The 57,671-nt window shown below is 34.2% G+C and carries 52 protein-coding genes and 1 tRNA gene (2 of these 53 cut by a window edge); 26 read left to right on the forward strand and 27 right to left on the reverse strand.

Annotated elements, in window-relative coordinates; translation table 11 throughout:
* The 5 genes from IRZ83_RS01050 to pheT form a co-directional block, all read left to right on the forward strand.
* Window positions 1-662, forward strand: partial view of an efflux RND transporter periplasmic adaptor subunit gene (locus IRZ83_RS01050; RefSeq protein WP_029270114.1) — the 3' portion only. The gene continues 400 nt to the left of window position 1, outside the view; the window shows 662 of its 1,062 coding nt (coding positions 401-1,062); its start codon lies off the left edge, out of view; its stop codon occupies window positions 660-662.
* 79 nt (window positions 663-741) lie between these two features.
* Window positions 742-3,837, forward strand: coding sequence for an efflux RND transporter permease subunit (locus IRZ83_RS01055; protein WP_029270112.1), 3,096 nt, complete (start codon window positions 742-744; stop codon window positions 3,835-3,837).
* Window positions 3,838-3,902: 65 nt separating this feature from the next.
* A complete protein-coding gene (locus IRZ83_RS01060) occupies window positions 3,903-5,213 on the forward strand; it encodes a TolC family protein (RefSeq protein ID WP_194566203.1) in 1,311 nt (436 codons plus the stop codon).
* A gap of 28 nt (window positions 5,214-5,241) precedes the next feature.
* Complete coding sequence (locus IRZ83_RS01065; RefSeq protein WP_029270109.1) at window positions 5,242-6,105, forward strand: bestrophin family protein; 864 nt, start codon at window positions 5,242-5,244, stop codon at window positions 6,103-6,105.
* A 181-nt stretch (window positions 6,106-6,286) separates the two neighbouring features.
* A complete protein-coding gene (pheT, locus tag IRZ83_RS01070; RefSeq protein WP_194566205.1) occupies window positions 6,287-8,707 on the forward strand; it encodes a phenylalanine--tRNA ligase subunit beta in 2,421 nt (806 codons plus the stop codon).
* Window positions 8,708-8,773: 66 nt separating this feature from the next.
* Here the strand turns inward: pheT and IRZ83_RS01075 are convergent, their stop codons facing one another.
* The 8 genes from IRZ83_RS01075 to IRZ83_RS01110 all read right to left on the reverse strand — a co-directional run bounded on the left by IRZ83_RS01075 (window position 8,774) and on the right by IRZ83_RS01110 (window position 15,579).
* Window positions 8,774-9,442: a hypothetical protein gene (locus tag IRZ83_RS01075; RefSeq protein WP_194566207.1), complete on the reverse strand. Its 669-nt coding sequence runs from the start codon at window positions 9,440-9,442 to the stop codon at window positions 8,774-8,776.
* Window positions 9,443-9,518: 76 nt separating this feature from the next.
* Window positions 9,519-10,748, reverse strand: coding sequence for a peptidoglycan-binding domain-containing protein (locus IRZ83_RS01080; RefSeq protein ID WP_194566209.1), 1,230 nt, complete (start codon window positions 10,746-10,748; stop codon window positions 9,519-9,521).
* A 5-nt stretch (window positions 10,749-10,753) separates the two neighbouring features.
* Window positions 10,754-12,427 carry a S8 family serine peptidase gene (locus IRZ83_RS01085; protein ID WP_194566211.1) on the reverse strand — a complete coding sequence of 558 codons (1,674 nt, stop codon included), beginning with the start codon at window positions 12,425-12,427 and terminating at the stop codon, window positions 10,754-10,756.
* Between the two features lie 10 nt (window positions 12,428-12,437).
* Window positions 12,438-12,896, reverse strand: a complete 459-nt coding sequence (locus tag IRZ83_RS01090; RefSeq protein WP_029270100.1) for a hypothetical protein — start codon at window positions 12,894-12,896, stop codon at window positions 12,438-12,440.
* On the reverse strand, window positions 12,893-13,498 hold the full coding sequence (locus IRZ83_RS01095; RefSeq protein ID WP_029270098.1) for a hypothetical protein: 606 nt from the start codon (window positions 13,496-13,498) through the stop codon (window positions 12,893-12,895). Before IRZ83_RS01095 ends, IRZ83_RS01090 begins: the two co-directional genes overlap by 4 nt.
* 65 nt (window positions 13,499-13,563) lie before the next feature.
* Complete coding sequence (locus tag IRZ83_RS01100) at window positions 13,564-14,265, reverse strand: hypothetical protein (RefSeq protein ID WP_029270096.1); 702 nt, start codon at window positions 14,263-14,265, stop codon at window positions 13,564-13,566.
* Between the two features lie 18 nt (window positions 14,266-14,283).
* Entirely contained in the window at window positions 14,284-14,688 is a 405-nt protein-coding gene (locus tag IRZ83_RS01105; RefSeq protein WP_194566213.1) for a hypothetical protein, read from the reverse strand.
* Window positions 14,689-14,706: 18 nt separating this feature from the next.
* A complete protein-coding gene (locus tag IRZ83_RS01110; RefSeq protein WP_194566215.1) occupies window positions 14,707-15,579 on the reverse strand; it encodes a hypothetical protein in 873 nt (290 codons plus the stop codon).
* A gap of 269 nt (window positions 15,580-15,848) precedes the next feature.
* Here IRZ83_RS01110 and IRZ83_RS01115 point away from each other — a divergent pair, with 269 nt between their 5' ends.
* The 4 genes from IRZ83_RS01115 to IRZ83_RS01130 all read left to right on the forward strand — a co-directional run bounded on the left by IRZ83_RS01115 (window position 15,849) and on the right by IRZ83_RS01130 (window position 18,335).
* Entirely contained in the window at window positions 15,849-16,283 is a 435-nt protein-coding gene (locus IRZ83_RS01115) for a hypothetical protein (RefSeq protein ID WP_194566217.1), read from the forward strand.
* A gap of 6 nt (window positions 16,284-16,289) precedes the next feature.
* Window positions 16,290-16,937 carry a hypothetical protein gene (locus tag IRZ83_RS01120; RefSeq protein WP_194566219.1) on the forward strand — a complete coding sequence of 216 codons (648 nt, stop codon included), beginning with the start codon at window positions 16,290-16,292 and terminating at the stop codon, window positions 16,935-16,937.
* Between the two features lie 98 nt (window positions 16,938-17,035).
* Window positions 17,036-17,695, forward strand: coding sequence for a sensor histidine kinase (locus tag IRZ83_RS01125; RefSeq protein WP_228520641.1), 660 nt, complete (start codon window positions 17,036-17,038; stop codon window positions 17,693-17,695).
* A complete protein-coding gene (locus IRZ83_RS01130) occupies window positions 17,685-18,335 on the forward strand; it encodes a response regulator transcription factor (RefSeq protein WP_029270086.1) in 651 nt (216 codons plus the stop codon). The genes IRZ83_RS01125 and IRZ83_RS01130 overlap by 11 nt, the downstream gene beginning before the upstream one ends.
* Before the next feature lie 38 nt (window positions 18,336-18,373).
* Here IRZ83_RS01130 and IRZ83_RS01135 read toward each other — a convergent pair whose 3' ends face one another.
* Window positions 18,374-19,147 carry a hypothetical protein gene (locus IRZ83_RS01135; protein ID WP_194566223.1) on the reverse strand — a complete coding sequence of 258 codons (774 nt, stop codon included), beginning with the start codon at window positions 19,145-19,147 and terminating at the stop codon, window positions 18,374-18,376.
* Between the two features lie 32 nt (window positions 19,148-19,179).
* On the reverse strand, window positions 19,180-19,692 hold the full coding sequence (locus IRZ83_RS01140; protein ID WP_029270082.1) for an adenine phosphoribosyltransferase: 513 nt from the start codon (window positions 19,690-19,692) through the stop codon (window positions 19,180-19,182).
* Window positions 19,693-19,804: 112 nt separating this feature from the next.
* On the opposite strand from IRZ83_RS01140, the gene IRZ83_RS01145 reads away from it, so the two are divergent.
* A tRNA-Arg gene (locus IRZ83_RS01145) sits at window positions 19,805-19,878 on the forward strand.
* Here the strand turns inward: IRZ83_RS01145 and IRZ83_RS01150 are convergent.
* Both IRZ83_RS01150 and IRZ83_RS01155 read right to left on the reverse strand, forming a co-directional pair.
* Window positions 19,844-21,394, reverse strand: a complete 1,551-nt coding sequence (locus IRZ83_RS01150) for a recombinase family protein (protein WP_194566225.1) — start codon at window positions 21,392-21,394, stop codon at window positions 19,844-19,846. The two genes, IRZ83_RS01145 and IRZ83_RS01150, sit on opposite strands and share 35 nt — an antisense overlap.
* Entirely contained in the window at window positions 21,391-21,561 is a 171-nt protein-coding gene (locus tag IRZ83_RS01155; RefSeq protein ID WP_194566227.1) for a hypothetical protein, read from the reverse strand. Before IRZ83_RS01155 ends, IRZ83_RS01150 begins: the two co-directional genes overlap by 4 nt.
* A 395-nt stretch (window positions 21,562-21,956) precedes the next feature.
* On the opposite strand from IRZ83_RS01155, the gene IRZ83_RS01160 reads away from it, so the two are divergent.
* The 5 genes from IRZ83_RS01160 (at window position 21,957) to IRZ83_RS01180 (ending at window position 30,251) form a co-directional block, all read left to right on the forward strand.
* Window positions 21,957-24,959, forward strand: coding sequence for a type I restriction endonuclease subunit R (locus IRZ83_RS01160; protein ID WP_194566229.1), 3,003 nt, complete (start codon window positions 21,957-21,959; stop codon window positions 24,957-24,959).
* Window positions 24,952-26,199, forward strand: a complete 1,248-nt coding sequence (locus tag IRZ83_RS01165; RefSeq protein WP_194566231.1) for a restriction endonuclease subunit S — start codon at window positions 24,952-24,954, stop codon at window positions 26,197-26,199. Before IRZ83_RS01160 ends, IRZ83_RS01165 begins: the two co-directional genes overlap by 8 nt.
* Window positions 26,200-26,202: 3 nt before the next feature.
* Window positions 26,203-27,324, forward strand: coding sequence for an AAA family ATPase (locus IRZ83_RS01170; RefSeq protein ID WP_194566233.1), 1,122 nt, complete (start codon window positions 26,203-26,205; stop codon window positions 27,322-27,324).
* Window positions 27,325-27,339: 15 nt separating this feature from the next.
* On the forward strand, window positions 27,340-28,989 hold the full coding sequence (locus IRZ83_RS01175; RefSeq protein WP_194566235.1) for a type I restriction-modification system subunit M: 1,650 nt from the start codon (window positions 27,340-27,342) through the stop codon (window positions 28,987-28,989).
* Window positions 28,990-29,096: 107 nt separating this feature from the next.
* The gene (locus tag IRZ83_RS01180) at window positions 29,097-30,251 is read left to right on the forward strand and encodes a putative phage abortive infection protein (protein WP_194566237.1); all 1,155 of its coding nucleotides are present in this window, start codon (window positions 29,097-29,099) and stop codon (window positions 30,249-30,251) included.
* 26 nt (window positions 30,252-30,277) lie between these two features.
* On the opposite strand, the gene IRZ83_RS01185 is transcribed toward IRZ83_RS01180, so the two are convergent.
* Both IRZ83_RS01185 and IRZ83_RS01190 read right to left on the reverse strand, forming a co-directional pair.
* The gene (locus tag IRZ83_RS01185; protein ID WP_194566239.1) at window positions 30,278-30,511 is read right to left on the reverse strand and encodes a helix-turn-helix domain-containing protein; all 234 of its coding nucleotides are present in this window, start codon (window positions 30,509-30,511) and stop codon (window positions 30,278-30,280) included.
* A 115-nt stretch (window positions 30,512-30,626) separates the two neighbouring features.
* The gene (locus IRZ83_RS01190) at window positions 30,627-31,295 is read right to left on the reverse strand and encodes an IS6 family transposase (RefSeq protein WP_194566241.1); all 669 of its coding nucleotides are present in this window, start codon (window positions 31,293-31,295) and stop codon (window positions 30,627-30,629) included.
* Between the two features lie 604 nt (window positions 31,296-31,899).
* On the opposite strand from IRZ83_RS01190, the gene IRZ83_RS01195 reads away from it, so the two are divergent.
* From IRZ83_RS01195 to IRZ83_RS01210, 4 genes are all read left to right on the forward strand, one after another.
* The gene (locus IRZ83_RS01195; RefSeq protein WP_194566243.1) at window positions 31,900-32,661 is read left to right on the forward strand and encodes a LytR/AlgR family response regulator transcription factor; all 762 of its coding nucleotides are present in this window, start codon (window positions 31,900-31,902) and stop codon (window positions 32,659-32,661) included.
* Window positions 32,662-32,694: 33 nt separating this feature from the next.
* On the forward strand, window positions 32,695-34,995 hold the full coding sequence (locus IRZ83_RS01200) for a PAS domain S-box protein (protein ID WP_194566245.1): 2,301 nt from the start codon (window positions 32,695-32,697) through the stop codon (window positions 34,993-34,995).
* The gene (locus IRZ83_RS01205; protein ID WP_194566247.1) at window positions 34,989-35,399 is read left to right on the forward strand and encodes a response regulator; all 411 of its coding nucleotides are present in this window, start codon (window positions 34,989-34,991) and stop codon (window positions 35,397-35,399) included. The genes IRZ83_RS01200 and IRZ83_RS01205 overlap by 7 nt, the downstream gene beginning before the upstream one ends.
* Before the next feature lie 700 nt (window positions 35,400-36,099).
* A complete protein-coding gene (locus IRZ83_RS01210; RefSeq protein ID WP_194566249.1) occupies window positions 36,100-36,897 on the forward strand; it encodes a T9SS type A sorting domain-containing protein in 798 nt (265 codons plus the stop codon).
* A gap of 529 nt (window positions 36,898-37,426) precedes the next feature.
* On the opposite strand, the gene IRZ83_RS01215 is transcribed toward IRZ83_RS01210, so the two are convergent.
* Window positions 37,427-37,810: a winged helix-turn-helix transcriptional regulator gene (locus IRZ83_RS01215; RefSeq protein WP_029270080.1), complete on the reverse strand. Its 384-nt coding sequence runs from the start codon at window positions 37,808-37,810 to the stop codon at window positions 37,427-37,429.
* 76 nt (window positions 37,811-37,886) lie between these two features.
* Between IRZ83_RS01215 and IRZ83_RS01220 the strand changes: the two genes are divergently transcribed.
* Entirely contained in the window at window positions 37,887-38,513 is a 627-nt protein-coding gene (locus tag IRZ83_RS01220) for an NAD(P)H-dependent oxidoreductase (RefSeq protein WP_194566251.1), read from the forward strand.
* 78 nt (window positions 38,514-38,591) lie between these two features.
* On the opposite strand, the gene IRZ83_RS01225 is transcribed toward IRZ83_RS01220, so the two are convergent.
* From IRZ83_RS01225 to IRZ83_RS01255, 7 genes are all read right to left on the reverse strand, one after another.
* On the reverse strand, window positions 38,592-39,071 hold the full coding sequence (locus tag IRZ83_RS01225; protein WP_194566253.1) for a DUF1203 domain-containing protein: 480 nt from the start codon (window positions 39,069-39,071) through the stop codon (window positions 38,592-38,594).
* A gap of 260 nt (window positions 39,072-39,331) precedes the next feature.
* Window positions 39,332-39,775 carry a nuclear transport factor 2 family protein gene (locus IRZ83_RS01230; RefSeq protein ID WP_194566255.1) on the reverse strand — a complete coding sequence of 148 codons (444 nt, stop codon included), beginning with the start codon at window positions 39,773-39,775 and terminating at the stop codon, window positions 39,332-39,334.
* Between the two features lie 105 nt (window positions 39,776-39,880).
* Window positions 39,881-40,897 (reverse strand): VOC family protein, encoded by a 1,017-nt coding sequence (locus IRZ83_RS01235; protein WP_194566257.1) that lies wholly within the window; start codon window positions 40,895-40,897, stop codon window positions 39,881-39,883.
* A 49-nt stretch (window positions 40,898-40,946) separates the two neighbouring features.
* A complete protein-coding gene (locus tag IRZ83_RS01240) occupies window positions 40,947-41,804 on the reverse strand; it encodes an SDR family oxidoreductase (protein ID WP_194566259.1) in 858 nt (285 codons plus the stop codon).
* A 164-nt stretch (window positions 41,805-41,968) separates the two neighbouring features.
* A complete protein-coding gene (locus IRZ83_RS01245) occupies window positions 41,969-42,547 on the reverse strand; it encodes a Crp/Fnr family transcriptional regulator (RefSeq protein WP_194566261.1) in 579 nt (192 codons plus the stop codon).
* 305 nt (window positions 42,548-42,852) lie between these two features.
* Window positions 42,853-43,275 (reverse strand): DUF2141 domain-containing protein, encoded by a 423-nt coding sequence (locus tag IRZ83_RS01250; RefSeq protein WP_228520642.1) that lies wholly within the window; start codon window positions 43,273-43,275, stop codon window positions 42,853-42,855.
* 19 nt (window positions 43,276-43,294) lie between these two features.
* On the reverse strand, window positions 43,295-44,356 hold the full coding sequence (locus tag IRZ83_RS01255; protein ID WP_194566264.1) for an NAD-dependent epimerase/dehydratase family protein: 1,062 nt from the start codon (window positions 44,354-44,356) through the stop codon (window positions 43,295-43,297).
* A gap of 217 nt (window positions 44,357-44,573) precedes the next feature.
* Here IRZ83_RS01255 and IRZ83_RS01260 point away from each other — a divergent pair, with 217 nt between their 5' ends.
* The 5 genes from IRZ83_RS01260 (at window position 44,574) to IRZ83_RS01280 (ending at window position 51,354) form a co-directional block, all read left to right on the forward strand.
* Window positions 44,574-45,122, forward strand: a complete 549-nt coding sequence (locus IRZ83_RS01260; protein ID WP_194566265.1) for a TetR/AcrR family transcriptional regulator — start codon at window positions 44,574-44,576, stop codon at window positions 45,120-45,122.
* A gap of 588 nt (window positions 45,123-45,710) precedes the next feature.
* Entirely contained in the window at window positions 45,711-47,459 is a 1,749-nt protein-coding gene (locus IRZ83_RS01265) for an amidohydrolase (RefSeq protein WP_194566266.1), read from the forward strand.
* Window positions 47,460-47,628: 169 nt separating this feature from the next.
* Entirely contained in the window at window positions 47,629-48,654 is a 1,026-nt protein-coding gene (locus IRZ83_RS01270; RefSeq protein ID WP_194566267.1) for a DUF1214 domain-containing protein, read from the forward strand.
* A 38-nt stretch (window positions 48,655-48,692) separates the two neighbouring features.
* Window positions 48,693-50,432, forward strand: a complete 1,740-nt coding sequence (locus tag IRZ83_RS01275; protein ID WP_228515047.1) for an amidohydrolase — start codon at window positions 48,693-48,695, stop codon at window positions 50,430-50,432.
* A 13-nt stretch (window positions 50,433-50,445) separates the two neighbouring features.
* Window positions 50,446-51,354, forward strand: a complete 909-nt coding sequence (locus tag IRZ83_RS01280) for an alpha/beta fold hydrolase (RefSeq protein WP_194566268.1) — start codon at window positions 50,446-50,448, stop codon at window positions 51,352-51,354.
* Window positions 51,355-51,621: 267 nt separating this feature from the next.
* Here the strand turns inward: IRZ83_RS01280 and IRZ83_RS01285 are convergent, their stop codons facing one another.
* From IRZ83_RS01285 to IRZ83_RS01300, 4 genes are read right to left on the reverse strand one after another with little or no spacing between them, the layout of a single operon-like run.
* Window positions 51,622-51,993 (reverse strand): carboxylesterase family protein, encoded by a 372-nt coding sequence (locus IRZ83_RS01285; protein ID WP_194566269.1) that lies wholly within the window; start codon window positions 51,991-51,993, stop codon window positions 51,622-51,624.
* A gap of 35 nt (window positions 51,994-52,028) precedes the next feature.
* On the reverse strand, window positions 52,029-53,012 hold the full coding sequence (locus tag IRZ83_RS01290; RefSeq protein ID WP_194566270.1) for an aldo/keto reductase: 984 nt from the start codon (window positions 53,010-53,012) through the stop codon (window positions 52,029-52,031).
* 21 nt (window positions 53,013-53,033) lie between these two features.
* Complete coding sequence (locus IRZ83_RS01295) at window positions 53,034-54,182, reverse strand: aldo/keto reductase (RefSeq protein ID WP_194566271.1); 1,149 nt, start codon at window positions 54,180-54,182, stop codon at window positions 53,034-53,036.
* Window positions 54,183-54,204: 22 nt separating this feature from the next.
* A complete protein-coding gene (locus IRZ83_RS01300; protein WP_194566273.1) occupies window positions 54,205-55,056 on the reverse strand; it encodes an aldo/keto reductase in 852 nt (283 codons plus the stop codon).
* A 164-nt stretch (window positions 55,057-55,220) separates the two neighbouring features.
* Between IRZ83_RS01300 and IRZ83_RS01305 the strand changes: the two genes are divergently transcribed.
* Complete coding sequence (locus IRZ83_RS01305) at window positions 55,221-56,117, forward strand: helix-turn-helix domain-containing protein (protein WP_194566274.1); 897 nt, start codon at window positions 55,221-55,223, stop codon at window positions 56,115-56,117.
* 91 nt (window positions 56,118-56,208) lie between these two features.
* Here IRZ83_RS01305 and IRZ83_RS01310 read toward each other — a convergent pair whose 3' ends face one another.
* Window positions 56,209-57,671: the 3' portion of a family 43 glycosylhydrolase gene (locus IRZ83_RS01310; protein WP_194566276.1), read on the reverse strand. The gene runs 40 nt beyond the window's last position; only the last 1,463 of its 1,503 coding nucleotides appear in the window; its start codon lies off the right edge, out of view — the gene reads right to left on this strand; it ends in the stop codon at window positions 56,209-56,211.

Raw genomic sequence — 57,671 nt, forward strand, 5'->3', positions numbered from 1 at the left:
AAGCCATAAGCCAAGAAGAATTTGATGTTGCAAATGCTGATTATGCTTCAATGAAATCTCAAACTCAATTAATTAAGGCACAAATTGCAAAAACTTCTGTAAAAGCACCTTTTTCAGGAAAAATTGGTTTGCGTTCTATTTCGCCGGGAACTTATATTACGCCAACTCTTTTAGTAGCAAAATTAGTAAATACCGGAAAATTAAAAATTACATTTTCTATTCCTGAAAAATATGCTGCACAAGTAAAATCAGGATCAAACATCGATTTTTCTGTTTCAGGATCTGACAAAGTATATTCAGGCAGAATTTATGCGATTGAACCTGAAATTGAAGTGGCAACACGTACGCTAAAAATTCGTGCTATTGCAGATAATATCGATGGAAAACTTTTTCCTGGAACATTTGCTGATGTTAAATTGCCTTTAAACATTATTAAAGACGCAATTGTTGTTCCTACAGAAGCTATCGTACCTGTACAAGACGGCAAAAAGGTTTATATCGCAAATAATGGTCAAGCCAAAGAAGTTATGGTAGATGCTACAACAAGAACAGACTCTTCTATTTTGATTTTATCAGGATTAAAAGCTGGAGATACTCTGATCACAAGCGGTGTTATGTCCTTAAAAAACGAAGCTCCTATAAAAGTTCAAGTAAAAAAATAATTTAGTCTTAAAGTCTAAAGCCAAAATTGAAAATAGAGATTACAAACCTAAAAATCTGTTATCTAAAATAAAACCTCACATGAGTTTATCAACTACAAGTATAAGAAGACCCGTTTTAACCATTGTACTGAATCTTTTGATTATTTTATTCGGTTTCATTGGTTATACTTTTTTGGGTGTTCGAGAATTCCCTTCTATTGATCCGGCACAGGTTTCTATCAGAACTAATTACACTGGAGCCAATTCTGATATTATAGAATCACAAATTACTGAACCTCTCGAAAAAGCTGTAAATGCTATTGATGGAATTAGAAATATAACTTCATCAAGTAATCAAGGCAGCAGCAATATTACCATAGAATTTAACTTAGACAAAGATCTTGAAGAAGCTGCGAATGACGTTCGTGATAAGGTTTCGCAAGCTGTCCGTAGTTTACCGCAAGATATTGATGCACCTCCTGTAGTTTCTAAAGCAGATGCGGATAGTGAAGCCATTATTTCGATGACCGTTCAGAGTGACTCTAGAAGTTCTTTAGAATTAAGTGATTACGCAGAAAATGTAATTTCACAGCGTTTAGAGACGATTCCAGGAGTGAGCGGGGTACAAATTTGGGGACAAAAACGTTACGCAATGCGTTTGTGGATTGATCCTGTAAAACTAACTGCTTATGGCTGTACCGTTGCAGAAGTACGCGACGCCTTAAATGCACAAAATGTTGAATTGCCTTCTGGAAAACTAACTGGAAACAATACAGAATTAACTGTAAAAACAATTGGAAATTTATCTAAACCGGAAGAATTCAACAATATTATTATTCGTACTGACGGAGATAAAATTGTTCGTTTAAGCGATATTGGCGGTGCAGAATTAGGACCAGAAAATTTAGAGACAAAATTAAGCCAATCAGGACTTCCTTTAATTGGTTTGGCAATTGTACCGATGCCAGGTGCAAATTACTTAGATATTTCAAAAGAATTTTATAAAAAATATGATGCCTTAAAGAAAGATCTTCCTAAAGATATCAAATTAAATATCGCTCTTGATAATACTATTTTCGTGAAAAAATCGGTTCTTGAAGTTGCAGAAACTTTAGGAATTTCGATCATTCTGGTAATTATCATTATTTATTTATTTTTTAGAGACTGGGCCATTGCATTCAGGCCTTTAATTGATATTCCAGTTTCATTAATTGCTACTTTTTTTATTATGTGGCTTTTCGGATTCTCTATCAACGTTTTAACTCTTTTGGCTATTGTTTTGGCAACTGGATTAGTTGTGGATGATGGAATTGTAGTTACGGAAAACATTTTCAAAAAGGTAGAAGAAGGGATGTCGCCAATTGAAGCAGCAATAAAAGGTTCTAACGAAATTTTCTACGCTGTAATTTCGATTTCGGTAACACTTGCTGCAGTATTTTTGCCTGTAATATTCTTAGAAGGTTTCGTAGGCCGACTCTTTCGAGAATTTGGTGTAGTAATTGGCGCAGCGGTATTAATTTCTGCTTTTGTATCCTTAACTTTAACGCCAATGCTAAACGCGTATTTAATGAAAGGCGGCGAACAGAAAAAGTCAAAATTCTACGTTAAAACTGAACCATTTTTCGAAAAATTAAATAGCGGCTATGCCGATTCATTGCAGCGTTTCATAGCTAAAAAATGGCTGAGTTTTCCTATCCTAATTGTTTGTTTTGGATTGATTTATTTGTTTTTTACAATTCTGCCAAAAGAGACAGCTCCTTACGATGACCGTAGTTCTGTAACCATGCGTATGACAACTCCAGAAGGATCTTCATATGAATACACAGATCGTTTTATGCAGGAAATCTCGAAACTTATTGATGACTCCATTCCGGAGAAAAAAGTGAGTTTGGTTATTACTTCACCTGGATTTAGTTCGAATTCAGTGAATTCAGGATTGGTAAGGTTAACATTAAAAGATGTTGATGAACGAAAAAAATCGCAAAAAGATATTGCAGATAAATTAACAAAATGGACTAAAAAATATCCTAGTGCCAAAACATCTGTAACACAACAGCCTACAATTGCTGTAAACAGACGTGGAGGACTTCCTATACAATATATTATTCAGGCTCCGACTTTTGAAAAACTAAGAGAAAAAATTCCTGTTTTTATGGATGAAGTGGGTAAAAGTGATGTTTTCTCAACAACAGATGTAAACCTGAAATTTAATAAACCAGAAATTAACGTAAGTATCGATCGTGAAAAAGCAGAGAGTTTAGGTATTTCTATAATGGATATTGCCCAAACTTTACAGCTTTCGTTAAGCGGTCAGCGTTTTGGATATTTCATTAAAAACGGAAAACAATATCAGGTAATTGGCCAGTTTGATCAAAAAGATCGTTCTAAACCTCTGGATTTGACATCGATATTTGTTAAAAATAAAAGCGGACAGCTTATTCAAATGGATAATGTTGTTAAGGTTGAAGAACAAAGCAATCCGCCACAATTGTACCATAATAACCGATACATGTCGGCGACAGTATCAGCAGGTTTGGCGCCAGGGAAAAGTATCAGCGACGGTATTGAAGAAATGGACCGAATTAAATCAAAAGTTTTAGACCAAAGTTTTACAACTGATTTAAGTGGAGAATCTCGAGATTTCGTAGAGAGCAGCTCGAATACTTCATTCGCTTTTGGATTAGCTTTATTATTAATCTTTTTAATTCTGGCAGCACAGTTTGAAAGTTTTATTGACCCGTTTATTATCATTTTAACAGTACCAATGGCGGTTGCGGGAGCTTTATTTTCATTATGGCTGTTCAACCAGACTTGGAATATTTTCAGTCAGATTGGTACCGTAATGCTTATTGGTCTAGTAACGAAAAATGGTATTTTGATTGTTGAATTTGCGAATCAATTGCGAGAACAAGGCAAACCTAAACTAGAAGCTATTTTAGAAGCTTCAGAAGCACGTTTGCGTCCTATTTTAATGACAAGTTTAGCGATTGCTTTAGGAGCGCTTCCAATTGCAATGTCGCTTGGAGCAGCTTCGACAAGCAGAATCGGAATGGGAGTTGTAATTGTAGGGGGAACAATTTTCTCTTTGGCTTTGACACTTTTTGTAATTCCGGCGATTTATTTAATGTGGTCTAAAGCTAGAAAACATTATCCTGAATTCGACCATATTGAAGAATACGAAAAAGAAAGTAAATAATTTATTGGTCACAAATTCACGAGTTAATCATAACATTCGTGAATCTGTGGCAAAAGAAAATCCATATGAATACTAAAATTGTATACCGCATTTTAATATTATTCTTCCTTTGCATTACAAAAATAAATGCTCAGGAAGTTTTGACTATTGAAGATGCTATGAAAATAGCTTTAGAGAATAATTTTGAGATTAAGATCGCCAAAAACAATTCTAAAATAAGCGAAACAAATGTTACCATTGGAAATGCTGGAATGCTGCCAAGTGCAGCAGCTTCAATTACAGATAATAACAGCGTTACAAACTCATCTCAAACACGTCAGGACGGCACTTCTACTTCTTTGGACAATGCCAAAAACAATAGTTTAAATTATGGGGTCAGTTTAGGCTGGACCGTTTTTGACGGAATGAAAATGTTTGCTAGATTAGACCAATTAAAAGAACTTCAAAGATTGGGCGATGCTGAATTAAAAAGAACGATTTTAGTTAAAATCGGGCAAGTAAATTCAGCTTACTACGACTTAGTACAGCAACAGCATCAACTGTCAGCTTTAGATACTACGATCGTAATTTCGAAGCAAAGATTAACATTGGCACAAAACCGTTTCAGTATTGGAAAAGCTTCAAAATTAGAAGTCTTAAATGCGCAAGTTGACTTAAACTCTGATCAAGTTGCCTTATTGAGACAAAAAGAATCCTATGCAAATGCTAAAATTTTATTGAATCAATATTTAGCGCGTGATCCGAAAATAGATTTCAAAGTAACTGATTTGGTGACTGTCGACAATACTCTTGTTTTAGCAGACTTAATCAATTTGGCACAAAAACAAAATCCAGCATTAGAATCTCAAATAATAAACAAACGAATTGCAGAATTGCAGCTTAAACAAATAAAAGCAGACCGCTACCCGATCGTTAATTTGACTTCAGGCTATAATTTTGCTGAAAATCAATCAAGTTTAGGTTTTACAAGCCAATCTTCATCAAAAGGTTTCAATTATGGCTTTAATGCCACATTAAATATATTCGACGGTTTTAATCAGCATCGAAATGAAAAAGTAGCAAAAATTCAAATCGAAAATTCTCAGATTGCTATAGAACAGCAAAATATGATTTTGAATACCCAATTAAGCACCGCTTTTCAAACGTACTTAACAAATTTAGAGTTAATTGATTTAGAAGAAGATAACGAAGCGATTGCAAAACAAAACTTAGACATTACATTAGATAAATTCAGAATCGGAACAATTACAACTCTTGATTTCAGAACAGCTCAATTAAATTATGTAAATGCAAAAGTGCGTTACAGCAATGCTCAATATGAGGCTAAATTATCTGAAATTGCTTTGAAAGAATTAGCTGGAAATATTAATTTTTAAATTAAATTTGTTATTAAAAACAAATTAAATGATCGCATACAATACCAAAGAATGGTTTAGTTTTATATTCCATTTTCATAAATCTGATACCGTTCGACAATTATTTCCTATAATGATTGCGATTGGGATTTACTCTGGACTTGTGGGCTATTTTGAAGTAATATATTTGGGTATAGATGAAAATCATTACATCAAAAATATTCCTTTAATGCACGGAATATTAGGTTTTGTAATTTCTCTTTTACTGGTTTTTAGAACCAATACTGCTTATGACCGTTGGTGGGAAGCTCGAAAATTATGGGGTGCTTTAGTCAACAACAGCCGTAATTTTGCTATAAAACTTTCGGCTATGCTAAAAGATGAAAATGATCGAAAGTTTTTTAGAAAGTTTATTCCTGCGTATGCTTCAATTTTATATAAACATCTAAACAATTCTGAAACGGCAAAACAACTTTTTGAAGATGTCGATTTAGAACTTGACCATCATAAGCACAAACCGAATCAGGTAAAAAAAATGATGTCGCATAAAATCAATGATTTGTACGAATCCAAAAAAATAACAGGCGACCAGCTTATCATCTTAAATGCTGAATTGGTCGCTTTTACAGATATCTGCGGCGCGTGTGAGCGAATAAAGAATACGCCTATTCCCTACTCTTATAGTGCTTTTATCAAAAAATTCATTTTCTTTTACATCATGACTTTGCCTTTTGGATATTCTTTAAGCTTAGGTTATTATGTTGTTCCGGTTGTTGTTTTTATCTTCTATGTTCTAGCTAGTTTAGAATTGATTGCTGAAGAGATTGAAGATCCTTTTGGCGATGATGAAAACGATCTTCCGATCAAAAAAATCTCAGAAAACATTAAAAAACATGTTGAAGAATTGATTTAATATTCTTTTATCGTGAGCTTTATAAATTATTACAAGCCGTTTTAGAAACTTTTAGTTTTTAATTATTGTTTTTAAATTCTGATAATCGGCGTATTTTTAAGGCAAAAAACAAAAAAATTGTTTCCAACTCCGGCGATCAATCCTTATATTTACACCCTCGTACAAGAATAAAAAAGTTAAAATGAAAATATCTTACAACTGGTTAAAACAATTTATTAAAACAGACTGGACTTCAGAACAAACTTCAGAATTACTTACAGATTTAGGTTTGGAAGTTGAAGTTGTTGAGAAATACGAATCGGTAAAAGGAGGTTTGCAGGGAGTTGTTGTAGGACACGTACTGACTTGCGAAAAACATCCTGATGCTGATCGATTGAAAGTTACAACGGTAAATATTGGTTTAGAAGCTCCAATTCAGATTGTATGCGGTGCTTCAAATGTAGCCGCAGGACAAAAAGTTCCTGTTGCAACTATTGGGACAGTTTTATATGATAAAGAAGGTGGAGAATTTACTATAAAAAAAGGCAAAATTCGCGGACAGGAAAGTCATGGAATGATTTGTGCCGAAGATGAATTAGGTCTTGGAACAAGCCACGACGGAATTATGATTCTTGATGAAGCCTTAGTTCCTGGAACTCCAGCAGCAGAAGTTTTTAAAATTGCAAATGACGAAGTATTCGAGATTGGGTTAACTCCTAATCGTGCTGATGCTATGAGTCATTTTGGAACTGCACGTGATTTGAGAGCAGGAATGCTCCAACGCGGTGTTAACGTAGAATTGATTACCCCTTCGGTAAGTAATTTTAGAGTTGATATGCGCACCTTGAAAATTGATGTGAATGTTGAAGAACCTCATTTAGCACCAAGATATTGCGGTGTTACCATTTCTGGAATTACTGTTCAAGAATCTCCAGCTTGGCTTCAAGATCGTTTAAAAGCTATTGGATTGACTCCAAAAAATAATATTGTTGACGTTACTAATTATGTTTTACATGAATTAGGACAGCCTCTGCACGCTTTTGATGCTGCAAAAATCAGCGGAAAGGTAATTGTAAAAACACTTCCTGAAGGAACAAAATTTACTACTTTGGATGATGTTGAAAGAACATTACATGCAGAAGATTTGATGATTTGCGACGAAAAAGGACCACTTTGTATTGCTGGTGTTTTTGGAGGAAAAAAATCTGGAGTTACAGATGGTACAACTTCTATCTTTTTAGAAAGTGCTTATTTTGATGCTGTGAGCATTCGTAAAACAGCAAAAAGACACGGATTAAATACAGACGCTTCTTTTAGATTTGAAAGAGGTATCGACCCAACAATTACAGAATATGCACTAAAACGTGCTGCTCTTTTAATCCAAGAAGTGGCTGGCGGAAAATTGACTTCTGATGTTGTTGAAGTTTATCCTAAAAAAGTTGAAGATTTCTCTGTGCTATTAAATTTTAGCCACGTTTCTAAAATCATCGGACAGGAAATTCCAAAAGATACTATTAAGAAAATATTGGTTTCTTTAGATATTAAAGTAAACAGTGTTTCAGATTCAGGTTTAGGATTGACAATTCCGGCGTATCGAGTTGATGTACAGCGTGAAATTGATGTAATCGAAGAAATATTAAGAGTTTATGGTTACAACAACATCGAATTTTCTAAAAAATTCAATGCAACGGTAGCAAACTCTCCAAGAACTGAAGATTATAAAGTGCAAAATGTTATTGCATCGCAACTAAATTCTCAGGGTTTTCATGAAATGATGGCAAACTCTTTGACAACTGCTGCTTATGCTAAACTTTCAGCTTCACTAAAAGAAGAGCACAATGTTACTATGCTTAATCCGTTGAGCAGTGATTTATCGACTATGCGTCAATCATTGCTATTTTCTGGTTTAGAAGCAATTTCATATAATATTAATAGAAAAAATTCGGATTTAAAATTATTTGAATTTGGCAAATCATACCACAAATATCTTAACGGATATGAGGAACATAAACATTTGACTTTATTGATTTCTGGAAACAGAAATAAAGAAAGCTGGACAAATCCTCAAAAAACAACTGATTTCTTTTTATTAAAAGGATATGTAAAAGGAATTATATCTCGTTTAGGAATTGACAAAATTTCGAATGCTCCAGTACAATCTGATATTTTTTCAGAAGGAACATCAATCTGCTATAACAATGATACATTAGTAGAAATGGGTGTGGTTAAAAAATCAATATTAAAACATTTCGGAATAAAACAAGATGTTTATTATGCTGATTTTAACTGGGATTTGATTCTGAAAATTATTACTGGAAAAATTAAATATTCTGAAATTCCAAAATATCCAGAAGTTCGAAGAGATTTAGCTTTATTGATTGATCAGAATACAACATATGAAAGTATTTTTAATTTGGCAAAACAAACTGAAAAATCACTTTTAAAAGATGTTAATTTATTTGATGTTTATGAAGGAAAGAATCTTCCGGAAGGGAAAAAATCATATGCTTTGAGTTTTACCATTCAGGATAATACAAAAACATTAACTGATTCTCAAATTGACAAAATCATGTCGAAACTGCAACAGACTTTTGAGACTGAACTTGGAGCAAGTTTGAGATAAAACATTTATAAATATAAAATCCCGATTCGTTATGAATCGGGATTTTTTTTAAAAGCCATTTTGTCTTTATCGAATTCTTTCGTAGACTCTTTTGTTATTGCCATTAGAAAACATAACTCTATTACTTTCTGCATAAAAGGTTGCCTGAGATTCTTCTTTTGTTGTCAAATCCACAAAATGTATTGTTTTATCGGTTGTATACCAGCCCAATTTATTGGCTTGACCTTCTCCGCTCTGCAACGAAACATCTCTCGTTCCTCCTCCACTTTTTCCTGTCCAAGTCAAAACAGTGCCATCTGCATTAAATTCGAAAAAATAATCTGTAGCAATTGATGCATAAGATTCTCCGCTTCCACTGCTTATAACATCTGTATAGCGCCAAGTTCCTACTAACATTGAATTCTTTTCCCCTTCTTCTTTAAAAGATAATGGTGATTCAGAATTTTCTTTTTCAAAATTAAAAACTATAGCTTGATCTGATAATGGCAGTATAATTGATAATTTTAAAACTTTTCCTTCCTGAATGGCTTTCACAGCACATCCCTGATTTGTAAATTCATCAAATAAAATTCCGCTAAAAGACAAATCTGTTCTTGTCGCTTTTATTTTGGCAAGTTTGCCGTCTAAGACGATAGTACCCGAGATGATATCATCTTCAGATTTCAATGTCAACTTGGCATTACTTCCTGAATTTACAGCAGTGTACTTTCCTGAAAAAATTTCATCACTTTCCATTTTGTTGCATGAATTTAAAAATAATACCAGTATAAAGAAAAGGATTCTCGTAATTAAAATATTTACTTTCATACTACTAAAAATTAACTCGAGTTGACAATCTCCTTGCTCCTGCTGAATTTGGATGGATTTCATCTCTCCAATATTCAGACGAATTTAAAAGTCCGCGGTAATCTATAATTCGGCTTTGAAAGCGATAACCATAATACCCGAAATGATTTTTGATCTGGCACAAGAGAGCGTAAAATCTATCCAATAATCGAATAATGATATACGATCTCAAAATTTCATCTGCAATACCTAAACGATCGAAAACAGGTTTTATCCAAGGCCCTAAAGGCAAATCAACACCAACAATTGAAGGTCTTACGCCAAGCTTAAACAAAGGATAGTCGTAAGTGTGCATATAAAATATGGTGTTTGGCGTACAATGCGCGTTTACAATACTTCCAAAACCAAGATAATTTCGCATAATGGTACTGAAAATAGCATTGAGGTTAGTTGAATTAAAAAGCGCAGTATCAAACGTATTTGTATTTAAATATCTTTTGTACAGAATACATTTTTGATATAGAGCATCGCCAGACAAACTTCTAAGCTCAGTCAGCTTTGCCTGATCTGTAAAAAAACTAGAGCTAAAAGTCGTTACTCCGGCATTTAATATTCTCCCAAGCTGAGGAAAAACATCATTTCCGCCTCCGCTAAAATAAATTCTGTCAATGCGATAACCGCTTACATATTGTACAAAATGAGTTCTATCAGCATACATCTGAGAAGTCGTTTCTCCAAATTTTGCCAAGTGAAGACAATTCAAATTTAGACTCTGATTTCGGTCTGTAATTGTATCATATAAATCTAAGATTCTCGGAACAGGATAATCCAGCCAAGAATCTCCTTCAAAAATGACATTTAATGTATTGGCATTTCCGGCGCTTCTTCTAAATAGAAAAGAGTTAGTCAAAAATGGCTGATGCAGTGATTCATCTTCTCCTTCGGCCAGCGAAGGACTTACACTATTTAATTGTTTTAAAGCATTATAAGTACTATCATCTGGATTAATGTTTCCCGTAACTTGAATCCTATTGTTTGCTTGGAAATTTAAAATAGAAATAATTGTAGTATCGGTTTGACTGTTTACAATTGTACCGTTAGTCTGTACGGGATATCCCAATCCTTTTAAAAAATTTTGAATTTGCAACACATCTAATGCATTGTTTACAGCATTGAGTCCAACGCTATTGCTTAATGTATTGGCAATGCGCGAATTTCGATTTATAATCGGGGTATTTGAAACTAAATTTTCCATGGTATTTATGTTATTTTATTTGGATTGACATAACCGTGTCCAGCTCTAAAGACCTCTAAATTGCTATCTTTAAAAAAAGCAGTATCACAAGCATCAAAAAGTTTTTTTCGTATTGAAATAATATCAAGATGCGGTTCTTTATCTAGAATTTTCATAACTAAAGATGCCACATAAGGTGATGCCATGCTGCTCCCGCTTTTAGACGTTAATTTATTAGACGCTCTATTTTCTCTGCTCGAAGACGAGCAAGATGATTTTATCTTAAAACCAGGCGCAACGACTTCGGGTTTCATTCGCCCATCTGCCGTTGGACCGGAACTGCTGAAAGACAAAATAGGTTTTGCATCATCATTCTGATTGTAAGCACCAACAACAATACTGTATTTAGAATTGCAGATCGAGTTTGTTGTATGCGTTTTATTTGCCACTGCAGGCAAAAAAATAGATTGTCCTCCGTCATCTCGCTCGATATAACAATGATAGCGGCCATTTTTTACAGTTTTGCCAACCAGTTCAATCGTCCAAAATTTTGACTTTAGTTTGCCATTCACTAAAATATTAATCTGATTTTTACCGGTATTGGGTTCGTTGCTTCTGTGAAGGCAAATTCCAACTTCATCATTTTCTTTAACAATCAATTCATCCTTAAAAGGCGTTGATGACAATAGCAGCTTCATATCGTCATCATAAATATCTACACTTAAAACATCATCTCCATGATACCAAATCTCCATTTCGTTTGGAGTACGATCATGCTTTTTAAACATCCAAGGAATTTTGACTTTCTGATTCAATTTTATATCACCATAAGTATGCGCATTTGCCTGATGATAATTTCCTGTACTTTGCACAATTGCCGTTCCTTTTCTTGTCGTTACAATATGATCAATGATTTGTTCGAATAAAGTTTTACCCATATGTGCATCGCCATGTCCGCCTAAACTCATATTTATTACGAGCGGTCTTTTACCAGCTTCAGTCGTAATAAAACACAAACCTTCTGCTCCTTTTACAGAATCACCCAATGAAAGATTTGATCCGTTTACGAGATTAGTTCCCATATCAACCGCTATTATTGGTACATTCGGCGCGAAGCTTTTAGGTGCAACGGCACCGTTTCCGCAGGCAATTCCGAGTACGTGAGTACCATGAGTTCCGTTTCCAAACAAATCCGATTTTCCGGGATGATATCCCAGTTTTTTAAACGGAAAATCATCCAACAATGCCTCATTAATTTGTGCTTTTGTTACAATTCGTCCATAGCCAAATTCATTGCCGTCATATCGGTCAGACTGGATCCAAATTTTTTCAAAACGTGTTTTCCCATTCGTTATAAAATCTGGATGCGTAAAATCGAAACCGAAATCAATAATTCCAAACACAACATTCGAGACAGTGCCGTCTATTACATCATTTTTTTTATCTAAAATCTTAGTTTCAGGCTGCATTTCAATTCCGTCATTTGCCGGAACAACACTCGGAGCTTTTAGGCTTTTTACTTTTTTGCTGTTGTAAATCGAACATAAAAAACGTCGCTGCGTTCTAATGCTCACAACGGTTCCAAATTCTGAAATAATCTTGCAATGATCTGGATATTCTTTTTCTTTTTCTACACGCATCAACAAGGATAATTCTTCATCAGGATTGCCATATAATATTATTTTAAGTCTTGGATCCATTTGCTTGAATTTAAGGTTGAACAGGAATAAGATTTAGCTTATAAGTAATATCAAAAAGCTGAGAATTTAAATAATTGAAAAAAACATTGTCTTCTGCTAAAAAGAAAATCACATCTATTCCATGTCCCTGCGTAAAAAAATTGATAATTTCGCTTAGATAATGACTGTTTTTAAGATCCATATTTTTCAATCTTACTATAAAATCCTGATCTTTTTGATCCAGTTTCGAAAAGTTGGCATGATCTGATATCTGACTCAATAATTCCAATGTTTTATCGATTGAAAAAATCTTTTCTGGAATTAATTCCTTAAACAACAATTCCTTTTCTTCCTCTGCTTTTTTAGAGAATTTCAAGCTGCTGGAAAAAAAATTAGGGCGAATAGAATTAATTTTTTTCAGGATTTGCATAGTTGTTTTTTCAATCTTATCTAAACGAATGGTTTCTTGGTTAGAGACAGCGGTTTTCATTTTGGTTCGTTTTTAGTCGATGCCTTCTGATTTGCTAAACCTTTAACAGGCAAAGTATTATCTGGTCCTAGTGGATTAGTTGAAATTTCATTCAATCGTTGTTTGATTTCCAAAATAGAAATACTTAAAGCATCATTACTCTTTGTTAGTAGCTCAATTTTGGAATTTAAACTGTCTGTGAAATTTTTAGTTATTTCCGCTTTATTCTTTTCTGAAATTTTAAAAAGCTCATCTTTCAAATTTTGAGTACTTATTGAAATCTCATTTTTTACTGCTTCTAAGGTTACAAAATCAGCTGTTGCTGTTCCTTTTACTGGTGATCCTGTTGGTGTTTCAGCAGGATTTGGTGTATTTATTATAGGACCACTACTAGGTGCTGGCAAACCAGGTCGGGTTTGCGGTGAGGCAGCTGCAGAAGCATTAAACTTATCTCCTTCATCTTTTGCTTTGTTCTCTATAAGTAAATAACTCAACAATGGATTTTCAGAAACTACGCCCGCTAAAAGTGCAGTATTAGTTATTTCTTGATTTCCAGGAACGTTGTAAAAAGTCGCTCTGCTGTTTGCAATAAAATAATTGATTAATAAATTAAATGGATTCATCGTTTCATAATTTTAAGGTTAATAGAAATAAAAGGGCAATTGGGAAGCAATCGCCCTTTCTACATTTACTTATTCATCATCATCACCATTGCAAGAGGCAATATGTTGTTGTTGTTTGTATTGTCTTTATTTTGAGACATAATTAATACTAATGGCAGCATCATGTTTGAGTTGTCAGATTTTCCAGAACCTGAATCTCCCATAGTGGTCAGCATTGGTAATAGTAGAGACAATGTTTGATCCACATAAATAGGATTTTTACCGTCTTTCGCTATAATTTTAGAATCACTTCCTGTACCAGTAACTTCAAGATTTTCTGTTACTAATTTTGGCTGATTCAGCAATGATCCCATCATACTCATCATTTGCATGTTTTTTAAAACCTTAGTCTGGTTATCGCCTTTACGCGCGTCTATTTTTGCAAATTCTGTATGTTTTTGATCTAATGCAACCAAAGCTTTATTTGTTGCCAATGAAGTCTTTTTAAGTTCATTAACTTGGTTTGAAATGGCATCTAATGATTTTTTAAGCTCGCTTTTTGTAGCATAATCATTGGCTCTTCCGCTCAGTGCTTTTCCAAAGTTTGATCTTTGTTTCACCGCTGAACTTACGTTAGGTCTAATTCCTCTTGTCGAAGGTCGTCTGCGTTTTGCAGCTTCATCAAAGCTTTCGTCATAGCTTTCTAATAAATCTTCGCCTAAAAGATCTTCATTGAAATAATCTTCATTTAATAAATCTTCGTCTAAATAACTTTCGAAATAACTCATAATTTTAGTTTTTAATGATTAATTTTTATTGAAATAATGTTTGTTATATTTCTGGATGGCTGGCTGAATATATTTATTGAAAAGAATAAAATCCGGAATGCTGTTGCCTGGTTTTCCTATTCCGAAACATTCTGGACAATCTATGTTTTCTCCAAAACATTCGGTGCAGGCGCCAATTGCTTTTGCTAAATCATCATTTTGATTTAACTCAAATTCCAATTGAAATTTTAAACCTTCGATAATGGTAAAAAGTTTGTGATTGATTTTTTTTAATTTCTTGATTCTTTCCTCAAGTACTGCATCAATTTTTGGAATTTCTTTTTCCTCTTCAGGCTCTTTTTTTTCCATCATAGGCTGCATAAGCTCAAAATATTTAGCCATTTCAGGATTGTGTTCTTTCAAATATTCTAAATAAGCATCCATTGTTATAACTTTTAGGTTTTATAAACTTGCAATAGAATTTTCAAGTCTATTGATTCGGTTAGGAGTATTTGTGCCCACAAACTGGCCATATTGGTCTACATAGTAATCCTCGGTCGGAATTAATCCTCCGTTGTAATACTCGTATAAAATATTCTCAGTCAGGTAATTAACACTTTCTATCAATTCTGCAAAAGAATGACTTTCTATTGGTGCATTTGGACTCGCAGTTCCCAGGCTTTGCTGTGCTTGGCCTGCTTGAAATTGAGGATTATTAATAACACCTCCCAGCTGATTGTATAGTCCTTGTACTCTGCCAATATCCTGTGCTGCCTGCGGACGCAATTGTACTGGATTATCCTGCACATATTGCTGAATGGCAGGAAGTGCTGCTCTGCCGGCATCTGCTAAATAGCGCGTTGTATTGCGCCAAGCTTGTCTGATTGGTGATGGCTGTGATGGTGGAGATGGTCTGTGTTGTGGTTGTTGCGGAGCTGGTCTGTACTGCTGTTGCGGAGCTGGTCGGCGTTGCTGCTGACGGCTGTTATCTAAAGCTGTACTTGCAGATCCTGCCAAGTTGCTCACCAAACCTCCTACTGCTCCGCCAATCTGTGGTGCTCCAAAATAAGTACCTATAGCAGTTCCCGCGATTGGAGCAACTGCAGATACACCGCGCAAAACTCCAGAACCAATACTGCTGGCTACATTTCCTAAACTTGACCAAAATCCTTCTGCTTCACTTTCAGACATTTGATCTACTCGTGATAATAGGACATCTTCTAGTTCACTTTCGTTTAAATTAGAATATTCTGGTCCTAATACATATCGTACAGCTTCGAAGTAATTGTCTTCGCTGAATGATTCTCCCTGAAAAACTTCATGATATAAACTCATAATTTTTAGTATTATAATTAACTCTTACTCTTTTAACAGGCTTTTCAGATTTCGCCTATCCATTTTGTGCACAAAAAGGAACGATGTAAAATTGATTTTTTATAAATTACTACAAAACAGTACTTTAACCCAAATTTTTAAATAAATTTACCCTAAGAAAAAGGGTACATTTCCCCTTGTCCATTTTAGGTGTTTAAAATATTTTTGCTTGCAATAATTACAATAAACTATTATTTACCAATCAATTAACCCATTAACTCAAAATCATTATGGAAAAACAACCTGGAAGACCAACCCAACTAATTACAAAAAAATTCGCTAAGGAATTACATTTGAATTTTATGAAATATCGAGCCAGCATAATTGCAAAATACATTAAGAAAGAAGACGCAAATGCGGTTTGGTTTTCTGTAGAAGAACTCGAAAATTACATTTCTTACATTAAGTCAAAAGGAGAAAAAAAAGGCTACGATGTAAAAGGAATTCATTTTTATTTTGGAGTATATCCAGAGGAAAAAAAATATGCTGAAAAAGCAGGTTTAATGACTTTGTTTTTAACGGCAACTGGAAAAAGAATCAAAACACCTAAAACAGCAGGCATACAAACTTTTGCTTTAGTTCATGAAAGCGATGATACTGATATAGAAGGCATCGAACCAATGAATTACGGAAGTATTGGAAGACCGCCTGCCTTATCATACTAAAAAACTATGTTTGAATTTTTAAGATTTTACATTTTCTATTTAGCTTTATTTTCTGGAATTATCGGATTGATTTCCTGGCATAAACTCCCAACCAATAAAGCTAAATCTCTAGTTATTTTAATTTGGTTTTCTGTCATAATAGAAAAAGTAGGCTATTATTTTACGGAGTGGACAGGTTTACTAAATTATTATGTATTTAATTTTTATATGCTTGTCAGTTTTTCAGCCTATATATTGCTTCTAAGAAGCCTTTTGATAAAAATTAACCATAGACTTATTGCATTTTTTTCTTTAATAGTTTTTATAGCCTCATTTTTTCTAAACATTTTATATTTTAAAGAAGATATAAATCACTCCTACACGTATAGTTTTGCCATTGGCGTACTGTTGGTTATGATATTATCCTGCTTATATTTGGTAGAAATTTTTAATTCAGACAAAATATTAAATTTTAAAAAATCGGTCTTTTTTTGGTACATATTAGGAATATTAGTATTTCATGTACCTTTTTTGCCCTTTATGCTGGCTTTAAACTGGTTCCTGATCAAACATGATGAATCTGTTTTTAGTTTGGTAGTGTTTATTTTAAATGTCTTGGCGCAAAGCTGCTATATTATCGGATTTTTATGGAGCGAAAAGAAATACAATTATTAGTCATTTCGTTAGGTATTGTTTTCTTAACTTTACTGATCACTTTGCTTGTCATATTCTTTTATTTTTTGAAGAAAAAAAATACTTATCTGGTTGAAAAAATGGAATCAGAGCTGTATTTTCAATCTGAATTAATCAAAACCAGAATCGAAATAAAAGACCAGACACTAAGTGAGATCAGCAAGGAACTTCATGACAATATAGGCCAAATTATTTCTGTAGGCATTATGCAGCTTAACATGTATCTTAATAGTGAAAAACCTATTCAGGCAAATGAGCTGAGGGATCTTAAAGAAATTCTCGCTAAGTCATTAGATGAAATCAGGATTTTATCCAGAATCATCAATAAAGACAATTTACTGCAAAGCAATTTTATCGAAGCCATTCAACAAGATTTAGAGCGTATAAAAAAACTAAAAAACATTCAGTACAAGTACAATCTTAAAGGAGAAATTCCGAAGATTAATCAAGAATATGATTTGTTTATTTATCGCATTTTTCAAGAAGCATTACACAACAGTCTTAAACATTCGCACAGCGATTTATTTGAAGTGAATATCAAAACAGCAAATAATATTTTTTGTTTAGAAATGAAAGATTTTGGCGTAGGATATGATGTAAGCCAAGTAAATGCTGGATTAGGATTAAACAACATGAAATTAAGAGCCAAATTAATTGGAGCGCAGTTGACAATGAATTCATCCTCAAAAGGAACAACCGTAACTTTAGAATATCCCTTAACCATAACCAATGAAACCTAATACAAAAAAAAGAATAATTATTGTAGATGATCATCAGCTTTTTTCACAATCTTTAGAACTCCTAATCAACAGTTTTAAAGATTTTGAAGTAATAAACCGTTTTGAAAACGGAAAAATTTTTCTGTCTTATTTACAGGATAATCCTGCTGACGAAATCGATTTGATTCTACTAGATGTAAATATGCCTGTCTTAGATGGCGTAAGCACCATGAAATGGATCAAAGAAAACAGACCCGACTTAAAAGTAATTGCTCTTTCTGTCAATGACGATGAAGAAATCATTATAAAAATGATAACCAATGGCGCCAAAGGTTATTTGCTAAAGGATACTTCTCCAGAAATATTCAAAGATGCTATGATTTCAGTAATCGAAAAAGGTTTTTATTTTACTGAACTAGTCTCTGGAATGCTCGTTAAAAAAGCAAATAATGACTCTAAAAAAGTGAATTTAAAAGAAAAAGAAATTGTCTTTATAAAACACGCCTGTACTGAAAAAACCTATAAAGAAATTGCTTCGGAAATGTGTTTAAGTCCCAAAACAATTGATGGTTATCGAGAATGCCTGTTCGACAAATTAGAAATTAAAACCCGAATTGGCTTAGTTTTATATGCTATTAAACATAAAATTGTCTTAGTTTAAAAATCAAACTAAGACAATTTTTATTTTTTAGGTAAGCTTTAATTGAATTCGACTAATTTATCGTTTGGTAAATCATACTCATATAATTGGTTATTATTGCTGTCAATATAAATCCACTGAATAATATTGGTATGATGTTCAAAATCATTTGAAATTCCTAAAACGTAAAAGATGTGCCCCTCTTTATCTTTTTCTTCGATAGAATAACTTAAGTCAGCATCAGGATTTTTTATGGCCGTTTTTACTAGCTCTTGTTTAGAATTTGCCAGATAATATTCGACCTGGGTGTACAAATAATCTTTAAAACCATCTGTATAATCTTCTTTTGTAGAAGAATATTTTATAGGTTTCTTGTATTTTTTAAGAAACAAGCTTACGTTTCCATCTTTTACTTTTTTGGCACTGATCATCCATTCCGAAAAATTAAGCTCCTCACTTTCTCCAGCAACATACAACGTGTCCATTTTCCATTTTAATTCAAGTACATCGCCTCGTTTAAATTTAGGCGCATCCTCAGAGTTCGAAACTAATCCAACTAATTTTTTATTTTTTTGAACTGAAAATAACGGAAAATCTCCATTGTTATCAAATTCAACATATTCAACGGTATCAGAATAAGGCTGTCCAAGTTTTAGTTTTTCACTCGGTCTAAGATCACTTTCAAAATTCTCTTTTGAGGCTGTAGTGTTTATTTCTTTTACGCTTAAAGTATCTTTTTGTGCACTTTTATTTAAATTTTTAGAATTAGTTTCCTTATTTTCTTTACAAGAAAAAAGTAATGCGAATAATGCTAAACAATAAATTTGTTTCATGTAGGCGGGTATTTAAAATGATTGGGGTTACATTAATACGTTATCGCAGCAAATATAGGATTCTCCTTTATTTTATCTCTGCCGTTTAAAAAAGAAAGTTCCATCAAAAAATTACATTGCACAATTACACCGCCTAATTTTTCTACCAATTCACAAACCGCTTTTGCAGTTCCGCCAGTAGCCAAAACATCATCGTGAATTAAAACGCGATCTCCTTTTTTTATGGCATCAGTATGCATTTCTAAACTATCTGAGCCATATTCTAACTCATATGAAGCTGAAATAGTATCAAACGGCAATTTTTTAGGTTTCCTTACGGGAATAAAACCTGCATTTAATTCCTGTGCCAATAAAATTCCGAAGAAAAAACCACGGCTCTCTGCTCCTACTACCTTATCAATTTGCTGTCCTTTTAGAGATTCAACTAAAATTCTTAGGCATTCTTTTCTCGCATCTGGGTCATTTAGCAGTGGCGTGATATCTTTAAACAAAATTCCTTCTTTCGGAAATCCCTGAATATCACGTATATAATTTTCAATCTTCATTTTTTTTTATTTTTATGTTATTTTATGTTTGTATATCTCACATTTATCCCTATATTTGCACCCGCAAACAGCGTTCACAAAGCTACGAAAATTAGCTGAGTGAAAATATAAAGGCCTCGTGGCGCAACTGAATAGCGCATCTGATTACGGCTCAGAAGGTTACTGGTTTGAATCCAGTCGAGGTCACTACTCGGGACAAAAGAAAAATATCATCTTTTGTCCCGTTTTTTTTTGTTCGTAACCTATTGTTTACCAGGTAGATACAGTTGACCATTTCGTTGATCCTAGCGGTTTGGATTTTGTTTTCTCGAAATGTGAAATTTTCTGGAAAAATTAAACCAATGATCTCTCTGGAATCTGCTAAACTCGCATTATCAAAGGCTTCCCCAAGCTTTAAAAGGTTTTCCAATCCTGAGTTCGTTAAATACTCTATATTCCCTCTGTCGTCCTCTATATTACTCATCTCTTTTTCTAGATTACTGATAATTTCATTATACTCAGTCTTCATGAGGTTATAATCCTCAGCGTCAATTTTCTCACTTACTAACAGATTTCTGGCAACCGATAATTTCTTTTCGTAAGTTGCTATTTGTTCAAGCGACTTCTTTTTTTCATTAGCAACTACTCCAGTGTGTTGTCGATATCCTTCAAGCAGAACTGCCGCATATAATTTCTTCACCTCTGGTAAAGGCTTGAATTTATTTAAATGTTCTTTAAATATCTTATTTGCTATCTCAGAATTTACCCTCCACTTACAATCTTTATGACAATGATAATAGTAGTAATATTTATTCCGTCCTTTACATTTGCTGCCTGTTAGCTTCTGACCGCACTGCGGACAAAGAAAAAAGCCTCTTAATGGAAAATTTTCAATAGTCTTGATCTTTGGCCTATATGTCCTCGCTTTACTGTCAAGAACGTCTTGTACGCGATAAAACAAACCATCGCTAATGATGGCATCATGTTGGCCGTTTACCCATCTTTCTTCTTCATCTCTATATTTGGGAACAACTATTTTTCCGCAGTAAAGTGGATTCCTAAGAATGACCCACAAGTTACTCTTGGACAGGATAAGCCCTTTGTCCTTGGCCATCTGGTAAATAGACTCGGTACTAAAAACATTTCTTGCAACCTGTTCAAATATCCAGATCAGTTTTGTTGCTTTTTCCGGTACAATGGCAATATATTTTTTTCCATCCTCAGTTACTTTATTTGCATAACCGTAAGGAGCCATTCCCATATGTCTGCCCTCTTTCTTACCTCGTCTAAGCCCCTGAAAGGTATTTAGTGCTCTTCGGTCGTTTTCAACCTCGGGCGCAGCCAGGTAAAATGCAAGCATCATTTTGTTCTCCGGTACACTCAGGTCAAGCGGCTGTTCTATAGCCTGCGGCTCTACACCCAGTTTTCTTAAAACATTGATCATTTGGTAAGCATCACCGGCATTACGACTGAACCCGTCCCACTTCATAAAAAGAACCAGATTAATTTTATTTTTATGTTTCTTCACATCAGCAAGAAATTTTTTCCATTGCGGCCTGTTAAAAGTCTTTGCTGAATGATCTTCGTAAATTACATAACGTATCTGTATTTGGTTTATGCTACAATACTTTCTTAGCATTTCTTCCTGATTACGTTGGGAGAAGCCTTTTTCTGCCTGCTCGTCAGTACTTACACGAATATATAAATCTGCTATCTTACTCATTTTGTTTTATTTAAATGTTTCAACACAGCGATATTAGCAATTATTCTTAAGAAATACAAGATTTCCTCTGCTTGTTCAATAGTTACATTTAATCCCTCAGATTTTAGCATCTGTAAAGCTTTTTCCGGGGTCAACTTTGAATTACTGTAGTCAATATCTTTCTCCATAATTACACATTTTAAATTGATAAAAATGTAATTTAGATGCAGAAACACTTCAAATATAAGTAGCAGCAGTACTTGTCCTTACAAGGAAGTCTATTTCCGACTTGAATCTTTTAGGTCTAGTAAGACTATAGAAGATATAAAAAAACAAGTTGACGTCGATTGTACTAAAGAGAGAGAAGTCAGATCGTTTTGAATTTAATCAGAACTCCTGAAAAAAATGGATTAAAAAACACTATAGATTAATTAATAATTTTTATTTGTGTACTAAACAGTACTAAAAATTATAATTTTAATTTTTACCTAACAAAAGTAAATGACGCTATATTTTATGGTCATATTTTGTTACTTTTGACAATTAGCAAATCTTCTTGTTCCCTTTCATTTTAAACTTATAAATGGCCAAAGAATCACATATAGAACAGAATCTGATAAAGCAACTTTCAGAGTTGAAATATAATTATCGGAAAGATATTATTGACAGAAAAACACTTGAACAAAATTTCAAAACCAAATTTGAGGCCTTAAATCGGGTACATTTGACTGATAGTGAATTTATACGCTTGCGAGAGGAAATAATTAATCCTGATGTATTTGCAGCCTCTAAGCTATTGCGTGAAAAAAACTACTTTCAACGCGAAGATGGCACTCCCTTACATTATACTTTAGTTAATATAAAAGACTGGTGCAAAAATGATTATGAAGTTATAAACCAATTACGTATCAATTCTGAAAATAGCAATCACCGCTATGATATTATTTTATTAATTAACGGTTTGCCAGTAGTCCAAATTGAATTAAAAAAGTTAGAAATTTCGCCACGAAAAGCAATGCAGCAAATCGTGGATTACAAAAGTGATTCTGGAAACGGATACAACAATACATTAATGTGTTTTATGCAATTATTCATTGTGAGTAACAGCAATAGAACCTATTATTTTGCGAATAATAAAAATCAACATTTCAGATTTAATGCTGATGAACAGTTTTTGCCGATTTATGAATTAGCAGACGAAAGCAATAAGAAAATTAATTACTTAGAAGAGTTTGCCGATAAATTTCTTAAAAAATGTACACTTGGTGAAATGATAAGCAAGTATATGGTTTTAGTAGAAAGCGAACAAAAATTGTTAGTAATGCGACCTTATCAAATATATGCAGTAAAAGCTATTGTTGATTGCATTCACCAAAACCGAGGTAATGGATATATATGGCACACTACGGGAAGTGGTAAAACCTTAACCTCTTTCAAGGCATCTACCCTATTGAAAGATAATCCAGATAGTGAAAAATGCCTTTTTGTAGTGGATCGTAAAGACCTTGACCGCCAAACTCGTGAGGAATTCAATAAATTTCAAGAAGGTAGTGTAGAAGAAAATACCAATACCGAAACGTTGGTAAGACGTTTATTATCTACTGACTATAGCGACAAAGTAATTGTTACTACTATTCAAAAATTAGGATTGGCATTAGACGGCACGAATAAAAAGAATTACAAAGAACGCTTAGAGCCTTTAAGCAAAAAACGTGTAGTTTTCATATTTGACGAGTGCCACCGTTCACAGTTTGGCGACAATCACAAAGCGATAAAAGAATTTTTTCCCAATGCTCAATTATTTGGTTTCACAGGTACACCTATCTTTGATGAAAATGCCAAGTATCAAATAAGAGAAGGCGAAGAAGCTTCTTACAAAACCACTGAAGATATATTTCAACAAAGATTACACGCATATACCATTACCCATGCTATAGACGATAGAAACGTTCTGAAGTTTCATATTGATTATTTCAAAGGCAAAGGTTCTTTGAATGCCAAGCCAGGCGAAGCTATCGCTCAACAGGCAGTAGTAGAAGCCATTCTCGACAAGCACAATGCAGCAACCAATTCAAGACGTTTCAATGCAACATTGGCAACGGCTTCAATTAATAATGCTATTGAATATTATCAGTTATTCAAAAACATTCAAAAAAAGAAGCAAGAAGAAAATGAGGATTATGTGTCGCTAAATATTGCTTGCGTATTCTCTCCTCCTTCTCAACTAATTGCAAAAGAAGGCGACCAACAAAGTCAAAAAAATGCTGCAGATATAAAACAATTACAAGAAGATTTAACTCAGGAAAAAGAAGACAACAAACAAAATCCTGAAGAAAAGAAAAAAGCATTAATAGAAATTATTAACGACTACAATTTGCTGTTTGGAATGAATCATTCTATAAATGAATTTGATTCGTATTACCAAGATGTACAACGACGCATTAAAGATCAGAAATACACCAATAAAGAAGTTCCGCATAAAGATAAAATTGATATTATAATTGTAGTAGATATGTTACTCACAGGTTTTGATTCTAAATACCTCAATACCTTGTATGTCGATAAAAATTTGAAATACCACGGCTTGATACAAGCTTTTTCTAGAACCAACCGTGTGCTTAACGATACAAAGCCTTATGGTAATATTCTAGACTTCCGCTCACAACAAGAAGCAGTAAACCAGGCTATTGCACTTTTCTCAGGTGAAAACAGCGGAAAAGCAAAAGAAATTTGGCTCGTTGACCCTGCTCCTGTGGTAATTGATAATTACCAAAAAGCTGTAGAAGCATTGGGTATTTTTATGAAGGATAATAATTTAGTAAACGAACCTCAAGAAGTGTACAACCTAAGAGGCGATGCAGCACGAATTGATTTTGTAAAGAAATTTAAAGCGGTTCAAAAATTAAAAGTCGAATTAGACCAATATACGGATATCACCGAGGAACAAAAGATTAAAATTGAAACCATCTTGCCAAGTGTGACTTTGCAAGAGTACAGAAGTTCTTATATAGAAACTGCTAAGAAATTAAGAAAAATACAAGAAGAAGAAGGCGATGATGCACCACCCGAAGTGCAACAACTAGATTTTGAATTTGTACTTTTTGCTTCTTCCGTAATTGACTATGATTATATAATGGCCTTAATTGCCGACAGTACACAAAAAAAACCTGCCAAGCAAAAAATGACAAAAGCACAGGTAATTAACCTACTAAGTGCCAATGCTAACCTGATGGACGAACAGGAAGATCTAGCAGGGTACATTAATAGCTTAGACTGGAACAGCGGACAAGATGTATATACCTTAACGAAAGGCTACGAAACTTTTAAGATTGAGAAAAACGAAAAAGAATTGGCTACCATTGCCCACAAACACGGCTTACAAACGGCAAACTTGAAAGCCTTTGTAGATACTATTATGAGCCGAATGATTTTTGACGGTGAAAAACTAACAGACTTATTAGAACCACTAGAACTAAGTTGGAAAGAACGCAGACTAAAAGAACTGGCTTTAATGGAAGATTTAGTGCCCCAATTAAATAAAATAGCCCAAGGGCGTGAAATTTCAGGACTAACAGCTTATGACTAAGAATACAAATACATTAATACCTGAAATCCGTTTTCCTGAGTTTCTAAATGATGGGAATTGGGAAGAAAAAAAACTGAATAAATTAGGCAATTTAATTAACGGTTTAACCTATAGTCCCACTGATATTAGAGAAAAAGGATTACTAGTTTTAAGATCTTCAAATGTTCAAAATGGTCAAATTGTTTTGAACGATTGTGTCTATGTAACACCTGAAATTAAAGGTGCAAATCTCACAAAGGAAGATGATATCTTAGTTTGCATTAGAAATGGATCTAAAGCTTTAATTGGGAAAAATGCAATAATTCCTAAAGATATTCAATTAGCTACCCATGGTGCTTTTATGACAGTTTTTAGAGCAGAGCATCCAAAATTTGTATTTCAGTTATTTCAAACAGATACTTATAATAATCAAGTAAATGCAGACTTAGGAGCAACAATAAATTCTATAAATGGAAAAAATTTTTTAAAGTATAAATTCCTAGTACCCAAACCCCTAGAACAACAAAAAATAGCTTCTTGCCTTTCTTCATTAGATGAACTAATAGTTGCTCACAATCAAAGATTAGATGTTCTAAAAGACCATAAAAAAGGATTAATGCAAAACCTGTTCCCGCAAGAGGGGGAAACTATTCCTAAATATCGTTTTCCAGAGTTTCTAAATGATGGGCCTTGGGAAGAAAAAAAGTTGAATAAATTAGGCAATTTAATTAACGGTTTAACTTATAGTCCCAATGATATAAGAGAAAAAGGATTATTAGTTTTAAGATCTTCAAATATTCAAAATGGTCAAATTGTTTTGAACGATTGTGTCTACGTAACACCTGAAATTAAAGGTGCAAATTTGACACAGGAAAATGACATCTTAGTTTGTATTAGAAATGGCTCTAAAGCTTTAATTGGAAAAAATGCAATAATACGTAAAGCTATTCAATTAGCTACCCATGGTGCTTTTATGACAGTTTTTAGAGCAGAGCATCCAAAATTTGTCTTTCAGTTATTTCAAACTGATGCATATAATAAGCAAGTAAATGCAGACTTGGGAGCAACAATCAATTCTATAAATGGGAAAAACTTTTTAAAGTATAAATTCATAGTACCCAAACCACAAGAACAACAAAAAATAGCTTCTTGCCTTTCTTCATTAGATGAACTAATTAGTGCACAATCCGAGAAAATTGAACAGTTGAAGTTACATAAAAAAGGGTTGATGCAAGGGTTGTTTCCAAAAATTAATTATTAAAATATGAGTGGTAATATAAAAATTTATAAATACAAAACATTAGGAAATGTAGCGGTTAGATTAAGAGATGATTTAAACAATCATCATTTTGTATTGTTATTTGCCTACAATGGCACGGGGAAAACTCGCCTGTCAATGGAGTTTAAAGACCAAAGTAAAAAACGAAAAAAAAATCCTGTTACTGACACACTCTATTATAATGCTTTCACAGAAGATCTTTTTCATTGGAATAATGATCTTGAGAACGATACTGAAAGACATTTGATGATTAATAGAAATTCAAGATTTTTTAAAGGATTTCGGGAATTAGCACTTGAAGAGAAAATATTCACTTTTCTGGAACGATATGCTGATTTTGATTTTAGAATTGATTACGAAAATTGGACTATTGTTTTTAGTAAGCAAGTTAAAAATCCTAAATACAAGCCTGAAACAGAAGAATTAGAATATATAATTCAAAACCATATTAAAGTATCGAGAGGAGAAGAAAATATTTTTATTTGGTGCATTTTTCTTGCTATATGTGAGTTAGCCATTGACGATGCCGAGTCGTATAGTTGGGTCAAAAACATATATATTGATGACCCAATTTCTTCATTGGATGACAATAATACTATAGCTGTAGCTAGCGATTTAGCTCAATTATTAAAAAAAGGAAAGGACAAAGTAAAAGTTGTAATTTCATCTCACCATTCATTATTTTTTAATGTAATGTATAACGAACTCAGGAATATCGAACATAAAAGTCATTTTTTGCATAAAAATGGTCCAGAAGGTTATATATTAAGGGCTACTGATGATACTCCGTTTTTTCATCACGTTGCTGTGTTAACTGAATTAAAAAAAGTATCAACTACGCAAAAAGTAAATACATATCATTTTAATATGCTGCGTAGCATATTAGAAAAGACTTCAACTTTTTTTGGGTATGATGAATTTTCCAAGTGCATATATGGTATCGATGATGACGTACTTTTTTCACGTGCCTTAAATTTATTAAGCCACGGAAAATATTCAATATACCAACCTGTTGAAATGAATGAAGATAACAAAGAATTATTTAATAGAATATTGAATGCATTTTTGGATAAATTCGAATTCCAATTACCTGAAATATTAGCATAATATAAAAACAAGTCAATGACTCAAAAAGAACAACAGCAACTAGGTAAAACCCTTTGGGATATAGCAGATAACTTAAGAGGTGCAATGAATGCGGATGATTTTCGTGATTATATGCTTTCGTTTCTCTTCCTTAGATATTTATCTTTCAACTACGAAGAATCAGCAAAAAAGGAATTAGGAAAAGATTATCCAGACGATACTCCAAAGGATGTTATGTCTAGGCTAAAAGTTAATACTCCTTTAGAAATTTGGTATAAAGAAAACCCAAATGATATTGAAGACTTTGAAAAACAAATGCGCCGTAAAGTGCATTATGTTATTGAGCCTCATCATCTGTGGAGTAACATAACCGAATTGGCACGTACACAAAATGCAGATTTATTAGTAACTCTAGAGAATGGTTTTAGATATATTGAAAACGAATCGTTTGAAAGTGCTTTTCAAGGTTTGTTTTCCGAAATTAATTTGAATTCTGAAAAATTAGGTAAAACTTCTAGCGAAAGAAACAAAAAACTCTGTACTATTATTCAGAAGATTTCAGAAGGAATAGCCGATTTTTCTGCTGATTCCGATACTCTCGGTGATGCTTATGAGTACTTGATTGGTCAGTTTGCAGCAGGTTCAGGTAAAAAAGCAGGAGAATTTTATACACCACAACAAATTTCAACCATCTTATCTGAAATTGTAACATTAGACAGCCAAGACCCAACAATGGGTAAAAAAAATAAATTGGACAAAGTACTGGATTTTGCTTGTGGTTCAGGTTCTTTATTATTGAATGTTAGAACGAGAATTAAGGATAACGGTGGTAGTATTGGTAAAATATTCGGACAAGAAAAAAATATCACCACTTACAACCTTGCTAGAATGAATATGTTATTACACGGTATGAAAGATACCGAGTTTGAAATATTTCATGGGGACACCTTACTCAATCAATGGGATTTACTAAATGAAATGAATCCAACAAAAAAGATAGAGTTTGATGCAATTGTTGCCAACCCACCCTTTAGTTTGCGTTGGGAACCAAACGATACCTTGGCAGATGATTTCCGTTTTAAAAGTTATGGTTTAGCCCCAAAATCAGCAGCAGATTTTGCATTTTTATTACACGGTTTTCACTTTTTAGGAAAAGAAGGCACAATGGCAATCATATTACCACACGGTGTTTTATTCCGTGGTGGTGCAGAAGAAAAAATTCGTACTAAGCTATTAAAAGACAATCATATCGATACTGTAATTGGTTTACCTTCTAATCTCTTCTATTCAACGGGCATTCCTGTTTGTATTTTAGTACTGAAAAAATGCAAAAAACAAGATGATGTTTTATTTATCAATGCAAGTGAGCGTTATGAAAAAGGAAAGCGACAAAATGCATTAAGAGAAGGAGATGGTGATGAACCCAATGACATTCAAGATATCATAGATACATATAAATATCGCCCAGAAAACATAGAAAGATATGCTCGCAGGGTTTCTATGGAAGAAATTGAAAAGAATGGGTATAATTTGAATATTTCAAGATATGTGAGTACATCACTTGACGAAATAAAAATTGATTTAAATAAAGTTAACGAAAAATTAGTTGATATTAATAAATCTATAAACGAAGCGACCGAAAAGCACAATCAGTTTCTTAAGGATTTAAATCTACCGCTAATTTAAGAGTTAAACAAATGGTAGAAAATGTAATTTAAAATGGTTACTGCCGCTGTGGCATTATAGATTAGGTGTTCAAATAATACAATAAATTAAAAGTTACAAGTAACTATATGGCATTAATATCAATACTTTTTATAACATTATTTTTCTTCACTTTACTATTGGGTTATCTCTTGTTTTTTAAACCAAACAGTAGATTGCTGATATTGGCAGTGCTATTTATTGTGGTGTTTTTAGCATTATTAGGATTAACGTCATATTATTCAATAATTGAATTAGATAAAGTAGAGAGCTATGATGAACTAGGCCCCTTTGGAGATTATATTGGTGGGGTACTAAACCCACTTATATCTGTTTTTGCAGTATTTGCGGCTGGATTCGCTTTTTATGCACAGTATCAAGCAAATATGCAAGTACAAGAACAATTTAAAGTTCAACAATTTGAAAGTCAATTTTTCGAAATGTTAAGACTTCATAGAGCTAATATCGATGAAATGAAAATTGTGGGTTATGAAATGATAACCTCTACAACTGTTGAAGAAGGAACTACAGGCAATCCTGTTTCTAAAACTGTTACAGTATCAAGACAACCCCGTATCACTGAAGGTAGAAAAGTATTTGTTGCAATGATTACTGAACTTGTAGCTTGCGCCGAGTTCATTCGCCTTTATAATAATAATTGGAGCTTAAAAAAAGATAATCAAAGTATCCTTAAACTGGCTTATGAATTTTTCTTTTTCGGATCAAAATCAGAAGTTGTGTCATCAAAAGTCATTGAAGAAAATTATATTAAAATTATTGGATATGAACTAGACAAGGTTAGTGACTTTCATAAAAAATCAGCGGGAGATAAAAACAGATTTCATGGACTAAATGGTGATCCAATAAAACTTTATATAAAATACAAGCCCTTCTCCGGTCACGAAAATAGATTGGGTCATTATTACAGGCATTTGTACAGCACTGTAAAATATGTTGTCAATAAAGAAAAAGAAGGTTTAATTAATTATAAACATGCAAGAGAGTACTTAAAAATATTAAGATCCCAAATGTCAAATGATGAACAATTAATGCTTTATTATAATTATATAATAGGTTTTGGAAAGGATTGGGAAAATGATGGTTACCTCACTAAATATAGAATGCTTCATAATTTACCTATTAGTAGAGTAAAATATACTGAGAACCCAAGAGTACATTTTAAGGACTTTATTGATTCACTGAAACCAGAAGATGGACACTTATTTGAATGGGGAGATTTGTAAACTTATCACTTTTTAAATATTTATATTTAATCTACATCAAAATCCATTAATTCCTTTGGCTGTTTTCCAAGACCTTTGGCCAAATCTAAGAGTGTTGTAAATGATAAATTTCTTTTCCCATTTTCGATATCACTAATAGTCGCCTTAATAAGTTTATCACTATTTAAGGCAACATTATCTTGACTTAAACCTAATTCGGTCCTCAACTTCTTAATATGCAAACCAAACTTTTTCAATTTTTCCTCCTTATGTTTTTCCATCTTCTAAGCTTTTAAACAAAAGGCGTGATAATTCAATAAAAAAATGCTATAAGAACTTATAACGGTTCTGTCGCATCTGTCAGAATCAAATACAAGAATTTAAGTAATTTAAAATTTAGGCCGCCAATTTACAGAATGATTTAAACATAGTTATCTCTGGTCTACTAACCATCTGATTCTTCCTCAGCATATGCACAACTTCAATTCCACTCAAGGTTCGTCTGGCCGATTCAAAACTTTTAAAACCTAATCCGTTTTGTATGCGCCACTTGATAAAACGATGATCTTGTTCTACAATATTGTTGAGATATTTACATTGTCGGATTTTAATCTTTGAGAACGAACGCTTGTTATAGACTTTGATAGCGGCAGTATTAGAACCGCTTTTATCAATGTTTATTACTCTTGGCCTGTAGTTACTACTAATTGCTTTAATTAGAAATGACTGCGCGCTCATTCTATTCCTTTTTCTGGTCAAAAGAAAGTCTACCGTATTGCCTAATTTATCTACTGCTCGATATAAATAACACCAAATACCTTTTACTTTGATATAAGTCTCATCCAATCTCCAGCTTGTCCCCACTCTAAGCTTTCTCTTCTTCATCTCCGACTCAAGAAAAGGTGTAAACTTATAAACCCAGCGCTGAATGGTAGCATGATCAACATGAACTCCTCGCATTTTCATGATCTCTTCAACATCCCGATAGCTTAATGTAAACCTAAGCTTAAAATATACGGCCTGCAGTATAATAGACTTCGGATAGCAATGACCTTTAGTATTCATGAGTTTAAGAATTTAAAAAGGCAAAGATAAAACTTAGCTTTAGATGCGACAGAACCAAATTTTGTTAAAGAGACAATAGTCCTATAAATGAAGTATTATATCCTATAAATATACTCGCAAATGTTTCTTATTTTGTAAAAAATAAATTTATTAAAGAACGATTAATTTTTATATAATATGGCAATTGAATAATGCAAAAGATATAAAATACATCTTTTCCGTCACATCATTACCTTAGAAATTGGCAATATAGAAACAATTAAAAATGCCATTTTCAATTTCTCCAGAACAGCAATGCCCCCACGCTATTGACGGATTGACAATAACCAGTACCGTTAGATTTTGATGGTTTTGTTACGCTGTCTAGTTTAAAAATAGCAGCGATGCATCCTTACACGCCAATTTAAAACACTTATACTCCTATTTGTCCATTTATTACTTTTCGGCAAATCCGATAATCAAATTGCAAAAGTTGTACGAAATGTTCTGTACTTTATCTTTTAAAATACAACAGCTGCTGTATCAGCAAACAATTAACAATCAATATATTCATTTCTAAGTTTCGGAACTAAATTTTTGAATTGATAAATAAAGCAAAAAAACGATGACCCCTATTAATGCCATAATCATATCTGAAGAACAAGAAACTTTTCAAATCTTAAAAAAATTTGAGGAAGAAAACGTCATGATTATTGAGATAATTGGTAACGCTGATTGTATAAAAGACGGCATAATTTTAATAAAAGAGAAAAAACCAGACCTTATCCTTTTAGATATTGTTTTTAAAGACAATCTGTTTTTTGAAATGCTTGAACAATTAGAATTCAGCATTCCCAAACTTGTATTTATATCCGCAAATAAGGATTACGCTGTTAAAGCCTTTAAACATGATGCAGTTGATTTTTTACTGAAACCAATTGATTTTAATTCGATAATAATGGCTGTTTATAAAGTAATTAAAAGAAGGGAAATGGAACGCTCTTATCAGCATCAAAAAATTAACAATATAAATATTTCAAACACTGTTAATCAAAAAAATGACTATGTTGCCGTTGCATCTTTAGAAAAAATAGAACTCATACTAATGTCAGAAATTACTTTTTGCAAGGCAGATGGAAAGTATACCGTTTTTATACTGTCTAACGGAACCAAAGTAATGTCAAGTAGAAATCTGGGTGAATACTGCAACATTTTGGATAACAGTTATTTTTTCAGAATACATCATTCTTATATTATCAATCTTCGGCATATTGCTAAAATTTCAAAAAAAGATGGTTATTTCTGCGAACTTTCGAATGGATTAATTTTACCTGTTGCCAAAAGACGGCAAGATGACTTTAATAAATTTATAAAACTTAAAGACTAAAAATAGTTTAAGTTAACTTCAATAACTAGGAAAATGAAGACCGATAATATTTCAGAAAGCAACGCTGCAAAAGAGAAAAATAATAATGCCCCTTATTATTTTGAAGAACCTTTACATGATCTGTGTAAAATTTTAGATTTTTCGATGGATCTGATCTGCTCTTATGACGAAGAGGGAAGATTTGTATGGGTAAATAAAGCTTCAAAACATATTTTAGGCTATAAACCGGAAGAATTAATTGGTGAAAAATGCAGTAATTTTATATTTCATGATGATGATATTCCGAAAAATGAAACTATTGAATTTAGAAGCGAGGCATGCTTACCTATACTTGAAAAAAAGTTCATACACAAAAACACCAATATTATTTATCTGCAATGGTCTACTGTAAGGGATGATGTTAAAAAATTATGCTATTGCATCGGCAGAGATATTACTGAGAAAAAAAAAATTGAAAAGGCATTTGAAATTGAAAGGCTTCAATTCTTTAATATATATTCACAGGCACCTTCCTATATGGGAATTTTAAATGGTCCCAACCATGTTTATGAATTGGCAAATGAACTCTACCTGCAATTAATTGATAAGAGGGATATTATCGGGAAGCCCGTAAAAGAAGTTTTACCGGAACTTGAAACGCAGGGGATTTTTGAAATTTTAGATAATGTATATCAAACAGGCGAAAGCTTTTGTGCTAATGAAATGCCCATAACATTTGATCGCTATAGCGACGGGAAACTAAAAGATGTTTACTTAAATTTTATTTTTCAGGCACGCAGGGATGCCAATAATATTATTGATGGAATATTTATTTTTGGCAATGATGTAACAGAACAGGTTTTATCGCGAAAAAAAATTGAACAAAGCGAAAAAATGTATAAAGATCTAATCCATAAACTGCCGGTTGCCACCTGCTCCTGCGATGCTGAAGGACGGATAGTGCTCTATAATAAAGCTGCAGCAGCATTATGGGGCAGAGAGCCTGAATTAGGAAAAGATTTATGGTATACTTCATGGAATAATAATGATAATAAAAAAAAGCACGCTGCGCTTCTGAACTTATGTTCGTTGGCCGCTGCACTAAAAGAAGGGGATCCAATCCTTAGTAAGGAAATAATTATAGAACGCCCCAATGGAGATAAGCGCAATGTATTGCCGCACCCAGTTCCGTTTCACAATGCTGATGGCGAGGTAACAGGAGCCGTTATTGTACTTTCTGATATTACAGAAATGAAACTGGCACAAAAAGAACTGAGAAGAAGTGAAAAAAAATACAGGTATCTTTTTGACAACAATCCAATGCCAATGTGGATTATTGATTTAGCCTCTTTTAAATTTCTGGATGTAAATAAAATGGCAATTCTGCAATACGGATACAGCCGTGAAGAATTCCTTTCTATGACTGCTTTGGACATACGCCCAAATGATGATAAAATTCATTTCATAAAATCGAGTGATATTTCAAATATTAATGAATCGAATTACAATAGGGGAATTTGGAATCATATAAAAAAAGATGGAACTATTGTTCCGGTTGAAATTATTGCCCATAATATTGTCTATGAAGGAACTGCCGCAAGATTAATTCTTTCTAATGACATCTCTGATCGCAAAAAAGCAGAAACAAATCTGGAAAAAAGAAACCGGGAGCTTATCAAAACCAATGCAGAACTGGATCGATTTGTATATAGTGTGTCACACGATCTGCGTTCCCCCCTAACTTCTATTCTTGGTCTGATCTCTTTTATTGAAACAGAAAGCAGGGAAATTGACACCCTTAAGCATGCCGAACTGATACGGATCAGTATCAATCGTCTGGATGACTTTATAAAAAATATTTTAAGTTATTCGCGAAATAACCGTACAGGGCTTGAAGTGGTAGCTATGCCCATAAATGAAATGATACATGACACAGTAGATTCGCTTCAAAGAATGAAAGAAGCAAAAGGAATTCGTTTTTATATTGAAATCAAGGAACAAAAACCTTTTTACACAGACAGGCTGCGATTTACAACTATTCTAAAAAATCTAATTTCCAATGCCATAAAATATCATAAAAAAGAGGAAGCTGATCGATTTGTAAAAATATTTGGACATTCAGATCATGAAAATCTTCACTTTTCAATAGAGGATAACGGGATAGGAATTGATCCGGCATATCATAAAAAAATATTTGAAATGTTTTTTCGTCTTTCAGGCAAAGACGGCTCAGGCATTGGCTTATATATCGTTAAAGATGCAGTAGAAATATTACAGGGCTCCATAGAAGTACAGTCAGAAAAAGGTACTGGAACCAAATTTAATATCACGCTAAAAAATTTGAAACCATGTTAAAAGAACTAGACCCAAAATTTGAAACAGTTATGATTATTGATGATAACCTGGTAGATTTATATATTATCTCACGTATGGTCACTAAGAATAATTTTGGAAAAAATGTGCTGCATTATACCGAAGCACAAGAAGCCATGAAATATCTACAGGAGAATCAGGAAAATATTTCAAAATTACCTCAAATAATTTTTGTGGATATCTACATGCCTTTAATGTCCGGATTTGAATTTCTGGAAGCATATGATACATTATCAACTAATTTGAAAAATTATTGCAAAACCTATATCGTATCCTCAACAATAGACAATGAAGATATTGCTCAATCAAACAATAATAAGAATGTGGTTGCTTTTCATGTTAAACCGATAACCAAAGAATTCCTCGACCGAATTATTAATGAATAGTTACTAAAAGTATTAAATGCAATAATAAAATAACCCAAATCAGGATTTTATACTTCAGCACTCTGCTGGCAATATCGTAGTGATCTTAAAAATTACTACAATTGCTGTTTTTTAACTGTGGTCAAGTTATAACACAGCCTGAGTTCTTAACTCTTACAAGCTTTATTCAAGAATTTGGCAGGATTTTAATACTTCATTCATTCTAGTTTATCTTTCATTTAATGGTACAATTGGCCGCACTAGCTGCTCTTTTAAAAATTCACAATAATTCACCTTCATCTGTAGCATTATTTAAGCCCTGTTAGTTTTCATCTTTATCGATTTCCTGGATATACGGTTATTCTATATAGCTGTCAGTTATTACTTCTCCCTTTTAATTTAAAGCGCATTGCTTTTAATTTGTTCAAGCTCTTACAAAACATTGCTTTACAAATCTGCCAATTTTTTTTCGAGTAATAAACTGTAATCCCAATAATGAAAAAACTAGCTTTCAAATCAATTTTTTTTATTCCCATAATAACCCGAGCAACAAATCTGCCTGCTCCCGATTTACCCGATGAATCAGTTACATCTCCTATTGACTCAACGATTTTTTACTATTTACAGCAGATGTCGTATTTAGTGCTATAGCATTTTCAAAAAATGAGAGCCTTTAATTTTAAAGTGCGATATAAGTATTATAATTTAACCAAAAGAAAATATGAAAAAATCTTTACTATTACTATCTATTTTGCTTTCTTTTCAAAGTTTTTCCCAAATACATCTTGGTGTCAATTATGATGGACCACCTCCTCCGCCTCCTCTAATACCTTATATTAAACTCAATACTATAATAAACAATGAGTTTACACGACAGCTAAAATTAGTTTTTGATTCTGAAGCAACAGACGGCGTAGATGGCGGTATTGATGTAAAAAATATAGATGTAGATTTTCCTCAGGACATTTCTTTCTGGATTGAAAATGAAGATTACATAATTCAGGGACTTAATTTTAATTTATCTAGAAAAATTCCGCTTTCGGCAAAAGCAGCTGTGAGTACAAAATTTAATTTTTATATCTCTGAAACTGATGGTTTTGATGATACACAGCCAATTTATATATACGATGCACTTGATATGTCTTATCATGATATTAGAAACACACCATATCAGGTTGTAGTTAAACCTGGAAAAGATACAGGACGATTTAAAATAAGTTTTACTAATAATAATGGCACACTGGCAACAAATAATGTAGTCAGAAGTATTTTTTTTATTAGTCAGGACAATAAAAGCCAGATTTTAAATGCCACAAATCCAAATAATGAAATTATTAAATCATTTGGACTTTATGATATTCTTGGAAAATCTGTTATTTCAAAAGATAATTTAGGGGCCGAACAAAACTTTAGTTTTTCAACTTCAGGATTAAGTGCTGGAGTATACATTGTAATATTCATGACGGCCGATAATGCAAAAATAACTCAGAAAATCATTATTTCTAATTCTGGTAATTAAAATTTGCTATTAATTTCTTACAGACAATTTTTAAAAATATGCAGTAAATATTAAACTGATATCAGCTCAACAAAATAATAGAATTATATTAATATTATTTTTCTTCTTTCTAAAATCTATAGGAAATGGCCCAAAGCGCTGCTTTTAACAGAAGCTGGAAACCCGGAGATGTTGAAGAAGTGAAATAAAAAATATAGAAGCTATTCAAAAATAATTGTACAATGATAATGATATGAATGATGTCTCGTGAAATGAACAAATTTTAACATTTAACCCTTACGATACATACAAACCGCTTAAAAACAAAAACTTAAAATAATTATCTTACAATTCAATTGAAAAATAAGCCAATTTCTTTAAATCGTTCATAAAATGGTTTGTAAATTGTAAAGTAGACGTCACAATAAAATCCCATTTCTTACGAAGTGGGATTTTTTTTATGTCTTTTCTTTACTGTTCAAATTATTTTAAATATTTAAGCTTTTAGTATTATCACTTTTCCGTAAGTGTCCACGACTTAAAATCCAGCTCATTCCTTTTTCATTGTAGAAATGATACGTTCTCTGTGAATGAATCCCCATTCTGCAATAGTATTGGTAAGGTCTTTGAGCGAATTACCATAATCTGTAATCCGGTATTCTACGGCGACAGGTGCAGTGTTTAACACTATACGCTCAATTAATTCATTCATTTCCAAATCCTTCAATTCGCGGCTAAGAACTTTACCGGAAATACCCTTTACTTCCCTCAGCAATTCAGAGTAGCGCATGGGCTTATAACACAGACACGCAATTATCGACATTTTCCATTTTCCATTTAAAATGTCCATTGTATCACTAATCGCCAATATTTTATGGCTGCAACTTTTTATTGGATCGAAATTTTCCTTCATATCATAAACGTGGTTACTCATTTGTCACTATAACTTTTTGTCACTTGGTTACAAATGTACACATCATTATTATAGCTTTGCAGTAAAAATTATAAAAATGGAATTAATCAATAATTTAAAATGGCGCTATGCTGTTAAAAAGTATTCAGAAGAGTTGATCAGTGAAAATAAGATTGACCAAATTATCGAAGCCATCAACCTGACTGCATCTTCTTGCGGGATACAGCCTTATCGCCTGATTGTGATAACTAATCCGGGAATAAGACAAAAACTGGCTGAAGGTTCTTTCAATTTACAAATCCAGGCTTCTTCTCATTTACTCGTCTTTGCCGCATTTAACAGCATAACAAACGAATACATTGCAGATTATGTAGCAATGATGGAAGAACAACGCAATTTGGAAATTGGAGCGCTTAACGATTTCAGAGATGTTCTGATCTCTCATTTTTCAACCCAAACTCCTGAACAAAATGCGGTATGGTCGAGCAAACAGACTTATATTGGCTTAGGAACTGCCTTAATTGCAGCTGCTGAACTTAAAGTAGATGCAACTCCTATGGAAGGTTTTAATCCGGAAATATTTAATGAAATTTTAGGTTTGACAGAAAAAAATCTTCACGCTTCAGTGATTATTTCTCTTGGATATCGAGATGCTGCAAACGACTATCTGGCATCGATGTCAAAAGTTCGTCTTCCAATTGACGAATTCTCAACTAAACTATGATAATTTAAATTATTATTTCATGAACAAGCTTATCACAGAAAAATCCCATTTCTACGAAATGGGATTTTTTTTATGGTTTTACACCCTTTCGATTTTACAAATAAAACAACAGGCTTCTGAATTTCTTGCGTGAAGATATTCCACATCGCTTTTTGTTTCAAAGATTTCGGCAATTAGTAAATCGATATCATTATCGACAACTAATTTAGTAAAAATCATTTTTTGTTCTTTGCTATAGCCAATTAGCGATAAAGGAAAATTTTCTTTATCTGCTTTTAATTCTGCGGGGAAATTATAAATATCCGAATATTGCTCAACTTCTTCTTTATTAATAAATATAGGGCCAGATTGATTAAAAGCATTGTTTTCTGAAAACGGACTATAAGCAAAAACCAAACGAACATCCTGACCTACACTAAATGGTTTCAACGAAATTCGGCATGGTCCTTTTCCTGTTGCTAATTGCTCATAAACTTGATTACCAAAATTATCAATATTTGTTTTCCGAATTTGGCTTACAAACTCTTTAGACAACGGAACAATTTTAAATTTTTTCATTTTTTTAATTTTTAAATCAAAACAAATTTATATTCTGTTCTTCTTATTAAAAATCCGTTTCTTGCTCAATTTCCCTCGATATCCATCAGGACATGCAGACCAAATTCATAAAACAATGGAAGATCTAAACTACATTTAGTAAGTCAATCTCTTCAAATCATCCATAAAATTTATAGAAATTTGTGCAGTCGAGGTCATAAACAGCAAAAAGGCGCCAATTGAAGACAATTGGCGCCTTTTTCGTTAAACTTCATTGTAAATCAGAAAATTCCTAACTGCCCTAAAAGAATAGTCCCTGCACTATAACAATGGAAAGATTTTATTCTGCCGTTTTCGATTTTGAAAACATCACAACACGGTACTTCTATTTTTTTTCCAGTGGGATCGATTATTCCTGACGAAAACTGTAGTGGTCCTCTATGGGTTCCATTTAAAGATAATTCTACCACTACAGTATTTTGATTGTCCAAAACATATAGTTCATATAATTCTCTGTGCATATCAGGAAAAGCTGCTGCATAAACATCTACTGTTTTTCCAATATCTTCACCATAATATTTAGTTCCCGCAGAGACATCCCAAAAATAACCGTCATCTGTAAAAAGTTCGACAAATGCTTTCGCATCCTGGCTTTCTGCCACACTGTAAAGTTTTCGAATTAATTTTTCGTTTTCTGAATTTGAATTTACTATTGAAGCTTTCATAATTGTTGTTTTTTATGTTTAGTATTTAAATATAAATTGACGTTTTTTCTTAAACAGTTCTGAATACAAAACCGTAAAGCTCACCGATAATTCTTATGGTTTGTTTTATTTTTTGATGTCAACAAAAACATATAGTTTGACCGCTTTTCCATTTTCGAAAACAAAAAGATCCATTCCGGTAACGGCATTAGGTTTTTCAGCAGGTCCATTCTGCCAATAAAGTCTTGCGGTATTCTGATTTACATCGATTGCTTTGACAGGCGAAAATTTAGAATTCAAACTTTTTTTCTGAAGATCTTCTACAAATTTGTTGATTTCCTGGTATCCAATAGCAGTAAAATGAGTATCAACCATCTGGATGTTCTCAGCATACACTTTTTTCATTAAATTGCTGCGCTTTTTAAGATCTTTTTCATTCCATATTGCAAGGTGTAATTCTACCAATGATTTGATTTCAGATTCAGAGATCATATTTGAATTCGGCTTATCAGTCCCTTTTTTTTCTATTTCTTTAGGTGACCAAAGAATTGCTGAAGGATTATTCTTTTCGTAACCTTTTCCATTCGGATAAGAAACCAGCTCCATTTTAGAACCCCAAGGTGTTTCAAAATAAACCCATGATTCTCCTGCCGTATCTCCAGATGGAGTTAAAAATGGTTCTCCTAATATTTTTACGCCTTTGGATTTCAAATATTTTACGGATTCACTTATATCAGCTGTATAAAAAGCAATATGAGAGGCTCCGATATCATCAGAATTAGGATGTACTTTACTGCCTTTATTGTCAGCGTAACTAAATACTTCAATACTTGCACCTGTTCCGGCATTTATCATCTTTATAGTAACAGCCCCAGTAGCAGGATTTATATGATTTGCTTCTTTCCAGCCAGCGTCCAACGGTATAGGTCCAAGTTGTGTTATGGGTTTAAAACCAAGTACCTCACTGAAAAATGTTATTCCCTGATTTAAATCCGGTACATTAATTCCAACATGATCGATTCCGATAATTCCTGCATTATTTTGAGCCTCCACTTTTTCTGCCGTTGAAAAGAAAAAAACGAGATTTAATAAAGCAACTGCAGAAGTTTGTATTTTTTGATTTGATTTATTACGTGTTTTCATGATTACTGTTTTTGATGTATTTATATATAATTTGATTTTTTGATCTTAATTAATTACTGTAAGCTGCTAACCATTTTGCTTTGATAGCTGCACGAGCTTCTATAAATTCCTTGTCAGTCCCTTTAGCGATCGCATCCAGCGGAAAACGAAGCGGTCTGTCTCCTTTTTTCATACTTACCAATTCTAGAATTCCGTCAGCAATGGTCTGGGGATTCATATCAAACTCAGCCATTTTACCAAACAACGCAGTCCCTAATGCATTAAATTTTTCCGACGCTGCTTCTCCATACTCCTCTATAATTTCAGCTTTATCTGCATGAATACCAGCTTTAGAACCGTTATTCATTTCTGTTGGATAAACTCCTGGCTGAATGCTCACATTCTCAATTCCGTAATCTCTTAGTTCATCCTGAAGACCTTCGGTAAAACTTTCAACTACCAGTTTTGATGCGATATAAGGGATCATAAAAGGAAGTGTATGACCGCTTGCTCCAGTAGTAATATTGATAATAAGACCATTTTTTTCTTTTCTCATTGCAGGAAGCACTGCTTGATACATACGAAGCACGCTGTAAACATTTACATCGAACATCCTGCGTACCTGATCAATTGAATATCCTTCCAGCAGACCAAAACCGCTTACTGCAGCATTATTGATAAGCACATCAATTTTTCCGTATTTAGTAAGCATTTTTTCTACAGCATTACTAACCGATCCATCATCTGTAATATCTATATCTACTACTTCAATGTTATGAATTTCACTTAATTCTTGTGCTGCTGCTGCATTTTTATCTTTTGTATTTCGCATTCCTGCAATTACTGAATGGCCGGCATTTGCTAATGTTATAGCTGTAAGTTTACCAAATCCTGAACTTGTACCGGTAATGAAAATTGTTTTTGACATGATTTCTAATTTTATATGTTTATAAAGTTTGTCCCTTTTGAACATTACAAAGTTGCGACAACTGCAAAACCTTTACATTGATTAGAAATAAGTAAAAACTTGATATAGATCAAGTGTTCTGCATGGGGCATAAAAAAAAGGAGCTTTAAGCTCCTTTCTTTTAATTATTTCTTTGCCGTCTGTTTCCGTATACGGCTTAATGTTTCTGGTGTCATGCCGAGATAAGATGCAATCATGGTCTGTGGTATGCGTGAAGCAAAACCAGGATATTTATTGATAAAGTTTAAATACTTTTCTTCTGCCGTAAAACTAAGTGATCCTTGAATTCTGTTTTGTGCTGCAATAAAACTTCTTTGCAAAATTACATTGATCATATTATTAAAAGCAGGTATTTCCCTGCAAAGCATTTCAAAATTTTCATGGGTAAACAATATAAGTTCACTATCTTCAATCGCGTCTATATTAAAACGTGACGGCTGCTGGAACATCAGGCTTTCTCTATCTCCTGTCCACCAATTTTCAATACTAAAGCTATTTACATGCTCACTTCCTTTTTCATCCACAGAATAAGTCCGAAGGCATCCCTGAGTAATAAATGCATCATATTTCCAAATATCCCCTTCCTGAAGAAGATACTGTCTTTTACGCAGTTTTTTTTCAATGGCAAAGGATTTAATATAAGCAGACTCTGATTCTGTCAGGGTTGTTTTATCGTCAAGATATTTTTGGAATATTTCATACATACAAATGTAAAATTATATAAAAGCTCTCTTATCGGCAAATTTATCTCAGCAGATATAATTCCAATTTTTGTCGATATTACGCTTTATAAAGATTTTTTTTAAAGTTCATTATATATTATCATATGACCAAAAAAGACATTAATCCCCTACACAACACTACATATGGTAAACTATTTCTTCAAATCATCCATAAAATTTATAGAAATTTTTCCAGTCGAGTTCACTAAAGCCAAAAGGAGCCAATTAAAGTCAATTGGCGCTTTTTTTTAACCAATCACACAATTAAAACTTACGTTTATGCTCTTCTATTTAATCAATACAATACTGGTTTTAGCATACTGGTTAACTGCAATTTTCACCTCGTCAAAATCAGGTGCTGAGAGTTTTGGTTTATAATTTTTAGAAAATCCAAATCCTTCTGTTGGATAACCAATCATATTTCTATCACATTTTCCGTTATTATTCAGGTCTTGATAAACAGCAATAGCATAATCGCCATCCGGCAGGTTTTTGAAGGTGTAAACCACTTTATTTTCTGTAGCTTTTACTTTTGCGGTGGCAATCTGTGACGCATTATCAAGAAAGCCTTTCTCTTTATCGTACAATCCAAAAAAAACAGATCCTTTGCCGGGTTCTACGCCTGATACTTCAACGCTGAAATTATGTTGTGCAAACAGTGCTGAATTAACTGTTAGAAGTATTATCAAGTTTATCATTTTAATTTTCATATGTAATATTTTTTAGGATTTACAATAGAACCTTTTCTAGCTTCTCTTTCTCTAATGGGTTAAAAAAGTGATTCATTTTTTTTACATTCCCTTTTTTAAACGCCTGATAGGGTTCTGATTGTGAGAGCAGCGATTTTTTTATAATACTTTTAAAAATGAAGGTGATTGCTTTTTGGAGAGGATGAATTTTCTGGCGGACCATCTCGAAATAATCGTTCAAATTTTGCTGTCTAAAACCTAGAATATTATCTAAATCTTCGCCATCTTTTAAAATCCCGCAGTGAAAATTTTTCTCTGCAAACGCCTTTTGTGGAAAATCAGCTTTGCCTAAGCCAAATTCAGCAAACATTTTGTCTAGAAAAGATCTATAAGTAATAACACAATCCTCTCCCCCTCCTAGGTTGAATATTTGGTTCTCTAGTTTTTTTTGGTTTCCAATTGCTTTAGCAAAAGCTCTGCCCGTATCTTTTGGCGTGCAGATTTCCATTGGTGTATCCAGCGGCATGTGAAACATCAATTTGGATATCTTATGGTTCCCCATAATTGCAGCGAGACGAAAAATACTCCACGATAATTTGGATTTCGCAATCAACGATTCACACAACACCTTTGTTTCTCCATACTGATCACCGGGACTGGGCTGCAAGATATCAGTGATACTTATCTCGGGATTCTTCATCCTGTCACCATAAACTGAAATACTGGAACTAAAAATCAAATAACAACCTGGTGAATTCTTCTCTAAAGCGTAAATAAGGTTTTCGGTTCCTCTCACATTGACACTGTAAGCCATCTCTGGATCTATATCGGCAAGAGGTGGAATGACCGCTGCCAAATGGATAGCTGCATCCTTATTTAGGGCAACTTTTAGCACTTCTTCTCTATTGCTGATGTCGCCGTATATAATCTCTACATGAGATCGAAAGGGAGCCAGTTTTTTTACCGAATTTTGGGTTTTTAAATCAAAAACCGTTATTTCATAATCCGTATGCTGAACCAGATGCTGCAAGGTTTCAAATCCTACAGTTCCAGATGCACCCGTCAGAAGTATTTTTTTTTTTCGTGAGATCTTATTTTCCATTTTTTTTACTTTAACATTTGTCCTTTTCAATCCGATTAAATCTTGATGAAAAAGTTACATTTGTTATACAATATGTTCATTATTTAACGTTGTGTTCTTTTTTGATTACTATGTAAATCTATTAAAGAAGAATGTATTTGCTGTTTCAAAAAAGGATGATACTGTACGTTAACGAACAAAGACTAATGCTTTTGTAGCGTATGTAAAATAATTTATGATGGATTTAAGAAAAGATAGAAGGGTTCAGTATACTAAAAAAATATTGCGTGAGGCATTATTTAGTTTGCTGCACGAGAGTGAATTGAGCGAAATTACCATAACCGAACTGTGTAAAACAGCCGATGTCAACCGCAATACATTTTATCGGCATTATAATATTCCGCTGGATATACTGCTTGAAATAGAAGATGATGTTTTTGAAAAACTCTCAGTGGTTTTGCGTAAAAGCACCAATATGGATGATGTGATATTGCTCAGCTGCCAGTTACTGGAAAGCGATAAGCAGATGAGTAAAATTGTCTTTACCAAAGCAGATGGAAGCGGAATTCTGTCGCGAATCTTGAGAAGTGTTCGCAATAATTTTCAAGTTGAAAATCAAATAGAACTTACTGACGAAATGAAGCCTTTTGCTGAAATGGCCTACCAATTTGGCGAAAAAGGAAGTATTGCTGTCATCAAAGATTGGATCGAAAATGATTTCTCTATTCCTGCTGAAAGTATTGCACAAATGATTAGTTATCTGGTAAATAAACTCAATAAATTATAGCAATTTTTATTAGCTACCAATTCCTAATAGAATCTGTCAAAGCAAACGAATGCAGACCTTTTTTACAAAAAGGTAAGGCGGTATCTTTTACATTAATTAAATATAGTAAAAAATATAAAAGTACATTTTGTGAAAATCAAAAATAAAACGATATCAATTTTCTCTCAATCCCCGACAGGACATCTAACCAAATTACCAAAGTCAATGAGAGTTAAAAACTATATATGGTAAGCCAATTGCTATCCTATTTACTATTGTTTTATTATCTCATCATCCGTTTCCATTTGTTGATTATTACCTGTTACCCCAACTGATGCAAAAACTGGTTTATTCATCCTGTTAATTTCTTGATTATTACCCCTAAACTAGTAAAGCAAATAATCCTGATCAAATTAAAAAGTGATACTAATCATATTTACACATAGTATAAATTCTTACTTTTAAACATAATTAGAATCGATTTTGGAGTAGCCAATAAAAACATTAATATATATTTCTGATTTTCAATTCATTTACTTTAATCGAACAGATATAAAATACCAAAATTTTCAATTATAAAAATTAAGCATAACATAATTTAGAAAACACATGAAAAACTTGATTTTATTGCTTGCTTTTTCCATAGTTATGGTCTCTTGCAGACAAGAAACAGCAAGAACTAATAATGCAGATAAACCTTCATCTATAAGCACAGTATATTACAACGGAGATATTCTAACCATGGAAGGCGAAAACGCTACTTACGCCGAAGCCGTAGTCGTAAAAGATGGGAAAATATTGTTTGTAGGCAAGAAAGACGAAGCCATGCGACAAGCCGCGGAAGGCCATAAGATGGTGAATTTGGAAGGCAAAACAATGATGCCTGGTCTTATAGACCCGCACTTGCATCCCAATCTTGGTGCTATGATTTTGAGCACTAAATTTGCTACACCTTTTGACTGGGTTTTTCCTTGGGGAAATGTCAAGGCCGTGAGAGGACATGAAGCATTCATATCCAAAGTAAAAGAATATGAAGCTGAGTTAAAAGAGCCTAAAGAACCTCTTGTGGTTTGGGGTTTTATGGAGCCTTTTCACGGAGACATTTCACGTAAGGAATTGGATGGAATTTCTACTACACGACCGATTATGATTTGGCAATATTCTGCTCATGTAATGTGGTTGAACACCGCTGGTTTGAAGTATTTGAATATTACCGAGAAGGAAACTGAAGGAAACAGCCAAATTGATTATGCTGCCGGAAAATTTGTAGAAGCTGGATTTTTCAATGTCGTTGTTCCGAAATGGGCACCGACCATTAGAAATGATGAAGTTATGAAGACCAATATGTTAAAACTTCGTGACCTTGTACATATGGGCGGACTAACTACCATTGGCGATATGGGTACAGGTTCATCAGGAGAACTTTGGGGCGATTTTAATTACATGAAGAATAATCTGGAAAACGATAAGACACCTTTCCGTATGCAATTTACCCCCGATGTAAATACATTGAACTTGGTAAATGGCGGTGATTTTGAAAAAACGTTTGCCGATGTAAAAGAGTTTGGCAAAAAAACTTCGCCACATATTATAATAGATCATGCCGTAAAACTTTATGCTGATGGTGCATTTTTTGGTCAGAATTTTCAAGTTTTACCTCCAGGATATTTGGACGGGCATAGCGGTGAATGGATTATGACCCCTGAAAATTTAAGTGAAGCCATGAAATTTTGGTGGAACAAAGGTTATCCTATCCATATTCATTGCAATGGCAGCATGGGATTAGAAACCATCTTAGACGAACTAGAAAAATTACAAAAAGAATTGCCACAATTAAAACAAAGACTCACCATAGAGCATTTTGGAGAATCTAAACCTGAAGAGTCTGCCCGTATTGCAAAATTAGGAGCGGTGGTGTCTGCTAATCCCTACTATCTCTATTCTATGGGTGATAAATATGCATCCAATACTGTTCTTGGCCAGCAAAGAGGTTCAGAAATGGTTCGTTTGGGCTCATTGGTTAAAAACAAAGTGAAGTTTGCCCTGCATTCCGATTTCACTATGGCTCCTATTCAGCCATTGCTCCTGGCTTGGATAGCAACTAATCGTGTAACGGCCGATGGAACTTTGATGGCGCCTCAAGAAAGAGTATCTGCTTATGATGCATTGAAAGGCATCACGATTAATGCGGCTAATTTAATGCAATTGGATAAAATTACGGGATCCATAAAAGTGGGTAAAAAAGCGGATTTCGTCATACTTGCTGAAAACCCTTTAAAGATAGACCCTATAAAAATGAAAGACATTAAAGTGTTAGAAACTGTCTTTGAAGGCAAATCATTTCCTTTAAAAGATTAGTTAACAGATTATTTAAATAATAATTTTTAATCATTTACATACAGATTTTTAATAAATTAAACAGTTAAATAGTATGAAAATCTTAACATCTATCCTTTTATCATCGTGCATAGTATTATTCACTAGTGTTTACAGCCAGAATACTAATAAAAGCAAAACAATTGAAAAATTGAGTCCCACAATAAACACCTTTAGCAAACCACCCAAAAAGAACACCGAAAAGCTGTTTGATCCAATTACCCTGCCCAATGGAAAACAAAAAATAACAATCGATAATTTTGTCCGCGCCGAAACTGATAACTATTTTAAAATCAGAACAAATGACGGATGCTTTGGTAAATTATGCCACAACAGCGGTCCGGCAGATGTTAATCATCAATCCATAATCCGTACCAATCGTGATACGAGGTATTCTTATGGGATTTTTGATCTCAGCTCACCCCTTACCATTACCATACCCAATACCAAAGGACGTTTTATATCGATGATGGTGATCAATGAAGATTCCTATATCCGGGTATTTTATGAACCGGGCAATTATACCTTGACCAGAGAAAATGTTGGTACCCGATTTATTCATATAACCGTCAGAACTTTGGCAGATCCGAATAGTTCTGAAGACAATAAAATAGTAACAGCAATACAAGGGTCAATTGTTGTCAAACAAGCAAATACGGGCAAGTTGGAAATTCCCGATTGGGATGAAGAGAGCCTTACAAAAACGCGTAATTTACTTTTGGCATTGGCCAAAGATTTACCTAACAGTAAAGCCGCTTTTGGCACAGAATGGGAAGTAACCCAAGTACGACAACTGTTAGGAACAGCGGGAGGTTACGGTGGAAATCAAGAAAAAGATGCTATTTATCTTAATTTAAATCCACCTAAAGATGATGGTGTAACTGCTTATACCCTGACTCTGAAAGATGTTCCTGTAGATGCTTTTTGGTCTGTTTCTTTATACAATGAAAAAGGATACTATGAAGTAAATAAATACAGTAGCTATAATTTCAATTCGATAACATCCAAGAAGAATCCTGATGGCAGCGTAACCATACATTTTGGAGGAGATCCCAACCAGCCAAATTTTTTATATATCATGAAGGGATGGAATTATATGATTCGACTGTACAGGCCTCGCAAAGAAATTTTGAATGGAACCTGGAAATGCCCAGAATTAGTAGAAGTAAAACAATAAAAACAAATGATTTATTCTTTTAATTAACTAATAAGCTTATGAAAAATTTAATCTTATCAATATTAGCATTTGCAATGTTGATGATCTCCTGTAAAAAAGACGAAAAACTGTTGACAGATCAAAGTCCTGCCAGCAAAGCTATCGTTTATTACAATGGGGACATCATTACCATGGAAGGAAAAAAGCCCACTTATGCCCAAGCGATTGTCGTTAAAGACGGAAAAATACTATTTGTAGGCAAGGAACAAGAAGCCATGAAGCAAGCAGGATCAGAACACATCATGATTGATTTGGAAGGAAAAACCATGCTTCCCGCATTTTTAGATGCCCATAGTCATTTTCTAAATGTCGGTTTTACCGCATCGGTTGCCAATCTACTTCCGCCTCCGGATGGTCCCGGTGCCGATTTTGCTTCAATTATCAATGCAATGAACCAATATAAAAATTCAGCAGACGGTAAAACGATGATTAAAAAATTCGGTTGGATTTTAGGTAATGGCTACGATGATTCCCAACTCAAAGAAGCGGACCACCCAAAAGCTGCTGATTTAGATAAAATAAGTACCACTGAACCCGTAGTTATCGTACATCAATCAGGACATTTAGGCGTACTTAACTCCTATGCAATGAAAATATTGGGCATCAATAAGGATACCAAAGACCCCGCGGGTGGAAAATATCGTAGAAATGCTGATGGGACGCCAAACGGCGTATTGGAAGAAGGTGCTTTTTTTGCCGTGCTATTCCCTATTTTAGGCAAAGGAGATGCAGAAGCTAATACTATGTTTATTGATAAAGCGCTCGTTGAGTATGCTAAAAATGGCTATTTAACGGTACAAGAAGGCAGGGCTACTTTACAGCAAATGTCACAGTTAGAAGATGGAGCAAACAGCAAAAAGTTCTATTTAGACATTGTTTCTTATCCTGATGTTGCGCTGGGTGTAGAAAAAATTATGAAAAGCCCTTATTACAGCCCCACACATCAATATAAAAATAAATACCGAATTGGCGGCGTAAAATTGACCTTGGATGGTTCGCCACAAGGTAAAACCGCATGGTTATCCCACCCTTACCATATTCCGCCTGCAGGTGAAAAAGCAGATTATAAAGGACAAGGCGTAATGACCGATCGACAGGCGGATGATTATGTAGCACTTGCCTTTAAAAATAAATGGCAGCTATTGTGCCACACCAATGGTGATGCTGCAATTGACCAATATTTAGAAGCGATTGATCTCGCGGAAAAAAAATACAATTATCCCGATCACAGAACGGTACTTATTCATGGACAAACATTGCGTAAAGATCAAATTCCGGAATTGGTCCGCCTAAAAGTGATTCCATCATTATTCCCAATGCACACTTTTTATTGGGGCGATTGGCATTTGACTTCGGTTTTGGGACATCCAAGAGCTGATTATATTTCGCCGATGAGAGATGCAATAGATGCAGGACTTATCACCACTTCTCACCATGATGCACCGGTTACTTTCCCGAATTCGATGCGAGTACTGGATGCAACGGTAAACAGAGTCACCAGAAGCGGAAAAATATTGGGACCAAACCAACGAATTACTCCTTACGAAGGATTAAAAACGCTGACAGAATGGGCTGCAATCCAATATTTCGAAGAAAACTCGAAGGGCACATTAACGAAAGGAAAGCTGGCCGATTTGGTGATTTTGGATAAAAATCCATTAAAAATAAATCCAATGGATATTAATACTATTCAAATTTTAGAATCCATCAAAGAAGGGAAAACTGTATTTAAAAATTAAAAAAAAAGTCGAAATGAAAAAGTTATATCATACTCACTCAAAGCCATTGCTGAGCATATTTATTTTGTTGACTATAACATTCGGATACTCCCAAAAAAACGAATCAAACGGGACAAGAAAGCTGATACACGCAAACGGCATTCAAATCGAAACCTTTGTTTATGGCAATGGCCCAGTCGCTTTAATTATGGCTGCCGGTAACGGCAGGCCCGCAATCCAGCTAGATGAGCTGGCTCAGGCAATTGCATCAAAAGGAATCAAAGTTATTACCTACAATTACCGAACCTTAGGAGCCAGCACCGGAAAAATTGAGGGATTAACACTCCACGATTATGCAGATGATCTTTGGAAAGTGGCAGACGAACTCGGTCTAAAAGAAGTTTACCTAGCTGGAAAAACGTATGGAAATCGTGTGGTGAGAACCGCTTCACAAGATCACCCCGAACGTGTTTTGGGTATTGTTTTAATTGGTGCCGGTGGTGAAGTACAACCATCTGTAGAGACTATGGCGCTGTATCAACGCTATATGGATCCGTCAATTAGCAAAGAAGAATGGCTTAAATTACAAGGACAGCTTATGTATGCTCCAGGTAACGAGCATTTGGCATTGCTGGATCAAGCACAAGGCGAATTTCCAACCTTGGCCGGACAACAGGCTAAGTCTAGTGATGCCACACCAAAAGAACAGTGGTCTACGGGTGGTACTGCGCCAATGTTAGTTATAACTTGTTTATTAGATCGGGTTGCAGTGCCTGAAAGTGCCTTAAATATAGCCAAAGAGAGACCTAAAACCTGGTTAGTAGGATTGCCGTTATGCGGTCATAATATGCTGAACGAAAAAGGGAATGACATCAAACGTCTCATGGTAGAATTTATACTTAACACTCCCTCTGACGAGGTCAAATCAGCAAAGCAAGATTAATTATCAATATTCAAAGATGAAAAAACAGAATTAAATTACTGTCTTTACTGTTTACAGTAATAATTCCCTTGCTTTTTTTTTCCAATCAGGCAATGATGCAAATTGGATAAAATAGCCGAAAACAATAACGCTCAAATCAGATAAAGATATCGTTACTTCTTCTGGCAATGGAAAAAAGCAGATAGAATAAAGTGTGCTTAAAATATTAAAGCATTTAAATTCAAAACATAAACTATATTTTGATTAGAAATATCTAAGTAATTTATTTTAAGTTTGTAATTTCGATGTAGATGCACCATCAGAAGGTTTCCACACATTTAAAAACAAACAGTCTTCACTTGAGGTTTTTGACATGCCCGAACCTCTGGGCCAGCCGGCCTGCGGGCAGTCTGCACAGTCTTTAGCGGCATCTCTGATGCCTTCCCATGGCTTTACGGGCTGTGGAGGGCGCCAGCGATTAGCACCAACTGGCGGTGCCGCATAAGGAATACCTTTGAAAACCAAAACATCTCCCTCTGCCATACCACGAACAGTTCCTGAAGCCGTAGTGACATCTAAACTATTTTTTCTTGTCTGCTGCTGCGCCTGTAAGACTGTGACACTTATTAAAAAGAAAACCCCGATTGCTATTTTTTTCATTTCTAAATGTATTTGAAAGCAAGAATATTTAAAAATTATTTCCCAACTCTATCCTGCAATTGCTGTGGATAACGTGCACCAACAATTTCTATGTTTTTAAGTGCAAGATTTATATTGTTTAATTCTTCTTTGCTTAAATGAATTGCTGCTCCTCCAATATTTTCTTCCAATCGATGCAGTTTTGTAGTTCCCGGAATTGGCACAATCCAAGGTTTTTGAGATAATAACCAAGCCAAAGCAATCTGCGAAGGCGCTGCTTTTTTTTGTGCAGCAATTGATTTAACAAGCTCTACTAAGGTTTGATTGGCTTTTCTGTTTTCTTCTGAAAATCTTGGAACAATGTTTCTAAAATCAGACGATTCAAATTTTGTATCTTCATTTATCGCTCCTGTCAAAAAGCCTTTTCCAAGCGGACTGAAAGGCACAAAACCAATTCCTAATTCTTCTAAAACCGGAATAATTTCTTTTTCAGGTTCACGATAAAATAAGGAATATTCGCTCTGCAGCGCTGCAACCGGCTGTACAATGTGGGCTCTTCGAATGGTTTCTTCCCCTGCTTCTGAAAGTCCAAAGTGTTTTACCTTTCCTTCTTTAATCAATTGCTTTACAGTCTCGGCAACCTCTTCAATAGGCACATTTGGATCAACCCTGTGCTGGTAAAATAAATCAATATAATCTGTCTTCAACCTTTTAAGTGAAGCTTCGACAACTGCTTTTATTCTTGCGGGACTGCTGTCCAGACCTTTTGTTGAGTCGCCATCCTGAAAACCAAATTTGGTTGCAATGACCACTTTTTTACGAAATGGTTCTAAAGCTTCTCCCACAATTTCTTCGTTTATAAAAGGACCGTAGCATTCTGCTGTATCAAAAAAAGTAACACCATTTTCAAAAGCAGCCCTGATTAAAGCTATGGCTTCATTTTTTTCTGTTGCTTTTCCGTAACCAAAACTCAGTCCCATACAGCCTAGTCCAAGGGCAGATACTTCAAGTCCGTTGTTTCCTAATATTCTCTTTTCCATTATCTTTATCTTAAAATTAGATTATTTCTTTTTTTGGGGAGCTTCCACATCAGAGAAAGCTAGCACCCCGGCAGGTAATCGTTCGCCTGCAATTTTAATGGCATTTAAAGCCTTATTAAATTCCTGCCATTCGTTTGCAGTAAATTTTATTTGAGATGCTCCTGTGTTCTCCAGCATATGTGACATCTGGGTTGTTCCCGGAATTGGTACTATCCAAGGCTTTTGTGCCAGCAGCCATGCCAGTGAAATTTGAGCCGGTGCGGCTTTTTTCTCGACGCTCCATTTTTGAATTAATTCAACCAAAGCCATATTCGCAGGCAGGTTTTCAGGCGAAAACCTAGATTCAATACCGCGGATATCACCAGGTGCGAATCGTGTGTTACTGTCAATGGCTCCTGTGAGAAAACCAACGCCAAGAGGACTCCAAGGCACAAATCCGATTCCCAGTTCTTCGCATAATGGCAGAATTACTTTTTCAGGACCTCTCCATAACAGTGAATATTCATTTTGAATAGCAGTAACCGGATGAATTGCATGTGCGCGTCTTACAGTTTGATGACCCGGCTCGCAAAGTCCATAATGCAGTACTTTACCTTCCTTGATCAGATCTTGTATTACCCCGACCACATCCTCGATTGGAACCTGAGGGTCAACACGATGCTGATACAATAAATCAATTCTGTCTGTTCGCAGGCGTTTCAGCATTCCTTCCACCACTATTTTAATATGTTCAGGCTGGCTGTTTAAACCCGGTAAACGTTTTCCTGTCTCCTGATCAATGTTCCAGCCGAATTTTGTAGCAATTGTAATCTTATCACGAAAAGACTGAACCCCTTCGCCTAAAATTCTCTCCACTTCCAAAGGTCCGTAAGCTTCGGCAGCATCAAAAAAAGTGACGCCGTTATCATAAGCTGATCGGATAATGCGGTGCATTTCAGGTCTGGAAGGAATTGTGGTCTGGTAATTACGGCTCATATTCTGTACGCCTATACCAACGCTGGAAACTTCGAGTTTCCCCAGTTTTCGCTTTCCAGGAGCTGTTAGTGGAACCTGATTATCTTCTTCTAAAATGATATCCTCTCTTCCAGAATTCGCAAAAGAAGCAAAAGGAAGCAGTGCACTCCCTGCCAATGCCAAACCCGCCGTTTTTAATATTGATCTTCTATCCATTTTAAAATTTTTCTTTAGTTAGTTATCTTTTTAATGTTCGCTCACTCAGCCATTTTACCATGTTAGGATCTCTGTGATCAAAAAACAGGCTTGCGTTGGTATCTAAAGTTTTGATCGAAGCCATATCCTCAGCTGTTAATTCAAAATCAAAAATGTTGAAGTTTTCTGCCATTCTTTCTTTACGAACTGATTTCGGAATTGCCACTACTCCTCTTTGAGTCAGCCATTTCAGGATAACCTGCGCCGTAGATTTATTATACTTGGATGCAATTGCTGTGAGAAGTTCGTTTGTGAAGATGTCATTCTTCCCTTCTGCAAACGGCCCCCAGGATTCGATCTGAATATTATTGTCCTGAAGAAATTGCTGCGCTTCATTCTGCTGATGAAAAGGATGTGTTTCAATCTGGTTTACTGCCGGTGTAAAGCCGGTATTCGATACTAAGTCCATAACTCTGTCCGGATGAAAATTGGAAACACCAATAGCTTTTACCTTTCCTGCTTGGTATAATTCCTGCATGGCGCGCCACGATCCGTAGATATCGCCATATGGCTGATGGATAAGATATAGATCCAGATAATCCAATTGCAAAAGGTCTAATGATTTCTGAAAAGCTTTTAAGGTATTTTCATAACCTGCATCACTTACCCAGAGTTTTGTTGTAATAAAAAGTTCTTCCCTTGCAATGCCGCTTCGTTTAATTCCGTTTCCAACAGCTTGTTCATTCATATAAGACGCTGCAGTATCAATTAGTCTGTAACCTGTTTCGATAGCATCAACCACAGCCTGTTCACATTCTGCCTGATCCTGCATTTGAAAAACACCAAACCCTAATATGGGCATTTCAACTCCGTTGTTTAATTTTATAGTTTGCATTGTAACGCGATTTTATAATTCTATTATTACAAATTTCCGAACTAAAAACATGGGTTTTGGTATACGGATTACGGAATCTCCTACCAAGATTACTGATTCAGAGTGTGCTGCTGTTAAAACTGTACTTAAATAGTTAAATTTGTGTAACAAACAACGATGAAAACATGGGACAGGTATTTAACTTCGAGACTATTAATGAGTACAATGATTTTAATAATCATGAAACATTACATCCTTTAGTTAGTATAATTGATTTTAATAAAGCAAAACCAAGAACAGGTTCAAGGATGAACTTTGAATTGTACTGCATATTTTTGAAGGATGTAAAATGCGGGGATTTGAAATACGGCCGTAATTATTATGACTATCAGGAAGGAACTTTAGTTTTCGTATCGCCCGGCCAGACCATTGATGTAGAAAACAAGGTAGATTATTACCAGCCCGCAGGACATGGATTGGTTTTCCATCCGGATTTAATTCGCGGTACATCACTTGCTAAAAGTATTAGTGACTATAACTTTTTCAGCTACAATACAAGTGAAGCCTTGCACTTATCAGAAAAAGAAAAACAGCTTGTTTTTGACTGTTTTGCTAAAATAGAAACGGAATTAAAGCAGTCTGTTGACAAGCACAGCAAAAAGCTTATTGCCTCAAATATTGAGCTTTTTTTGAATTACTGCGAAAGATTCTATGACCGTCAGTTCATTACAAGAGATAATGAAAATAAAGGTATAGTTGAAAAATTTGAAGAACTCTTAAACAGTTATTTTTCATCAGATAAACCTAATATTATAGGACTGCCTTCTGTAGCGTATTATGCTGGCGAACTAAACTTATCTCCTAATTATTTTGGCGACCTTATTAAAAAAGAAACAGGGAAATCTGCCCAGGAATACATTCAGAATAAAATAATAGATACTGCTAAAAATAAGATATTCGATTCGACAAAAACCATTAATGAAGTCGCTTATGAATTAGGATTTAAATACCCGCAGCACTTTACTCGTTTTTTCAAACAGCATGTTGGAAGCACTCCTAATGAATATCGAATTATGAATTAAGTAAATAAAGAATTTATATAATTACAGTTTTTTAATTAAAAAAGGCAGTTCCCGATTAGGAACTGCCTTTTGTGTTTTATGACGTTACCAATTATAACGGCGTATAATTAAAATTTTTAAAAGTTACACTTCCTTCTCCAATTGAACAAAGCGCTATCCTTAAACCTAAAAAGCCGCTCAGTGCGTTATGGTTATAGGAAGAAACCTCAGCTGAATTCTCAATTTTAAGCCATTTCTTGCCATCAAGGCTGTAAAACATATCTACATTATTATTTATATTTTTTAATCGCAGGTATACATGTCTTTTATGTGCATTTTTCTCGGTTACAAACTGCCATCCTCGCAGGTTTGCCAATATATTTTCTTTATCAGCCAATATGCCTGAAAAATAACTATTGTTGTAAAAAAGAACTAAACCTCCTGTGGCATCACCTTCAATTTCCATTTCAACATCGGCAGTATAAGAATGACCCGATGGCACGGTGACCAAAGGAGAACTGTTTCCTACTCCGGTTCCTTTGCCTTTAATGACCAGACTTTTATTTATAACTTTAAAACGGGAATTATCAACCCCTTGAAAAAATTTCCACTGCGGTTTCAGTGCCGTTCCTAAAAAATCATCACTTTGCGAGAATCGTGCAACGGCTGTTCCATTTGGTTTAGCAATAGGTTTATCTGTCTCAATTGTATCAGGGATTTTGTACCATCCGTCTTTAGTCCATTCAACCGGCTGCAGCAGTGTTTGGCGTCCTAAATTGTAAAAGCCTTTTTCGTAGGCATGCATAATCATCCACCACTTGCCGTTATGATCTTCAAAAATGGTGCTGTGCCCTTTTGACCACCAGCGCTCATCACTGCTTTGAGTTCTAACTACCGGATTGTATGGAGAATTTTCCCAAGGTCCAAAAGGGGTTTTAGAACGTGCTGAAATTACCATATGACTGGTAGCAGGACCTGCAGTACCGCCTTCTGCAACAGTTAAATAATAGTATTCTCCTCTCTTAAATAGTTTTGGGCCTTCCATACAGAAACACTCAATAGACCATTCTCTCGGTATTGCCCAGCCGTCATAAGTATGTTTTACTTCTCGGATAGTCTTTAGTCCGTCCTTGGATAAACCAATATAATCACCATTACTGAAATATAAGTATCTGTTTCCGTTGTCATCTGTAACGTGGCCTGGGTCAATATTGCCAATTTTCAGGTCTACAGGATCACTCCAAGGGCCGGCTATATTGTCTGCGCTGACAACAAAATTTGTTTTGTTGGCTGGAAAATAGATATAGTATTTATTATTGTATTTTATTAAATCTGGCGCCCAGACATCACCTACATATTTCTGTAGTGCATTAGCGAGAGGCTCCCAATTAATTAAATCCTGCGAATGCCATATGGTAAGTCCGGGATAATAATCAAAAGAAGAATGTACAATGTAATAATCCTTGCCTTCCCGCAGTAAACTCGGGTCAGGATAGTCGCCTCCAAAGATTGGATTCTGATACGTTGATTTGCCTGCTGTTGGTTCCGGTTGGTTTTGCGCAGCTGTTTTACCTG

It is taken from the genome of Flavobacterium sp. JLP (assembly GCF_015350755.1).
Taxonomy (GTDB): Bacteria; Bacteroidota; Bacteroidia; order Flavobacteriales; family Flavobacteriaceae; genus Flavobacterium.

What these genes read in the sequence shown, in the direction of transcription:
- IRZ83_RS01055 (WP_029270112.1), top strand. Translation starts at nt 742, where the DNA reads ATGAGTTTATCAACTACAAGTATAAGAAGACCCGTTTTAACCATTGTA.
- IRZ83_RS01060 (WP_194566203.1), top strand. Translation starts at nt 3,903, where the DNA reads ATGAATACTAAAATTGTATACCGCATTTTAATATTATTCTTCCTTTGC.
- IRZ83_RS01065 (WP_029270109.1), top strand. Translation starts at nt 5,242, where the DNA reads ATGATCGCATACAATACCAAAGAATGGTTTAGTTTTATATTCCATTTT.
- pheT (WP_194566205.1), top strand. Translation starts at nt 6,287, where the DNA reads ATGAAAATATCTTACAACTGGTTAAAACAATTTATTAAAACAGACTGG.
- IRZ83_RS01075 (WP_194566207.1), bottom strand. Translation starts at nt 9,442, where the DNA reads ATGGAAAGTGATGAAATTTTTTCAGGAAAGTACACTGCTGTAAATTCA.
- IRZ83_RS01080 (WP_194566209.1), bottom strand. Translation starts at nt 10,748, where the DNA reads ATGGAAAATTTAGTTTCAAATACCCCGATTATAAATCGAAATTCGCGC.
- IRZ83_RS01085 (WP_194566211.1), bottom strand. Translation starts at nt 12,427, where the DNA reads ATGGATCCAAGACTTAAAATAATATTATATGGCAATCCTGATGAAGAA.
- IRZ83_RS01090 (WP_029270100.1), bottom strand. Translation starts at nt 12,896, where the DNA reads ATGAAAACCGCTGTCTCTAACCAAGAAACCATTCGTTTAGATAAGATT.
- IRZ83_RS01095 (WP_029270098.1), bottom strand. Translation starts at nt 13,498, where the DNA reads ATGAATCCATTTAATTTATTAATCAATTATTTTATTGCAAACAGCAGA.
- IRZ83_RS01100 (WP_029270096.1), bottom strand. Translation starts at nt 14,265, where the DNA reads ATGAGTTATTTCGAAAGTTATTTAGACGAAGATTTATTAAATGAAGAT.
- IRZ83_RS01105 (WP_194566213.1), bottom strand. Translation starts at nt 14,688, where the DNA reads ATGGATGCTTATTTAGAATATTTGAAAGAACACAATCCTGAAATGGCT.
- IRZ83_RS01110 (WP_194566215.1), bottom strand. Translation starts at nt 15,579, where the DNA reads ATGAGTTTATATCATGAAGTTTTTCAGGGAGAATCATTCAGCGAAGAC.
- IRZ83_RS01115 (WP_194566217.1), top strand. Translation starts at nt 15,849, where the DNA reads ATGGAAAAACAACCTGGAAGACCAACCCAACTAATTACAAAAAAATTC.
- IRZ83_RS01120 (WP_194566219.1), top strand. Translation starts at nt 16,290, where the DNA reads ATGTTTGAATTTTTAAGATTTTACATTTTCTATTTAGCTTTATTTTCT.
- IRZ83_RS01125 (WP_228520641.1), top strand. Translation starts at nt 17,036, where the DNA reads ATGGAATCAGAGCTGTATTTTCAATCTGAATTAATCAAAACCAGAATC.
- IRZ83_RS01130 (WP_029270086.1), top strand. Translation starts at nt 17,685, where the DNA reads ATGAAACCTAATACAAAAAAAAGAATAATTATTGTAGATGATCATCAG.
- IRZ83_RS01135 (WP_194566223.1), bottom strand. Translation starts at nt 19,147, where the DNA reads ATGAAACAAATTTATTGTTTAGCATTATTCGCATTACTTTTTTCTTGT.
- IRZ83_RS01140 (WP_029270082.1), bottom strand. Translation starts at nt 19,692, where the DNA reads ATGAAGATTGAAAATTATATACGTGATATTCAGGGATTTCCGAAAGAA.
- IRZ83_RS01150 (WP_194566225.1), bottom strand. Translation starts at nt 21,394, where the DNA reads ATGAGTAAGATAGCAGATTTATATATTCGTGTAAGTACTGACGAGCAG.
- IRZ83_RS01155 (WP_194566227.1), bottom strand. Translation starts at nt 21,561, where the DNA reads ATGGAGAAAGATATTGACTACAGTAATTCAAAGTTGACCCCGGAAAAA.
- IRZ83_RS01160 (WP_194566229.1), top strand. Translation starts at nt 21,957, where the DNA reads ATGGCCAAAGAATCACATATAGAACAGAATCTGATAAAGCAACTTTCA.
- IRZ83_RS01165 (WP_194566231.1), top strand. Translation starts at nt 24,952, where the DNA reads ATGACTAAGAATACAAATACATTAATACCTGAAATCCGTTTTCCTGAG.
- IRZ83_RS01170 (WP_194566233.1), top strand. Translation starts at nt 26,203, where the DNA reads ATGAGTGGTAATATAAAAATTTATAAATACAAAACATTAGGAAATGTA.
- IRZ83_RS01175 (WP_194566235.1), top strand. Translation starts at nt 27,340, where the DNA reads ATGACTCAAAAAGAACAACAGCAACTAGGTAAAACCCTTTGGGATATA.
- IRZ83_RS01180 (WP_194566237.1), top strand. Translation starts at nt 29,097, where the DNA reads ATGGCATTAATATCAATACTTTTTATAACATTATTTTTCTTCACTTTA.
- IRZ83_RS01185 (WP_194566239.1), bottom strand. Translation starts at nt 30,511, where the DNA reads ATGGAAAAACATAAGGAGGAAAAATTGAAAAAGTTTGGTTTGCATATT.
- IRZ83_RS01190 (WP_194566241.1), bottom strand. Translation starts at nt 31,295, where the DNA reads ATGAATACTAAAGGTCATTGCTATCCGAAGTCTATTATACTGCAGGCC.
- IRZ83_RS01195 (WP_194566243.1), top strand. Translation starts at nt 31,900, where the DNA reads ATGACCCCTATTAATGCCATAATCATATCTGAAGAACAAGAAACTTTT.
- IRZ83_RS01200 (WP_194566245.1), top strand. Translation starts at nt 32,695, where the DNA reads ATGAAGACCGATAATATTTCAGAAAGCAACGCTGCAAAAGAGAAAAAT.
- IRZ83_RS01205 (WP_194566247.1), top strand. Translation starts at nt 34,989, where the DNA reads ATGTTAAAAGAACTAGACCCAAAATTTGAAACAGTTATGATTATTGAT.
- IRZ83_RS01210 (WP_194566249.1), top strand. Translation starts at nt 36,100, where the DNA reads ATGAAAAAATCTTTACTATTACTATCTATTTTGCTTTCTTTTCAAAGT.
- IRZ83_RS01215 (WP_029270080.1), bottom strand. Translation starts at nt 37,810, where the DNA reads ATGAGTAACCACGTTTATGATATGAAGGAAAATTTCGATCCAATAAAA.
- IRZ83_RS01220 (WP_194566251.1), top strand. Translation starts at nt 37,887, where the DNA reads ATGGAATTAATCAATAATTTAAAATGGCGCTATGCTGTTAAAAAGTAT.
- IRZ83_RS01225 (WP_194566253.1), bottom strand. Translation starts at nt 39,071, where the DNA reads ATGAAAAAATTTAAAATTGTTCCGTTGTCTAAAGAGTTTGTAAGCCAA.
- IRZ83_RS01230 (WP_194566255.1), bottom strand. Translation starts at nt 39,775, where the DNA reads ATGAAAGCTTCAATAGTAAATTCAAATTCAGAAAACGAAAAATTAATT.
- IRZ83_RS01235 (WP_194566257.1), bottom strand. Translation starts at nt 40,897, where the DNA reads ATGAAAACACGTAATAAATCAAATCAAAAAATACAAACTTCTGCAGTT.
- IRZ83_RS01240 (WP_194566259.1), bottom strand. Translation starts at nt 41,804, where the DNA reads ATGTCAAAAACAATTTTCATTACCGGTACAAGTTCAGGATTTGGTAAA.
- IRZ83_RS01245 (WP_194566261.1), bottom strand. Translation starts at nt 42,547, where the DNA reads ATGTATGAAATATTCCAAAAATATCTTGACGATAAAACAACCCTGACA.
- IRZ83_RS01250 (WP_228520642.1), bottom strand. Translation starts at nt 43,275, where the DNA reads ATGAAAATTAAAATGATAAACTTGATAATACTTCTAACAGTTAATTCA.
- IRZ83_RS01255 (WP_194566264.1), bottom strand. Translation starts at nt 44,356, where the DNA reads ATGGAAAATAAGATCTCACGAAAAAAAAAAATACTTCTGACGGGTGCA.
- IRZ83_RS01260 (WP_194566265.1), top strand. Translation starts at nt 44,574, where the DNA reads ATGGATTTAAGAAAAGATAGAAGGGTTCAGTATACTAAAAAAATATTG.
- IRZ83_RS01265 (WP_194566266.1), top strand. Translation starts at nt 45,711, where the DNA reads ATGAAAAACTTGATTTTATTGCTTGCTTTTTCCATAGTTATGGTCTCT.
- IRZ83_RS01275 (WP_228515047.1), top strand. Translation starts at nt 48,693, where the DNA reads ATGAAAAATTTAATCTTATCAATATTAGCATTTGCAATGTTGATGATC.
- IRZ83_RS01280 (WP_194566268.1), top strand. Translation starts at nt 50,446, where the DNA reads ATGAAAAAGTTATATCATACTCACTCAAAGCCATTGCTGAGCATATTT.
- IRZ83_RS01285 (WP_194566269.1), bottom strand. Translation starts at nt 51,993, where the DNA reads ATGAAAAAAATAGCAATCGGGGTTTTCTTTTTAATAAGTGTCACAGTC.
- IRZ83_RS01290 (WP_194566270.1), bottom strand. Translation starts at nt 53,012, where the DNA reads ATGGAAAAGAGAATATTAGGAAACAACGGACTTGAAGTATCTGCCCTT.
- IRZ83_RS01295 (WP_194566271.1), bottom strand. Translation starts at nt 54,182, where the DNA reads ATGGATAGAAGATCAATATTAAAAACGGCGGGTTTGGCATTGGCAGGG.
- IRZ83_RS01300 (WP_194566273.1), bottom strand. Translation starts at nt 55,056, where the DNA reads ATGCAAACTATAAAATTAAACAACGGAGTTGAAATGCCCATATTAGGG.
- IRZ83_RS01305 (WP_194566274.1), top strand. Translation starts at nt 55,221, where the DNA reads ATGGGACAGGTATTTAACTTCGAGACTATTAATGAGTACAATGATTTT.